Source organism: Aurantimonas marianensis (assembly GCF_024195285.1).
Lineage (GTDB): Bacteria > Pseudomonadota > Alphaproteobacteria > Rhizobiales > Rhizobiaceae > Aurantimonas > Aurantimonas marianensis.
The window spans coordinates 1-48378 of the sequence record NZ_JALHBS010000031.1; the positions used below are offsets into that span (position 1 = coordinate 1).

Below are 48378 nucleotides of genomic sequence, written 5' to 3' on the forward strand. Positions count from 1 at the left end.
AAGCGCTTGTAGAGGTTGGGATAATCCCGCTCCACCGCGATGTAGTTCGGCGCGGTCTTGCCAGGGATCAACTCGCATTGGCCAGCCTTCCAGTCGGCCACGACCGATTGGGCCAGCTCGCCGGGGCTGTCGTGCTGCATCGGCAGCGCGACCACATCGGTTTCCACTCCCAACACCTCGGGCGCGATTTCGGAGAACTTCCTGGCCAGGGCCTTGAAGATCTCCCAATCCGATTTCGACTCGTAAGCCGGGTCAACGGCCGCCTGCAGCGGGTGGATAAACGGGTGCATGTCGGACGTGTTGAGGTCGTCCTTCTCGTACCAACTGGCCGTGGGCAGGACGATGTCGGAATAGACGCATGTGGTCGACATGCGGAAGTCCAACGTTACCAGGAGATCGAGTTTCCCCTCGGGGGCCTGATCGTGCCACTTGGCCTCGATCGGCTTGACCCTGCCTTCCTCGCCCAGATCCTTGCCGAGGACGCCGTGATCGGTGCCCAACAGATGGCGCAGGAAATACTCATGTCCCTTGCCCGATGATCCCAAAAGGTTCGAGCGCCAGACAAACAGGTTGCGCGGCCAGTTTTCAGGAGCGTCCGGGTCTTCGCAGGACATTTCCAGCGTGCCCGACTTCAGCCCTTCCGCCACGTATTCCGGGGCCGTCTTGCCCGATGCCTTGAGCGCGCGGCCGATCTCCAGCGGATTGGTCTTCAGCTGCGGCGCCGAGGGCAGCCAGCCCATGCGTTCGGCCTGGATGTTGTAGTCGATCAGGCTGCGCTCGGCCCAATCGCCCGCCGGTGCCGTCGGCGACAGGATCTCCCCCGCCGTGACGGTTTCGTAGCGCCATTGGTTGGTGTGGGCGTACCAGGCCGAGGTCGAGTTCATGTGCCGGGGCGGGCGTGCCCAATCCAGCGCGAAGGCCAGCGCCGTCCAGCCGGTCTGCGGGCGAAGCTTTTCCTGGCCTACGTAGTGCGACCAGCCGCCGCCCGACTGACCGACACAACCGCACATCACCAACATGTTGATGATGCCGCGATAGGCCATGTCCATATGGTACCAGTGATTCAGGCCGGCCCCCAGGATCACCATCGACTTGCCGTTGGTCTTTTCGGCATTGGTGGCGAATTCACGCGCGACGGCGATGATGCGGTCGCGCTTGACCCCGGTGATCTTCTCGGCCCAAGCCGGCGTAAAGGGCACATCGGCGTCGAAAGACGTGGCGACATGTTTGCCCCCCAGCCCACGGTCGAGGCTGTAATTGGCGCAGAACAGGTCGAAGACCGTCGTCACCAGTGCCTCGCCATCCTTCAACTTCAGGCGGCGTACCGGGATATTGCGGGTCAGCACGTCGGGGTGGTCGCATTTGGTGAAATGCTCGCTCGCCTCGCCGCCGAAATAGGGAAAATCGACGCCGACCACGTCGTCGCGGTCCTCTTCGAGGATCAGCGTGGTCACGAGGTCGACAGGCTTCTCGCCGGCCTTCTCCTCAAGATTCCAATGTCCGCCCTGTCCCCAACGAAAGCCGATCGAGCCATTGGGGACAACGATAGAGCCGGTCTTGCTGTCGATCCCGACCGTCTTCCAGTCGGGATTGTTGGATTCTCCCAAGGCGTCGGTGAAATCGGCGGCGCGCAGCATCCTGCCCGGAACGTAGCGTCCGTCCTTTTCGTCCAGCCGCACCAGCAACGGGAAATCGGAATATTTGCGGGTGTAACTCTCGAAATACGGCACCTGCCGGTCGAGGTGATATTCACGCAGGATGACGTGGCCAAACGCCATCGCCAGCGCGGCGTCGGTGCCCGCCTGCGGATTTAGCCAGATATCGCCGAACTTGGCGGCCTCGCTGTAATCAGGACTGACCACGGCGGATTTGGTTCCGCGATAGCGTGCCTCGGTATAAAAATGCGCGTCCGGCGTGCGGGTCTGCGGCACGTTCGATCCCCAAAGGATCAGGAAACCGGAATTGTACCAGTCGGCGCTTTCCGGCACGTCGGTCTGCTCGCCCCAGGTCTGCGGACTGGCGGGCGGCAGATCGCAGTACCAGTCGTAGAACGACATGCAGGTGCCGCCCATCAGGCTGAGGTAACGCGAACCGGCGGCATAGCTGACCATCGACATCGCGGGGATCGGCGAGAAGCCGAAGACGCGGTCGGGTCCGTAGGTCTTGGCTGTGTAGGCATTGGCCGCCGCAACCATCTCGCTCGCCTCGTCCCAGCTCGCGCGGACGAACCCGCCCTTGCCCCGAATTCTGGTGTAGCTATCCCGCTTGGCCGGATCGGCCTGGATCGCCTTCCACGCCTCGACGGGGCTCATGGTCTTGCGCAGCTCGCGCCACAGACGCATCAGCCGACCACGGACCAGTGGCGTCTTCACCCGATTGGCGGAGTATAGATACCAGCTGTAGCTTGCCCCTCGCGAACAGCCGCGCGGCTCATGATTGGGCATGTCGGGCCGGGTCCGCGGATAGTCGGTCTGCTGGGTCTCCCAGGTCACGATCCCGGACTTGACGTAGATCTTCCAGCTGCACGACCCGGTGCAGTTCACCCCGTGGGTGGACCGTACGATCTTGTCGTGCCGCCAGCGGCTCCGGTAGGTTTCCTCCCAGTCACGGCTTTCCACCGTGGTCTGACCGTGACCATCCGCGAAAGTGTCCTGGCGCGTGGATTTCAGAAAATTCAGTCGGTCGAGAAGATGGCTCATCAAGCTGTCCTTTCAGATCAGGCTGCGGAGATAGCGGGCGCGGCAGGCCCAGCCCGGTCATGTGCCAGAAGGCCGCCGGGACGGGTGTAGTAGGCCCAGGTCAGCGCGACGCAGATCGCGTAGAAGCCGAGGAACCCCCACAGAGCCGCCACGGGTCCGCCGGTCATGGCGATCGAGGTGCCGTAGGCTTTCGGGATGAAGAAGGCGCCGTAGGCCGCGATGGCGCTGGTAAAGGCGATGATCGCCGCGCTCTCGCGTTCGGCCTGCCTGCGCAGCGCGCCCCCGTCCAGCTCCGGCATCAGGCGCGGGATTTCCCGCGCCATGATCGCGGGGATCATCTGGAAAGTGGAGGCGTTGCCGATTCCGGTCAGGAAGAACAACGCCATGAACGAAGCGAAGAAGCCCCAGAACGCGCCCGGCTGTTCCTTGATGCCGAGGAAGAAGATCACCCCCAGCACCGCCACGATCATGCCCAGAAAGGTCCAGAAGGTGACCCGGCCGCCGCCGAACTTGTCGGAAACCCAGCCCGTTCCGGCGCGCGACAGCGCCCCGACCAACGGCCCGAGGAATACGAACTGCAGCGCGTTCACATCGGGGAACTGGAGCTTGGTGAGCAGCGGGAAACCAGCGGAATAGCCGATGAAGCTGCCGAACGTGCCGGTGTAAAGCACGCACATGATCCAGTTGTGCTTGCGGCTAAAGATGATTGCCTGCTCCTTGAAGCTGGCCTTGGCGTCGGCGATGTCGTTCATCCCGACCCATGCAGCGATGGTGGCCGCGATGATGAACGGCACCCAGACGAAGCCGGCGTTCTGCATCCAGAGCTGGCCGCCATCCGACATGGTCTGCGGCTGACCGCCCAATGCGCCGAAGACACCGGCGGTGATGACGAGCGGCACCAGGAACTGCATGACGGAGACGCCGAGATTGCCCAGCCCCGCATTCAGCGCCAGCGCGTTGCCCTTTTCCGCCTTCGGGAAGAAGAAGGCGATATTGGCCATCGACGAGGCGAAGTTGCCGCCGCCGAAGCCGCACAGCAGCGCCAGAACCAGGAAGATCAGGTACGGCGTCTCGGGATTTTGCACTGCGTAGCCGATGCCCATGGCGGGCAGCAGCAGCGAGGCGGTGGAAAGGGTCGTCCACAACCTGCCCCCGAAGATCGGCACCATGAAGCTGTAGAAGATGCGCAAGGTCGCCCCGGAAAGCCCCGGTAGCGCCGCCAGCCAGAACAGCTCGCCCGGCGTGAAATCGAAACCGATCGCTGGCAGGCGCGCCACGACCACCGACCACACCATCCAGACCGAGAAGGCCAAAAGCAGTGCCGGAATCGAGATCCAGAGATTGCGGCGCGCGATGCGACGGCCTTTGTCCTCCCAAAAGGTCTTGTCCTCGGGGTTCCACTCGTCCAGCACGCGCGTCCGCGCTTGCTGGTTCGCATGGTGGATTTCCTGCATCTCCGGCAGTTGGGGCAGCTCATCGAGCGCCGCGCCCTGCGCTCCGCGCTCCATCGCCCGGATCGACAGATGCATCCAGGCCAGCGAGATGGCGACGATCACGAAGAGCAGCGCGAAACAACTGGTGTAGATACCGGTCAGATCGAGCAGCGCGCCGAAGGCGATCGGCAGGACAAAACCGCCAAGGCCTCCGATCATGCCGACTAGCCCGCCGACCGCGCCGACATGGCCGGGATAGTAGACCGGGATATGTTTGAACACCGCCGCCTTGCCGAGGCTCATGAAGAAGCCCAGCACGAACAGCGTAATGACGAAGGGCCATTGCCCCATCTCCGTGGAGAACGCGATGGGGCCGTCCTTGCCTTGAATCACGTAGTCCGTCGGCGGATAGGACAGCATGAACAGCAGGATCAGCGAAAAGCCGAAGGTCCAGTACATCACGGCCCGCGCGCCGAAACGGTCGGACAGATGCCCGCCATAGGCCCGAAACAGCGAGGCGGACAATGAGAAGGCCGCCGCCGACATGCCGGCGGTGCGGATGTCGTGGTTGTAGACGTCGACCAGATAATGCGGCATCCACAGCGCCAGCGCGACGAAGGCGCCGAACACGAAGAAATAGTAAAGGGAAAAACGCCAGACTTGGAGATTTTGCAGCGGCGCGAACTGCTCGGCGAGGCTCGGCGCTTTCGCGCCGGACTTGCGCCGAGCCACCAGTGCCGGATCATCCTTGGCGAAGAGATAGAAGACCACCGCCATCAGCGCCAACGCAGCGGCCCAGACATGAGCGACCCCCTGCCAGCCCAAGGCCACCATGACGAAGGGGGCAACGAATTTGGTCACCGCCGCGCCAACGTTGCCGGCACCGAAAATGCCCAGGGCCGTGCCCTGCCTTCCCGCATCGTACCAGCGGGATACATAGGCGACCCCGATGATGAAAGAGCCGCCGGCAAGGCCGATACCGAGCGCGGCGACGAGATACATCGTATAGGAGGACGCCCAGGTCAGCATCCATGTCGCCGCCGCGGTCAGCAGCATCTGAGTCGTGAATACGATGCGACCGCCGTATTTCTCCGTCCATACGCCCAGGATCAGTCGGGTAAGCGAACCGGTCAGGATAGGCGTGGCGACCAACAAACCGAACTCGAACTCGTTGAGCCCCAGCTCGGCCTTTATCTCGACGCCGATGATCGAAAAGATCGTCCAGACCGCGAAACAGGCCGTGAAGGCGATCGTGCTCAGACCCAAAGCCCGTGTGCGCTCGGCGTCCGTGACCTGTGCCTTCTCCATCATTCGCTTTCTCCGCTTCCGACGCGTTTCGTCGGGTTGGAGTGGAACGGAAGGAGCGGCCGCGACTTGACCGAGATCAAACGAGAATGGCCGGCGAGAGCAATCGAGCCGTATTTGATGATAGGCGCCGCGATGCTCTATCTTTGTCAAACGGACGGATGCTGTATTGTCGAGATCCCCTAGATCAATATCAATCCGTCAATTACCAATTATCAAGCGGCCAATCGGAGGTAAGTTGATTCATGCGTGAAACGGTGCTTCCCGCGGTCCGCAGCCTTCCACTGTTCCGATCAATGGCTGATGAGAATTTCCTCGTTCTGACGCGAGGGGCGTACGATCAGACCTTTCCGCCGCAGATCCAGCTGATTGACGAGGGCGCATCCGCAGATTTCCTCCATATCGTCGTGGAGGGCTCCATCGAACTCTTCGCGAGCTGGCAAGGACGTGAAACCACGCTGGCGGTGGTGCGGCCGCTTTCCACCTTCATCCTCGCCGCTTGCATGCAGGACGCGCCTTACCTGATGTCGGCGCGCACGCTCGAGAAAACCCGACTGATCCTGGTGCCCAGCAGCGATGTGCGAACCATCTTCCGCACCGATTGCGAATTCGCGCTGGCCACCATCGCCGAGCTTTCCGCCGGTTACCGCGGCATGGTCCGACATGCCAAAGGACTGAAGCTACGGAGCGCGCGCGAGCGACTGGCAGCCTATCTCTTGCGTCAGGCCGAAGACGGCGGCGACAGGGCAAGCTTTGTCCTGCCCATGGAAAAGCGGGTGCTCGCCTCTTTCCTCGGGATGACACCCGAGAGCCTCTCGCGGGCGATGAAATCACTGCAGGCGGATGGCGCCGTAGTCGATGGCCAGCGGGTCATCATCACGGACCGCCCTGCCCTGCAGGCGCTGGCGCAACCATCTCGGCTCATTGACGGTCCGGACGAAGATGTTTTGATCGACCAGCGGACAGCGCGGTCATTCGAGCAGGGCAGTCAAGCCCGTGGCGGGGCTGCTTGAGGAAATCCGCCGCGCAAGGGAGATTGATCTTCGGCAAAGGTGCGACCCATGACTTTCCGCTGTCTCGGGAACAGACGTCGGCAGGCGCCAGTGCGGCCGCGATCATGTTCTACGCCGAGGCGTTCGACGTGAAGCGGGTGGTGCGAGCCTACCGCAGCGTGGCACGCTTCGGCGGGTATCCGGCCGCCGAACTTCGCGGCGCCGAGAGCACATCCCCGCGCTCCCATTTCTGACCAGAAATCGCCGAACAAACCGTCTGCATATGGCGAGCCGTAGCCGTTGCGGCGGCGACTGGATCGCGAGACTCGAGCGCCACAAAAATGGCGCGGTGCTCGACACGATAACGATCCCGCAGCGCCGGGCTGAAGGAGGCCCGCTTCAAACGGTCCCATTCCGCTGTGCTGCGCATGGTCCGCATCATCTCCATGACCATCATGAAGACCGCGTTCTGGGTGGCCTCTGCCAGGGCACGGTGAAAGGCAATGTCCCATTCCTCGAATGCCTCGAACGTGTCGGCAGTTTCGGAGCGGACAAGGCACAGTTCCAATCGTTCCAGATCCTCCTTGCGTGCCCGCAGCGCCGCCTCGCGCGCTATGGCCGGCTCCAAGACTAGGCGGGCGTCCATAAGTTCGATCGGTGATGCGCCCGCCGTCACCGATCCGGCGGTGGAGAGTGCGTCGGCAACGAAGGTGCCGCGCCCAACCTGTCGGACGATCGCCCCCTCCATTTCGAGGCGGGCCAAAGCCTTGCGGAGAGTCGCACGATTGACGGCCAGGCGGTCGGCAAGCGCTCGTTCGGTGGGCAGCCTTGCGCCGGGGCCAAGGCCATCGGCACGCAAGAGCTCACGAAGCTCATCGAGTGCTTGTTCGGCCGACCCTCGCCTGACGTCGATATCCTGCATCACGTTTTCATTGGTTGACAATATTAAACCATAGCTATACCATTTTACGCTAAAGGTCAACCAATAGACCTCGCAGCAACACGAAGACCGCGCGGCGAACCGCGCACAGGGAGGTTTCAAGATGAATTTCACCACAGATCTGTCGCGTCGTCGATTTCTCACAGGCACTGCGGCGGGTGCCACCGCGCTTTCGCTCGGTCTCGGCCGAACGGCATTTGCCCAGGATTACCCGGCCGGCAACATGGAAATCACCATCCCGACTGGCGAAGGGGGCGGCGCGGATCGGGACTCGCGTGCTTTCGTTCAGGTCTGGCGCAAATATCTGAATACGAACTTCGAGTTCGGCTATTATCCCGGCGCCGCCGGCCAGGTCGGCTACGAATTTTTCATGAAGAAAGAGCCGAACGCCTACAATCTGCTGTTCTCGAACCTCGGCCCGGAGGTCATCATGCTGACTCTCCAGAACGTGGGCATCGATATCGGCAAGGATCTGGTCTACATTCGGCGTACCAGTACCGAACCAATGGCGGTATGGGTTGGCCCGAACTCTCAGTTTGAATCGCTCGAGCAACTCGTCGAGGAGGGCAAGAAGCGGCCGGTCAGCATTTCGGTCAGCCGCCTGCCGCATCCGGCGTCGATTGGGATGCTGGCGCTCGGCGAGGCGACCGGTGCACAATTCAACCTGATCCCGTTCGGCGGCGGCAATCCGACGGCGATGGCGGCGATCACCGGCGAGGTCGACGCTTCCGCATTGCCGCTCGCCAATCCGATCGCGCTGGGCGATCAGGCCCGCGTCCTCGGCATTTTCGCCAATGAGAACACCGTGCCCGACGCCACCGGCAATGCGCCCACCGTGAACGGAGCGCTCGGCACCGATCTGCCGGAACTGTTCAGTTCGCGTGCCTGGGCGGTCCACGCCGCGGCGCTCGAGCAATACCCCGAGCGGGTCGAATTGTTGAAGTCCAGCATCGATCAGACCATGGCCGATCCCGAATATGTCGAGGCGGTCAAGGCGGCCGGCGTTCCGCCCGAGTTCATCACGCCCGGCGATCAGGAAACGGCGATGGCGGAGGCCGCGGCGACGCGCGAACTCGCTGAGCGTTATCGCGATCTGCTGACTGGCAGCTGATCCCTCCTTTGGCAGGGAAGTCCTATCCTGACGGGGCGGTCGCGCGACCGCCCCGTCTCCCATCCGGTCGAAAGCAGGATCTCTTCCATGTTGGATCGCGAAACGAGGAAGCCGGTCGGGGCTGATCTCATCATTCCCGTCGCCGCGGGCGCCTACGCAATCTACTACGTGCTCTCCGTCTGGAACTTTCCCTGGCAGGCGCAGATGAGCGGCATCATCCTCGCCGCGCTGATGCTTCTGCTTGTAGGAATCTATCTGGTGCGGGTCGTGATCGGACTGCGCCGCGAACGTTACACGCTGGGCTTCGGCGATTTCTTCGGCGCGCCGTCGTCGCGAGCCAGCCGCGCCATCTTCGTCGCGCTCATCGTGGGCTATATCCTCGCGGTTCCCTATCTCGGCTTCACCATCACAACATTTGTCTTCCTCGCCACCTCTGTCCTCGTCGCCGGAGCGCGACCGGTCGGGCGCGCCGTTTTGACGGCCGGTCTCGCGGCTCTCGGCGGCTGGATCTTTTTCATTGTTCTCCTGAATACAAGGTTTCCGCAAGGACCCTTCGAGCAGGCCATGGGAGCCATCTTCTGATGGAGTTCGACGCCGCCTTTATCACGGGCCTGTTCCTGCATTCCTTCAGCCTCTGGTGGATCATCATCCCTGCCGTGCTGATCGGCATTGTCATGGGCGCGATTCCCGGCTTCGCCGCGCACAACACGATCATCATCCTGTTGCCGCTGACGCTCGCCCTCGATGTGGAAGTCGCCCTGGTGTTCATGGTCGCGCTTTACAGCGCCTCGCATCTCGGCGGTGGAATTCCGGCGATCCTGCTGAATATTCCGGGCACCGGCGGCGCGGCGGCGACTACCCTCGACGGCTACCAGATGACCAGGAATGGTCAGGCTAGCAAGGCGCTCGCGGTCTGTTTCGTGGCCTCTGTTGTCGGCGGACTGATCAGTTCGATCGCAACGCTTTTCGCGCTGCCGGCCCTGTCGCGCGTCGGCTACTACGTCCACAGCGTCGAGATGGTCGTGATCATGCTGTTCGGTCTGGCGCTGATCGCCTCGATCGCGGCGCGGGACATGTTGAAGGGCCTGATCGCGGGTGCCTTCGGACTGATGCTCGGCGCGATGGGCGCGGACCATATCTACGCGACGCCCCGCGGCACCTTCGGTTTCCTCGAGCTGTTCGACGGTGTGCCGCTGGTGCCCGCGCTGATCGGCCTCTTTGCCATCTCCGAGGCACTGGTGATGCTCGAGCAGAAATGGCTCGTCGATACCAAGGAGACGGCCGCCGTTCAGACCGCCACCTGGTCGAACAGCATGAGCGAGACTTTCCAGGCGTTCCGCAAATGGTGGCTGATCACCTGGACCAGCTTGCTCGGACTCGTCATTGGCGTGCTGCCGGGCGCCGGCGCCTCGATCGCGGCCTTCGTCGCCTACCAGCAGGCCCGACTGTTCTCCAAGACGCCGGAACGTTTCGGCACCGGGTTTTCGGATGGCGTCGCAGCGCCGGAAGCCGCCAATAACGGCGTCACCACCGGAACGTTGGTGCCGCTCCTCGCCATCGGCGTACCGGGCGGCAGCACGGCGGCGGTCATGATGGTGGTACTGCAGTTCCACGGTTTCCCGTTTGGCCCGCGGCTGTTCGTGGAAGCCCCGGAACTGGCCTATGGCGTCATCACCGCGATGGCGGTGTCCTACGTCTTCATGCTGCTCACCATCGTCCCGATGGTCCGATACATGTCGCGGATCACCGTGGTGTCGACGATGTATCTCGCACCGATGATCGTCGCGTTCACGCTGGTCGGCGCCTTTGTGCCGCGCGGGTTCCTGTTCGATATGGGGATCGCCTTCGCCTTCGGTATTATCGGCTACATTGCGCGCAAGACCGGCTATCATGTCGCGGCCATTCTGATCGGGGTGATCCTGGGACCGCTGATCGAGCGCTCGTTCATCCTGGCCATGCGCATTTCCGGGAACGACCCGATGGTGATGTTCTCCTCGACCATTGGCAACATCCTCTGGGTTCTGCTGATTTTGAGCCTGCTGCTGCCTGTCGTCACGGCGCGTTGGCGCGACAGGAAAGCGAAGGCGGCGGAAACTCCGACGGGAGCAGGTCGATGAGCCGGGCGGATCAACCGCTTTCCAACCGGGTACGCCAGATCGCGATGCTCGATATCCCCGGCGGCGGTCAGGTTGTGGTCGACGGCCACCACGTCTTCGTCGGACACATGAAGCCGCCCTACGGCACCTCGATCATCGACGTCTCCGACCGGCGAAATCCGAAGGTCGTGGCGGACATTCGCCTGGAGACGGACGCCTCGCACACCCACAAGCTGCGTGTGGTCGGCGATTTGATGATCACCAATGTCGAGCAGAACGACCGTCATTTCAAACGGCGCGCCAAGGGTATCGCCGCCGCCGAGGCGGCGCTACGTGACGAGCTCGGCCGCGATCCGGGCGAGGCGGAGGTGGCGGCGCGGGTCGGCGTCGCGCCCGGCGACATGCCGCGACTGCGCAAGGCCGCGAACGAAAGCTATGACGAGGGTGGCTTCAAGATCTGGGACATTTCCGACCGGACCAAGCCCTCGTTGCTCGCCTACCAACGCACCCATGGCGTCGGCGTCCACCGTTTCGATGCCGACGCACGTTACGCCTACATCTCGACCGAGATGGAGGGCTATGTCGGCAATATCCTCGTCGTCTACGACCTGGCCGAGCCGGCCCGGCCGCGCGAGGTCGCGCGCTGGGCGCTGCCCGGCCAGCATGTGGCCGGCGGGGAGACGCCACATTGGCAGGGCCTGAAGAACCGCCTCCACCACGCCATGCGCTGCGGCGACGAGTTATGGGCGGCGGTGTGGAACGCCGGAATCCGCGTTATCGACGCGACCGACATCACCGACCTCAGAACCGTCGGCGCCTATGACTACCATCCGGCAATTCCGGAGCCGACCCATACCGTCATGCCGTTCGAGAATCCGATCGGTGGCCGGCGCATCGCCGCGGCGATCGATGAGGAGCACGACCATTTGCACGGCCGGCTGCATGGGTTCCTCTGGCTGTTCGACGCGAGCGACCTGAGCGATCTCAAGCCGCTGTCGATCTTCAGCCTGGGCGAGCACGCCTCACCCTACAGCGGCGCGCCAGGCAGGTTCGGCGCGCACCAGTTCCACGAGCGGCTGGATACGACCCTGATCTACGCCACCTGGTTCTCCGGAGGACTGCGGATCATCGACGCCAAGGATCCCTCTTTGCCGGAAGAGGTCGGCTTCTTCATCCCCGAACCGCTCGGCGACGAGCCGAGCCCGCAGTCGAACGACGTGGCGGTCGGCGACGACGGCGTCATCTATCTGCTCGACCGCAATCGCGGCCTGCACATTTTGGAGTTCGAGGGGGCGTGAGGTCTTGAACGAAGGATCGGAGGCGACATGAAAACCCGGAAGCTCGGCGAACAGGGACTGACCGTCTCGGCCATCGGCCTCGGCTGCATGTCGATGACCGATATCTATGGTCCGGCGGATCGCGAGGAGTCGATCGCGACGATCCACTACGCGCTGGATCGTGGCGTCGACTTCATCGACACCTCCGACATGTACGCCAACGGCCGCAACGAGGAGCTGCTGGGCGCGGCGCTGGACGGCCGGCGGAAAGACGCCGTTCTCGCCACGAAATTCGGCAATCTGCGGCTCCCGGACGGCAAGACGGGTGTGAATGGCACGCCGGAATACGCCCAAGCTGCCTGCGAGGAGAGTCTGAAGCGACTCGGAACCGAGGTGATCGATCTCTATTATCTGCATCGTGTCGATCCGAACGTGCCGATCGAGGAGACGGTCGGCGCGATGGCGCGGCTCGTCGAGGCGGGCAAGGTCCGCTTCATCGGCCTCTCGGAGGCCGGTGCGTCGACGATTCGCCGCGCCCACGCCGTGCATCCACTCAGCGCGGTCCAGACCGAATACTCCCTCTGGACCCGCGACGTGGAAGCGGAGATCCTCCCGGCCTGCCGCGAACTGGGCATCGGCTTCGTGGCCTATTCGCCGCTCGGGCGTGGGTTCTTGACCGGCGCGATCGGCGCCGAGGCCGATCTGGCGGAGAAGGACCGGCGTCGCGACATGCCGCGTTTTACCGGCGAGAACCTGGCGCGGAACCTCGGGCTGCTTGCGAGCCTGCGGACCTTAGCCGACACCCATGGTGCGACACCCGCGCAGGTGGCGCTGGCATGGCTCTTGTCGCGCGGCGAGGACATCGTGCCGATCCCGGGTACCAAGCGGCCCCAACGGATCGACGAGAATGCCGCGGCGCTCGATCTCACCCTCGGCGACAGCGAGCTGGCGCAACTCGACGCGACCTTCCCGCCCGATGCGGCTGCTGGCCTGCGCTATCCGGAACCACAGATGAAGCGGCTCGGCATCTGAGCCGACCGAATGATCCCCAACCATCAGGAACAAGACATGCAGGACGATATTCGCGCGACGACGAAGACCGAAGGCAAGGAACACCGCACGACATCGAACGGCCAGGAGGTTTTCGTCTGGGAGAAGCCGAGCGTGGGCGAGGGCCCGGTCCGGGGCACGATCTTGTTCGTGCACGGCTCCTCGATGGCCAGCCAGCCCACCTTCGACCTGCAGGTCGACGGCATGCCGGAAGCCTCGGTGATGGACTGGTTTGCCAGCCGCGGCTTCAACACCTGGTGTTTTGACTGCCGCGGCTATGGCCGTTCCTACAAGGGCGAGGACGTTTTAGCGACGATCGCCGACGGTGCCGACGATGCCAAGGCGGTCTCCGATTTCATCATCGAGCGCGGCGAGAAGGGACCGCTGCTAGTCTACGGCATTTCGTCCGGCGCGCTTCGCGCGGCGACGTTTGCCGAACGCCACCCCGATTGCGTCAGTCGCCTCGCGCTCGATGCGATGGTCTGGACCGGCGAGGGCAGTCCGACGCTGGAGCAGCGGCGCAAGAAGATCGACGCCTGGCGTGGGACCGTCCGCCGTCCGGTCGACCAGGAATTCATGTGGTCGATCTTTAATCGCGACCATCCTGGCACCGTCCATGAACGCTTCGCACAGCCCTTCATCGATCAGGTGTTGGCGCTCGACGACTCGATGCCGAACGGCACCTATATCGACATGTGTACAAGGCTGCCGCTGGTCGATCCGGAAAAACTGGAGGCGGCGACGATCGTCATGCGCGGCGAGTTCGACGGCATCGCCGGCGTCGATGATCTGCTCGCCTTCTTCAAGCGGTTGCCGAACGCGGACAAGGAGTTCGCGTTCATGAAGGGCATCTCGCATGCGTCCTTCACCCAGAAGAACTTCCTGATCGCCTATCAGATCCTGCACGGCTTCTTCACGCGGCCTGCATCGGACTATCACGGCTGAACTCCCCGGCGAACAAGCAGACACTGGATAGGAAACCCGGCACGATGAAGTTCATACGGTATGCAAAGAACGGCGAATCCAGGATCGGCGTCGTTGAGAATCAGATGGTGCGGGCGATCGAGCCGGCTGTCTCCGACATGGTGGAACTGATCGAGAATTACGATCGGCTTCGCGGCGAAATCCACGCCGTGGGCGACCCGATGCCGCTCGACAGCGTGGCGATCGAAGCGCCGATCCCGGCACCGCGCCGCAACATCTTTTGCGTCGGCAAGAATTATCACGCACACGCCAAGGAATTTTCCCAGAGCGGCTTCGAGGCCGGCGCGGTGGCGGGAGCCGAGATCGACGACTTTCCAGCCGTCTTTACCAAGCCGGCCTCATGCGTGGTGGGAACGGGCGCCATCGTGGATCTGCATAGCGACGTCACCCAGTCCGTCGATTACGAGATCGAGCTCGCCCTGGTGATCGGCAAGGGCGGCCGCAACATCCCCAAGGCCAAGGCTTACGAGCACATCTGGGGCTACATGATCGTCAACGACGTGACCGCGCGCGACCGCCAGAAACAGCACAAGCAGTGGTTTCTCGGCAAGGCACTCGACACCTTCTGCCCGATGGGACCTTGGATCGCCACCGCGGACGAGGGTGAACGGCGAGGTCCGGCAGCAGGCGAACACCAGCGACCTGATCTTCGACATCCCTAGCCTCGTCGAGACGATTTCGGCCGGTCTGACCCTGGTGCCCGGCGACATCATCGCCACCGGTACGCCGGTTGGTGTCGGGATCGGCTTCAAGCCACCGCGATTCCTCAAGCCCGGTGACACCGTGCGCATGAGCATTACGGGGCTCGGCACGCTCGAAAACAGCTTCCAGTAGGTTCGAGGGCGCAGCCTGATGCTGAGCGGACCGCTCGCCCTGGCCGGGCTCGCCGTGCTGGTTCTCGGCACGTCGTTCCTCAGCGGCGTTTTCGGCATCGCCGGCGGCATGGTCCTGATGGGCGGGCTTCTGTTCCTGATGCCCGTCCCGGCCGCGATGATCCTGCACGGCGTCACGCAGTTAGCCGCCAATGGCTGGCGGGCAGTGCTATGGTGGCGCTACATCGATTTCTGGGTCGTGGCGCGGTTCGCCGCCGGATCGGCGGCGGCGTTGGGGCTGTTTTCGTTTCTCCTGCTGGTACCGGATCGCGCCACCGTGCTGATCTGCCTCGGGCTGGTGCCTTTCATGGCCTTCGCCCTGCCCCAGCGCTACGCCCCCCACGCCCGCCGGCGTGGCGCCGCCGAATTTGCCGGCTTTGTCGGAACCGGCCTGCAGTTTGTCTCGGGCGTGTCGGGACCGCTCCTCGACGCATTTCTCGTCCGTATGCCCGTCGATCGCCGCATCATCGTGGCCAGCAAATCGGCCTGTCAGGTCTTGGCCCATGGCATGAAGCTGGTCTATTTCGGCGTCATCGTAACGGCGGGAGATGGCGTTGTCTCGCCCTGGCTGTTGCTGATGGGCGCGGGCCTGGCGGTGGTCGGTACCTCGCTGGCCCGCACCGTCCTCGATCGGATCACCGACCGCCAGTATCGAACCTGGACCAAGGCCATCGTGCTGGGGATCGGCACGGTCTATCTCGTCCAAGGACTCGCGATCCTTGCCGCCCCAGGTTAGGGATGTGCGTACTTCGAAACGAGGTCGAAAATCCGCCGGTTAGGATTGCACTCGATTTTTAGGGGCAACCTCCTCAGCACCGGCACGATCGCATCGCTCCTAGCGAGGGCTTGTCTTCGGCGTCAAGCGCGACGCCGCAGCGGTTCCTGACGGACCCTTCATTCGCTGTCGGCCGAACCCGCCTCCTCTTCCCGCCGCGGGGCTGTCGCGGAGATCTTCGCCGCCGGCTTGCGCCAGTATTCCGGCCACGGCGCCAGCCGATGGCGATTCCATTCGGCCGGCGGGTCCGCGATCGCTTGATCGACGATCGGCCTGCCGGACAGAGCGTCGCGCCGGATCGCCAGCGAGCCGGTTCGCCGCAGGGTTCGCAACGTCACCAGGACCGCGCCCGAGCGGCAGGCGGACAGGCGGATCGCGCGGGCGACGATGGCAATGTCGCCGCCATCGCACGCGATGCCGGTCTTCTCGTAATCGTCCGTCCAGACGACCTTCAACCCGTCGCGGGTCTCGAAGCGGCAAAGCGCTTCGTCGCAATCGGCCCCGATACGCCGGCGCGGTTTCCGGTTGGTCGACGGCCTCCCCCTCGCCTCGAACGCCCGCTCCCATTGCGCGGCGATGAAATCGTTCGCTCGTCCGCGCAGAAAGGCGAGTTGCCCGTCCTCGGCGATCAGTGCCACCTCCTTGCCGTCCTCGAATATGAGGAGCTCAGGCGGCGGCACGCGGTCCGGTGCAGCCGCTAGTCCGGCGAGCGCCAACGGAACCGCCACATAGCGTAGGCGGCTCGCGAAGTATGAGCCCGCCAGGATGGCCGCCGTCAACAGAGCCAACCCCGTGGCCGTGGTCAGGCCGATCGCCTGATCCGGCAAGCGCTCGTAGACGAAGCGCGCGATCTCAAGGACGACGCCGATGCCGTAGCCCATCGCCTGAAACGCCCATGCGTCGACACCGAACGGCATCGCCAATGAGCCGATCAGCGCCAGTGGCATGATCCAGAGGGTGAATAGCGGCATGGTCAAGACGTTGGCGACGAGGCCGAACGTTGACAGGCGATGGAAATGGTATGCCGCATAGGGCGCCGTGGCGGTTCCGGCGATCAGCGAGGTCATCGCGATCGCCGCGAACGCCAAGAGAATGCGACGCCCCCAGGCCCGGCTTCCCGGTGGGACCGCGGACGACCGCGTCCGGCGCCGCGAAAGGGCCGCGTAACCGCCGATAAGTGCCACCGTCGCGGCGAAACTCATCTGGAAGCTGGCGGTCATCACCGCGTGCGGCGTCAGTGCAATCACGACGATGGCGGCGATCGAAACGTTGCGGAGCGTCAGAGCCGGGCGATCGAGCAGGACGGCGGTGAGCATGATGGCAAGCATGATGAAGGCGCGCTGCGTCGCGATATTCGCGCCCGACAGTGCGAGATAGAACGCGGCAACGATAAGCGCGGCGACAGCAGCGATTTTCTTGATGGGAAATCGCAACGCGACCGCCGGCACGAGCGCGAACATCGAGCGGACGAGGAGCATGGCGAATCCCGCGACGATCGCCATGTGCAAACCGGAAATCGAAAGCACATGGGCGAGCCCGGTTCCGCGCAGCCACTCCTCCGCCTCGTCCGGAATCCCGGTCCGTTCGCCTGTGACGAGCGCGGCGGCGATGCCGCCCTCCGCTCCGCCGATGATCTGGCTGATGCGTTCGGTCATGGCCAGGCGAACCGTCGAGAGACGGTTTCGGAACCACGCGCCGAAACCGTTTCGCGACGCCGTGCCCAAGATGTCAGGCACGGGCGGTTCTGGCGCTCCCAGGGAGAAGCCGTACGCGCCGATCCCGTTGAAGAACGGCGCGAAGGCGAAATCGTGGGAGCCCGGAAAAGCAGGACCGGACGGCGGCCGCAGGCGGACGAGGCCGCGGAAGTCGCCGCCGGGCGAAATCGGGGCGTGGCGGCTGCCGACGACGATCCGCACCCGTTCCGGCGGGCGCGAAAGGACCGGCCGTTCGGTCGAGGCGATGTCGATCACATATCGATAACGACCGCTGTCGGTGCGCTCACGTGATACCACGGTGCCGGCGATCCGCACCGTCGCCTCGCCCGAGAACAACGTCGTGTCCGTGCGTTCGATCTCGGTCATGGCCAAGGCGGCGCCGGCAAGGACGAAGCCGGCGCAAACCAGCGACGGGCGAAGCACCGGCCGCCCCGGAACGCGGACGGCGAGCGCCAGAAGCGCGATCGAAGCGATGGCGGCGACCGCCAGACCGGGGCGCCAACCGATGCCGTAAACGATTACCACCCCGACCATCAGGCCGATTGCGATCAGATGAAAGCCGGAGCGATGGCGGGTCTCGTCCTCCAATTGCATGGCCAACCAGCCGGCGGTAATCGCTCCCCATTCGGCGCGGGGCGGCGGCCGGCGCCCGCGCCACGCTCTGAAGCGGGCGGAACGGGCACGCCGTCCCTTCTGCTCCTTCGCGCTGTCGTCCTGATCGGCGGCTGTGTCCATCGGCTCCGGGTCCCGTCGCCTTGTCTCTCCCCTCGCCTATGCTACACAGCCGACAGGCGAAAGCGATCACCCGCGATCGCCCAATCTGCCCTGACTTTTCGATCGGAGACGCCATGACGGATACCGTCGTGACCCGCTTTGCCCCTTCGCCAACCGGCTTCCTGCATATCGGCGGCGCGAGGACGGCGCTGTTCAACTGGCTCTATGCCCGCGCAACCGGCGGCAAGATGCTGCTGCGGATCGAGGACACCGACCGCGGGCGCTCGACCGAGCCGGCGGTTCAGGCGATCATCGACGGCCTCGCCTGGATGGGCCTGTCGGCGGACGAGCCCCCGGTCTCTCAGTTCGCGCGCGCGCCGCGCCATCGTGAGGTGGTCGAGGAATTGCTGGCCAAGGGCGCGGCCTATCGCTGCTACGCCAGCCAGACCGAACTCACTGAGATGCGGGAGAAGGCCCGGGCCGAGAAGCGTCCGCCGCGCTATGACGGGCGCTGGCGCGACCGCGACCCGTCCGAGGCGCCAGCCGACATCAAGCCGGTGATCCGGCTACGCGCTCCGCTTGACGGCGAAACGGTGGTCCATGATCGCGTCCAGGGCGACGTGCGGTTCCCCAACAAGGATCTGGACGATTTCGTGCTTCTGCGCTCGGACGGCAACCCGACCTACATGCTGGCTGTCGTCGTTGACGATCACGATATGGGCGTCACCCACGTCATTCGCGGCGACGATCACCTGACCAATGCCGGGCGCCAGACGCTGATCTACAAGGCGATGGGCTGGGACGTGCCGGTGATGGCCCATATCCCGCTCATCCACGGGCCGGACGGAGCCAAACTGTCGAAGCGGCATGGCGCGCTTGGCATCGAGGCCTATCGAGCCATGGGCTATCTGCCGGTGGCGCTCAGAAACTATCTGGTGCGGCTTGGCTGGAGCCATGGCGACGATGAGATCATCTCGACCGAGGACATGATTGCCTGGTTCGGCATCGACGATATCAACAAGGGTGCCGCACGCTTCGATTTCGCCAAGCTGGAGGCGATCAATGGCCACTGGATTCGCCAGAGCGACGACGCGATCCTGGTCGACATGCTGATGAGCGAGCGTGACGTGCTACCGAACGGCGCGATTCTCAAGGCGCGCCCCGACGACGAGGTTCGCGCGAAGCTGACCGCCGCGATGCCGGGTCTGAAGGGTCGGGCCAAGACGTTGGTCGAATTGGCCGAGAGCACCAACTATCTGTTCTCGGATCGTCCGCTCGATCTGGAGGAGAAAGCCGAGGCGATTCTAGCCGATGGCGGGCGCCCGATCGTCGCGGCGTTGCTGCCGCAATTTGCGGCGGTGTCGACCTGGTCGGCCGGCGAGCTTGAAACGCTTGTTCGCGCCTATGCCGAGGCGAACGGGCTGAAACTCGGCAAGGCCGCGCAGCCGCTGCGGGCCGCGTTGACCGGACGCACGACCTCGCCGGGCGTCTTCGACGTCCTGGAGGTGCTCGGCCGCGACGAGTCGCTGGCGCGGCTGGGCGACCAGGCTGGTTAAGCCGGCCCTCACCGTCCGGACTTCGCGATGCAACATGGATTTGCCGCCGGAACTTGTCGCTCCGGCGGCTTTGGAGTAGGCAAGCACTGAGGAAAACGTGTGCGCTGCGATAGGTTTCGACCATTGCGGCAACCATCGAAGGGAAAACGCATGGCGGAACAGTCGGCGAAGCTCACATCGGGAACGACAGAAGCGGGGCTGGACCTGCGCAGCGGGACCATTGGCCCGGATGTCGTGGACATCACCACGCTCTACAAACAGACCGGTCTGTTCACCTACGATCCCGGTTTTTCGTCAACAGCTTCCTGTGAATCCAAAATCACCTATATCGACGGCGACGAGGGCGTGCTGCTGCATCGCGGCTACCCGATCGACCAGCTCGCCGAGAGGGGCGATTTTCTGGAGACCTGCTATCTCCTGCTTTATGGCGAGTTGCCGACGGCGCGGGAGAAGGAGGATTTCGAGTATCGTGTGACCCGTCATACCATGGTCCACGAGCAGATGAGCCGCTTTTACACCGGCTTTCGCCGCGACGCGCATCCGATGGCCGTCATGGTCGGTTCGGTCGGCGCCATGTCGGCTTTCTACCACGATTCGACGGATATCGCCGATCCGCACCAGCGCATGGTTGCGAGCCTGCGGATGATCGCCAAAATGCCGACGATTGCGGCGATGGCCTACAAATACCATGTCGGCCAGCCCTTCGTTTATCCGCGCAACGACCTCGCCTACGCCGAAAACTTCCTGCACATGTGCTTCGCGGTTCCCTGCGAGACGTATCAGATCAATCCTGTGCTCGCGAGGGCGATGGACCGAATCTTCATCCTCCATGCGGACCATGAGCAGAACGCCTCGACCTCGACCGTGCGGCTTGCCGGTTCTTCGGGCGCCAATCCCTTCGCCTGCATCGCGGCGGGCGTGGCGTGCCTGTGGGGACCTGCCCATGGCGGTGCTAACGAGGCGGCACTGAACATGCTGACGGAGATCGGCACCAAGGACCGCATCCCCGAGTTCATCGCCCGCGCCAAGGACAAGGACGATCCGTTCCGCCTGATGGGCTTCGGTCACCGGGTCTACAAAAACTACGACCCCCGCGCCAAAATCATGCAGAAGACCTGTCACGAGGTTCTCGACGAACTCGGTATCAAGGACGACCCGCTGCTCGAGGTCGCGATGGAACTCGAGCGAATCGCGCTCACGGATGAGTATTTCATCGAGAAGAAGCTCTATCCGAATGTCGATTTCTATTCCGGCATTACGTTGAAGGCGCTCGGCTTCCCGACGACGATGTTCACGGTGCTCTTCGCTGTGGCCCGGACGGTCGGCTGGATCGCCCAGTGGAAAGAGATGATCGAGGACCCGCATCAGCGCATCGGCCGCCCGCGGCAGCTCTACACCGGAGCGACTATGCGCGATTATCTGCCGGTCGACCAGCGCAACTGAGAGCCGCGATTCCCATCGCAGGCGGTAACGGGCGCTGCGGCGCCCGTTTCTATTTCAGGTTGGTCGGACGGCCTTGCCGCACGAGATCGAGCACGATGTCGGCAGCGGCCTCCCCAGGGGGGCGTTCGATCGCCATCGCGTCGCGGATCTCGGCAAAGCCGGCGAGTTGCGCCCGCCGTTCGGGCGTGTCGGTCAAGAGGCGCTGAAGACGGCGCGCAAGCAGTTCCGGGCGCACAATTTCGTGGAAGTGCTCGGGCACCAGCGGATGACCTACGATGAAGTTCGGCAGCGCGGCCGTCCACGCTGAAATGAGGTGGCGAAACCGGTAGCCGATTGGATCGAGGCGGTAGGCCAGCGCCATCGGGACATCCGCCAGCGCCAGTTCCAGCGATACAGTGCCGGACGCTGCGATGGCGGCATCGGCCTTGGCGAAGGCTGCCCATTTTGCCGCCTCGCCGGTTACGACCATCGGCTTGTTTTCCCAATGGGCGATCTTTGCCTCGATGATCGGCCGGTGGCGCTCCAGCGTGGGAATGATCGCGGTCAGCCCCGGCGTCATCGTGAGCAATCGCTGGAAGGTCATGCCGAAATCGTCGATCAGCCGGTTGATCTCGCCCCGGCGCGAGCCGGGAAGGATCACAAGCGTCGGGGAAAGGGCCGGTGTGCGATCGGCCGCGGGTCGGTTTGCATCCTCCACCATTCGGCGCAGGGCGGGTGTCGTCATCAAGGGGTGACCGACATAGGTCGCGGGCGGGCCACCCAGCCGGCACAAAGTCTCGGGTTCGAACGGCAAGGCGCAGATCGCGTGGTCGACATAGGGGCGCATGGAAGCGGCCCGCCCTTCCCGCCAGGCCCAGACCGTCGGCGGGATATAGTTGGCGATCGGCATTTTCGGCAGCCGCGTCCTCACCCGCCTGGCGACGCGGTGTGAAAAGGTCGGGCTGTCGATGATCACCAAGGCATCCGGCTTGGCGTCGACGATGAAATCCGCCGTCTGCGAGACCCGGCGCAGCAATTGTGGCAGTCGCGCAACGATCGCCCCGATGCCGATGATCGACAACTCGTCGATGTCGAAGAGGCTGGTCAGCCCCTCCGCCTGCATCGCCTCGCCGCCAAGACCGATGACGCGCAACTCGCCGCCCGCCTGGCTGCGGAGCGCGCGAATCAGATCGGCGCCGATTCGATCTCCCGAGGGTTCTCCGACGACAAAGCCGATGGTCGTCAATTGTGCTCTCCCGATGCGATGATATCCGGCACGGCCTCGTCCAGGCCCACGAGCGCGATGTCATGACGATCGGCCGCCGCGATCACGTCATCGAGACCCAGGATCAGACTGCGCCCGGCGGTGACGCCGATGGCGGAAATACCGGCGGTGGCCGCTTCCTCGATCGTCGCGACGCCGATGCTGGGTAGATCGAAGCGCTGATCCTGCTGCGGCTTGACGCTCTTGACCAGAGCGCACGGCTCGCGCCTGCCGATTTTGCCACCGGCCTTCAGCTCGGCAACCCGCGCCAACATCGCCCGGGTTCCCTCGATTCCTTCGAGAGCAATCACCCGATTGTCCGATGCGACAACCGCCTGACCGATGTCCAGTTCGCCGAGTTGGCGGGCAGCCTGCGCGGCGAGTGAAAGCGCTGCGATCTCATCGCTTCGCGGCGTCCGGTGGCCCAGCGGACCCAGAGGCGCCAAAAGGCGTGGCGCGATCTCCTGAACGGCCAAGACCTCGAAGCCTTCGCGCTCGAGATAGCGGGTGAGCGTCCGCAAAAGCCGGTCGTCGCCGCCGCGCACGATCCGCAGCGCCGCGGGAAGCCTCAGTAGCGTCCGCACACTGGGCAGCAGCGAGCGGAAATCCGGTCGTCTGGATACGGTTCCACAAAAAATCAGACGACGAACGCCGCTCGCTGTCATACAGGCGATCGCGTCTCCGGTGCGGCCCCATGCAAAGGCGCCGCCGTCGTATCCGGTCCAGTCGTCGTCGATACCGTCACCGATACGCACGACGACCGGTCGCCAGCCCGCTGCGCGAGCCGCCTCGGCGACGATTCGGGGGAGCGATCCGCCGCCGGCGACGATCCCCAGTGCCTCGCCGGGGTGATCCGGGCTCACGGCTTATGCCGATTGCGTGTTGCGGGGGAAACAGAGGGCCCGGTCGCCGCCCGCACGAATAAAGCCAAGCAGATCCTGCACGAGCGGATCGTCCGGAAATTCGGCCTGCACCTCATCCATGTTTTCCTTGAACGTCAGGTCGAAGGAAAACAGCATACGATAAGCGCGCCGCACATTGCGGATCGCCTCGCGGTTGAAACCCGCCCGCTTCATGCCGATGACGTTGAGGCTGGACAGATAGGCCCGGTTCCCCAGCACCATTCCGAACGGGATGACATCGCCCTCGACGGCCGCGAGGCCGCCGACATAGGCATGGTGCCCGATACGGGTGAACTGGTGAATCCCGGAGCCGCCGGCGATCGTGGCGAATTCGCCGATCGTGCAATGGCCCGCCAGCATCACGTTGTTGATCAGCGTGACGTTGCGGCCGAGTACGCAATCATGCGCCACATGCGCACCGGTGAAGAAGGCGCAGTCGTCGCCGATCGTGGTTTCCGAGCGTCCCTGCACCGTTCCGGCGTTCATCGTCACATGCTCGCGCACGAGGCAATTGCGGCCGATCACCAGCCGCGTGTCTTCGCCCCGGTATTTCAGATGCTGGGGCGCATGACCAAGCGAAGCGAACGGCCAGACCTGCGCCCCCTCCCCAATGACCGTATTACCCCAGAGGACCACATGCGAGCGCAGTCGGCTGTTCGCACCGAGCCGCACTTGTGGGCCGATGTGGCAAAATGGCCCGACCTCACAGCCATCGCCGATCTCGGCGCCGTCTTCGATGACGGCGGTCGGGTGAATGATCGCGGAGCTCATGGTTCAGGACGCGTCGCGCGGCACCAGCATAGCGCTGACCCTCGCCTCGGCAACCTTGGCGCCATCAACCTTGGCGACGCAGTCGAATTTCCAGATATTGGCCCGCTTCTTTGTCTGGGTGACGTGATATTCGAGCCGATCGCCGGGGACCACCGGTTTGCGGAACTTGGCGTTGTCGATCGTCATGAAATAGACGAGCTGCGGCGTGCCGGTACCGGCGGCGCGGGTACAGATCGCTCCCGCCGTCTGGGCCATGCCTTCGATGATCAGGACGCCGGGCATCACCGGGGCGGACGGGAAATGCCCGAGGAAATGCGGCTCGTTCGCGGTCACGTTCTTGATGCCGATGGCCCGTATGTCGCCCTCGATCTCGATGATGCGATCCACCATCAGGAATGGATAGCGATGTGGCAGGAGCTCAAGGATTTGCAGGATGTCGGCGCTGCCCAGCACCGTCGACTCGTCACTCATCGTTTTTCCTCGGCGAACGCCTTTTCTTGGCAAGTTCGGATAGAAGGGTGATTTCGCGAAACCATTCGCGGACCGGCTTGGCCGGCGTCCCGCCCCAGCGGGCTCCCGCCGGGACGTCACCGGCAACCGACGATACCGCCGCGATCTGAGCACCGTCACCGATGGTCAGATGGCCGTTGATCGCGGTCTGACCACCAATCATGACGCCGTCTCCAATCGTCGCACTGCCCGATATTGCGACCTGTGCGACGATCGCACAGTGACGCCCAATGATGACGTTGTGGCCGATTTGAACCTGATTGTCGATTTTCGTCCCCTCGCCGATCACCGTGTCGCGGATCGCTCCGCGATCGACCGCGGTATTGGCGCCGATCTCGACGTCGTCCTGGATGATGACCCGGCCGATCTGAACCGATTTCATCAGGCCTTTCGGTCCGGCGGCATAGCCAAATCCATCCTGACCTACTCGCACGCCGGGGTGGAGTATCACCCGATTGCCGATCAGGGCGTGAGTTACGCAGGATCCGGGACCGATCCGACTCGCGCGGCCGATCCGGCAACCTGCCCCGATCACCGCACCCGCCCCCACCAGCGTATCGCATCCGATCGCCACGTGCGGCCCGATTACCGCAAAGGCCTCGACCGTCACACCATCCTCGATCCGTGCCGTCGGATGGACGTTCGCGCGCGGCGAAAGCCCGGTCTGACCACTGGCCGCAGTCGGCGCAACGGCACGCGGAAACAAAGCCTGACCCGCCGCCGCAAAGGCACTCTGGACGTCGCTGGTGACCAGCGCCCCGGTCTGGGCGGGAACCAGCCGCAAATTTTTTAGTTCGACGATCACGCAAGCTGCGGCTGTCGCGGCCAGATCGTCCGCATAGCGGGAGTTATCGAAGAAGGAGAGATCCTCGGCGCCCGCCTCGGTCAGTGGTGCCAGGCCGCTGACCTTCCGCTCGGGATCCGCGCCACTAACCAGCGCGGCCCCAACCATCTTGGCAAGGTCACCCAAGGCGAGGCCATCGCCGCGCGGAAAGAAGATCGAGTCAGGCATCGACAACGGCAATGAGGTCGGCAGCGCCGACCTCAATTCCCTTCCGATTAGAAGCGGGACGAGAACCCGAAGGAAAACTCCTGCAGTTCGTCGAAGTCCTCCTTGACGAACGGATGGGCATAATTGACCCGAAGCGGGCCGAACGGCGATGCCCAGATCAACCCGACACCGGCGGACGCGCGAAGCGCCGCGTCGGTTCCCACGACGCCCGGCGCTCCTTCGAATTCCGAACCCCAGAGTGAGCCCGCATCGGCAAAGACAGCGCCGCGAAAGCCGTAGTCGCGGGAAATCAGCGGCAACGGGAAGGTCGCCTCGGCGGAGGCGTTGGCGTAGTTCGTGCCGCCGATCGACACACCGTTCTGGCGAGGGCCGATGCCCTTGTAGTCGAAGCCACGGACGATGTCCTGACCCTTGAAGAAGCTGTCGAAGACCCGCAGATCGTCCCCGCCGAGGGTGGACACGTTGCCGCCAGACGAGCTCAGCTGGCCGATGACGTCGTACTCCTCGTTGAGAAGCTTGAAATATGACGCCTTGCCGGTTGTCTTGATGAAGTTCGCATCGCCACCGAGGCCGGCGAATTCCTGCCCACCCTGGATAATGAAACCTTCCCGCGGGTCGTTGGCGTTATCCAGCGTATTGTAGATCAGAGAATAGGAAACCGAGGAGGTAATATAAGGACTTTCGCAGATCGCCAGGTTGATGATCGGCGAGTCCGTGTAGGGCGGTGCCAACGCGGCGTTGCCGTTCGGATCAACGATGTTGTTGTTCGGGTTCGGCGCACCGCAGGTACTCTCGAAGACGTTGCCGGAGCCGTCGATCAGCTGCGACTCGGTGAACCGGTTGTAGGTCGTCCCATTGTTGTCGCCGAATTCTTCCTGCTTGTAGTTGTAGGCGATCTGCGCCGTCAGATCCTCGGTGATCGGCGCCGCCAGACGCACGTCGCCGCCGGTCCGGACCGAATCATAGTCGCCCGACGTGCTCTCGCTGCGATACACATCGAAGCCCGCAGCCAGGCGTCGACCCAGAAAATACGGTTCGGTGAAGGACAGGTTGTAGTTCCGCGTGTCCTTTCCAAACCCAGCCGATACCTTGATGAACTGGCCGCGACCGAGGAAGTTTCGCTCGGTGATGCCAACTTCCGCGACCGGCCCCGCATTGTCGCCGCCGGTCGTGTAACCGCCGCCAAGCGACAGCTCGCCGGTCGCCTTTTCCACCACATCGACGATGACAATCACCCGATCCGGCTCCGCGCCGGGAGCCGTCGAGATCGAAACCTTCTCGAAGAACTTCAAGTCTTCCAGCCGCTGCTTGGCGCGCTGAATCAGAACCTGGTTGAAGGCGTCGCCTTCGGAAACGTCGAACTCGCGCCGGATCACGTAGTCGCGGGTCTTGGTATTGCCGCGGATCTCGAGGCGTTCGACATAGGCGCGGGGTCCCTGGTCGATGACGTAATTGATCGCGATGGTCCGATTGGTGAAATCGCGGTCGCCGCGCGGCGTGACCTGGGCGAAGGCGAAGCCGGCGTTGGCCATACTGTTCGTCAGATTGACGAGTGAGTCCTCGACATCCTTGGCGCTGTAGACCTCGCCGGGACGCGTTTCCAATTCGCTGTAGAGCGCCTCGGAATCGATTCCCGGAATGGTGCTGTCGATCACAACATTGCCGAAGGTGTAGCGCTCTCCTTCGTCCACGGTGATCGTGATGAAGTAGGAGTTCTGGGTCTCGTCGAGCTCGGCCACCGAGGAAACGACACGGAAGTCGGCGTAACCCCGATTGAAATAGAACCGCCGCAGCGTTTCCTCATCGGTGCGCAGACGATCTTCATCGTAAATGTCGTCACGCTGGATAAAGCTGAGCAGGCCCGATTCGCGCAGTGCGATGGTCTGCTTCAACCGGCTGTCGCTGAAGGCATTGTTGCCGACGATGCTGATCGAGGCGATCTTGGTGCGGTCGCCTTCCTGGATGTTGTAGATGACGTTGACGCGGTTCTCGCCGACCTGCTGCGTGGTGACGGTGACCACCGCATCGCTGCGTCCGATGCTGGTGTAGGCTGCGCTGATCGCATCGACATCTGCCTGCGCCGTGGCGGAGGAATAGGCTCCACGCGGCTGGGTCTGAACGGCAGCCATAAGCTGTTCGTCCTTGATCTTGGAATTGCCCTGGAAAAGCACCTGGTTGACGATCTGATTCTCGTCGACCTGGACGACAAGCGTGCCACCCGACTGGCTGACGCGCACGTCGGAGAACAACCCCGTCGCAAAGAGGCGGCGAACCACTTCGTCCTGCTCGGCCTCACTGACATTCTGGCCGGCTTGGATCCGCGTGAAATTACGGATGGTTTCGGCCTCGACCCGGCTGTTACCCCTCACTTCGATCCGGCTGACCACAGCGGCCTCGACGGCCGTGATGACGGCAAGCTGGGCACCCAGGGTCGTCGCGGCGAGAACGGTCGAGGACAGCACGATCGCCGAAGCGGTGCGTAAGATTTTTGTTCCAGCCATCATGGGCTCAACCACCTTCTTGTCATTGTGTCGAAGCGCCAAGGGAACAGTACGCGTCAACGCCTTGTACCGGCTTTCGGGGCTCATTCAAGCAAACTGGCCCGACTCCGTTGAGGAATTGGAAACCCGTTGCAACGCCGCCACGGACACCGTTGCGGTGGTTAATGATTAGCAACCCCGAGCCCCCGCTCCGACTCACCCTGCTCAAACGAGCCCGGAGATATCGTTCCAAAATGCAAATACCATAAGCAGCATCACCAGTGCGAGCCCAATTCGGAACCCGATCTCCTGCACACGCTCGCTCAACGGTCGGCCGCGAACGGCCTCGTAGGCGTAAAAGAGAAGATGACCGCCGTCCAGCATCGGGATCGGCAGAAGATTCAGCAGCCCGATGGACACAGACAGCAGCGCCGCCAGATTGAGCAGCGCGCCGAGTCCGATCGTCGAGACCTGGCTCGAGACCTGGGCGATGCGAATCGGACCGCCGATCTGATCGGTGCTTTGACGGCCAACGATGACCTGGCCGATAAAATCGACCGTGCGCTCGGTCACGTACCATGTCTGGGAGACGCCGTAGCCCAGCGATTCCACCATCGACAATTGCTCGACCCGGAACGAGGAACCGTCGTTGGTCGCCACAAGTCCGATCACCGGAACCGTATAGCTGTTGCCGAATCCGTCCGTCTGCGTCTCGCTCTTTGGCGTCACGGTCAACTCGACCGTTCTGCCATCTCGCTCGACAGCCATCAGGATCGGCGTATCCGGGCGCGCCGACACATAGCGTTGCAGATCGGAGAAATAGTGTATCGGCTCGCCATCGGCCGAGACCACGCGATCGCCGGCCTGAAACCCTGCCTTCGCCGCCGGCGATTCGGCGCGAACCTCCGCTACGACGGGATCGCCGACGATGCGGCCATTGACAAAGGCCACCCCGGCGAAAATCACGATGGCGAGGATGAAATTGGCAATCGGACCGGCGGCGACGGTCGCTGCCCGGCGCCCGACGCCCTTGGCCGGAAACGCGCCGGCGCGGTCAGCCTCGTCCATGCCCGCCAGCGCAGCTCGGTCCGGCACGGAGGCGGCGTTCTCGTCACCCAGAAACTTCACATATCCGCCCAGTGGAACCGCCGAGAGCTTCCATCGGGTCCCGTGGCGATCATTGAAGCCGATGAGTTCCGGCCCGAAACCGACGGAGAAGGCCAGCGCTTTGATCCCGCACCAACGACCGACCAGATAGTGGCCGAGTTCATGGAAGAAGACGATGATCGTGAGGACAAACAGGAAGGGGACGACGTAGACGAGTCCTCCGCTCCACAGACCGGCCAAACCTCCGGCGAATTCCATCGGGGCATCCTCTTGATTGATCCATGCGGGCGGGCCGAGGCTTCGACCGCATTGCAACTGTCATAAGCGCCGTATGATCGCGCCGCAATGATGACCATACGCGGGACTTCAGCCTCGCGCATCCTTTGAGACCCGAACCTGGTGCAGGCCGTCCGCCAGGAACGCGCTGCGGCCACTTGGTGATGCGACCCCGCTAGCCAAAACGATACCTTCGTCCGTGATCCGTCAGAACGCGAAGATGCCGTGGGCGGGATTGCCGAAACCCGCAACGATAAGGCCGACCAGCCAGGCCGCGCCAAGCGCCACGATCAGGGCATCGATACGATCCATCAACCCCCCATGGCCCGGAATGAGTCGGCCTGAATCCTTGACGCCAAAACGCCGCTTGATCCAGGACTCGTAAAGGTCTCCGGCCTGCCCCAACGCCGAGAGCACGGCGGCGAGGACCAGAAGGAACGGACTCACCGGGTCACCGATCCACAGGACGAACAACGCTCCGCAAATGATGCCGGCCACAAGTCCGCCGACCGCCCCAGAGATCGTCTTCTTGGGTGAAACCATCGGCAAGAGCTTGGGCCCACCGAACGACCGGCCAGTGAAATAGGCGAAGATGTCGGTGGACCACACGACCGCGATGACGAAGCCGAGAGCGGCAAGCCCGGCATTGTCGTCACCGCGCAACATGCCCGGCGCCAGCGCCGCCAGCGCGGAATATAGCAGGCCGCCCAGGACCCAGTCCGCCTTGCGCTCGTTCCGATCGACAAAGGCGATGAAGGCGGCGGCGAGGACGACGACCCCCAGCGCCAGAAAATAAAATCCGAATACGAAGACAAGCAGCGCCACGATCAGCGCGCGCCGCGCGAAGCTGAAGATCGGACCGGCGCGCCGCGCTCGGGAAATCCGCGACCATTCGTCGAAAACGATGAGCCCGGTCGCGAAACACAAAAGCCGAAACGGCCACCCACCGATTACCGTGAGGGCGAGAACGAAGAGACCGAGGACGACTGCCGATACCAGCCGCGACCGTAAGTCGCTCCAGCTTCCCGCGACGAAAAATTGCCGAAACCCGAGACCCATCGGTCAGGATGCGATTTCGCGGGACAGTCCACCGAAGCGACGGTCTCGACTGAGGTAATCCGCGATCGCCTCCTCGAAGGACTTGCGATCGAAATCGGGCCACAGGCAAGGCAGGAATACGAACTCGGAATAGGCGGCCTGCCAGAGCAGGAAATTCGATAACCGGAGCTCGCCGCTGGTGCGGATGATCAGGTCGGGATCTGGAATGCCGGCGGTGTCGAGATGCTCGTCGAGGTAATCGGGTGTGAGCGATTCCAGCGACACCTCCCCTGCCGCGAACTTTTCGGCAATTCGCCGCATCGCGCGGGTCACCTCGTCGCGTGCGCCGTAGTTGAAAGCGACAACCAGCGTCTGGCGCTCGTTGTTACAGGTCAGGCTCTCGGCCTCCTCAAGCAGCGAGCGGATGTCGTCCGATAAATTGTCCCGCGCGCCGATGACGCGAACGCGGACCCCTTCCTTGTGCAGATCCGCCAGGTCGCGGCGGATGAAATGCTTGAGCAATCCCATCAGCTCGGCCACCTCGTCCTGCGGACGGCGCCAGTTTTCGGACGAGAAGGCGAACAGGGTCAGATACTGGATGCCGAGTTCACCTGCCGCGCGCACCGCCTCGCGAACCGCCTCGACGCCGCGGCGATGGCCCATGCTGCGCGGCAGGCCGCGCGAATGTGCCCAGCGGCCGTTGCCGTCCATGATAATGGCGACGTGTTGGAGATGCCGCACCGTGATCCCGCCTTCCCTGTTGCGTTCGCCGCGCCCGCCGTTCGGCGCGTGATCGCTTGAGCCTAGACCTGCATGATCTCGCCTTCCTTGACAGAAAGCACCTTGTCGATATCGGAAATCGTGTCGTCGGTCATTTTCTGAACCCGGTCCGACATCTGCCGGCTTTCGTCCTGGCCGATATCGCCATCCTTTTCCATCTTCTTCAACACCTCCATGCCGTCCCGGCGTACGTGGCGGACCGCAACCTTGGCGCTTTCGGCATATTGATGGGCGACCTTGACCAACTCCTTGCGGCGCTGCTCGTTGAGTTCCGGCAATGGGATTCGCAGCGTCGTGCCGTCCGTGACAGGGTTGAGACCGAGATTGCTCTCGCGGATCGCCCGCTCGACCTTGCCGACCATCTGCTTGTCCCACACGGAGACGCTGATCATACGCGGCTCGGGGACGGAAATGTTGGCCACCTGGTTGATCGGCATCTGCGAACCGTAAGCTTCGACGCTGATCGGATCGAGCAGGCTAGGCGAAGCGCGACCGGTCCGCAGGCCGCCGAGATCGCTCTTCAAGCTGGCGACGGCGCCATCCATCCGGCGCTTCAGTTCGGTGAAATCCATGTCGGCCATCTTGCTTTCCTCTTTCTCGGCTATGCGGGCGTCGACGAAGCTCAGTCCGTGACGATCGTGGCGCGGCCGCCGCCCGACAGAATCTTGGCGAATTCGCCTTTCTCGTGGATTGAGAAGACGACGATCGGAATATGATTCTCCCGCGCCAAGGCGACCGCGGCAACGTCCATTACGGCCAGGCCTTTTTGCAGGACCGCGTCGTGGGTGAGCCGGTCGTAGCGTACGGCGTCGGGATCTCGCTTGGGGTCGGCGGAATAGATGCCGTCCACCTGGGTCGCCTTGAACAAGGCGGTCGCACCCATTTCCGCGGCCCGCAGAGCGCCGGCGGAATCGGTGGTGAAGAACGGATTGCCGGTGCCGCCGGCGAAAATGACCACGCGGCCCGCCGCCTGATGCGCAAGCGCGGTTCGCTGGGAGAAACTCTCGCAGATCTCGGGCATGGCGATGGCGGAAAGGACGATCGTCTCGACGCCCATCTTGATCAGCGACGTCCTGAGCGCCAGAGCGTTGATGACGGTTCCCAGCATGCCCATGTGATCGCCGGTCACCCGGTCGCCGCCCTTGGAGGCGACCGCAACGCCGCGGAAGATGTTGCCGCCGCCGATGACGATGGAAATCTCGACGCCCAGGGAGCGGGCCTCGGCAATGTCGGCGGCGATGCGGTCGGCCACGGCGACATCGATGCCGAAACCTTGCGACCCCATCAGCGCTTCACCGGAGACCTTGAGAAGAACCCGCCGATACCGGACTTCGGTTGTCATCGATCACCTAGCTTGCGTCCGCGGGGAACCTGAAGGCGCGGGGATGAAGACGCGCCAGGCCTCGCCGGGACGAGTACGGGAAACGCCTCGCCGCCGACCGGCCAGGCCCTTGGATGTCGCGGCAGAGCCATGATGCGGGTCCGCCAGTTAGACGATGCGATACAATAAGGGCGCCCGCTTGTGAAGCGGACGCCCTCGACTGCCTTAAGCTCCGGCCTCTTGCGTGCACGGAATGCCGGGCCGATGCTTATTTCTTGCCGGCCGCCGCCGCGACTTCGGCGGCGAAGTCGCTCTCTTCCTTTTCGACCCCCTCGCCGAGCGCGAATCGTGCGAAAGCGACGATCTTGGCAGGGGCGCCGAAACCGGCTTCCGCCTCGGCCAGCGCCTTTTCCACGGTCAGATCCGGATTGATGACGAAAGCCTGCTTGAGAAGCACGACCTCTTCGTAGAATTTGCGCAGACGTCCTTCGACCATCTTCTCGATGATGTTTTCCGGCTTGCCCGACTGGCGTGCCTGCTCGACGAAAATCGCCCGCTCCCGCTCGACAGTGGCCGCGTCGATTTCTTCAGCGGACAGCGCCAGCGGATTGGTCGCGGCGACATGCATCGCCACCTGACGGCCGAACTGGGTCAGCGCCGACTTGTCGCCGGCCGATTCGATCGCCACGAGAACGCCGAGCTTGCCGAGACCGTCGATCACCTGATTGTGGATGTAGGTGGCCACGACGCCTTCCCCGACGCTCAGCATCGCCGAACGGCGCAGGTTCATGTTCTCGCCGATCGTGCCGATGGCATCCTTGATCGTGTCGTTAACGCTCTTCGACGAACCGGGATAGGTCGCCGCCCCGACTGCCTCGACAGAGCCATCGGTCGTAAGGGCGACATTGGTGATGTCGCGCACGAGGCCCTGGAAGGCGTCGTTGCGGGCGACGAAATCGGTTTCCGAGTTCACCTCGACGACTACGGCCTTGGAACCATCCGCCGCGACACCGACAAGTCCTTCGGCCGCCGTGCGACCAGACTTCTTGTCCGCCTTGGCGATACCCTTGGTGCGCAGCCAGTCGACCGCTGCTTCCATGTTGCCGTCGTTCTCGGCCAGAGCGGTCTTGCAGTCCATCATGCCGGCGCCGGTCAGGTCGCGCAGCTCTTTGACCATTGAAGCGGTGATTGCCATGTTTGCCTCTTCGGAAATAATTGGGCGCACCGGCTCAAGGAACGGGTGCGCTGGACATGTGGCGCCTCGGTTACGGCGCCCTGGGGGTCGAGTCGTGGCCACGAGAGCCGGGCGAAGAAAAACGGAAGCTGGTTGTCACCGCCTCCGCCCTCTCATTCGATGCGGTCACCGAGCCGGCATTGAACCCAAGAGATCCAACTTCGGCGTGTTTCGCGAGATTGAATCCAGACTTCCGAACAGGACCATGCGACCGTTTGCTCATGCAACGCTGGAGGTGGTTGTCCCGGCGTCAGTGACGCCGGAACCGTGCACTTCCGCTCGCTCAGGCGCTAGCCGCCTCGGGCTTCTCTTCGCTGGCGGCACCAGCCTGCTCGGCGGCGACCGGTTCTTCAGTGGCGGTGGCAGCCGGAGCCGCTTCCTCGCTCGCCGGGGCGGCAACCGTCTCTTCTTCGATCACCTCTTCGACCGGCGCTTCTTCGAGCGCACCGATGTCGACGCCGGCATCGCCCTGCTGGCGAGCGATACCGTCCACCGCCGAGCGGGCGATGAGATCACAATAAAGGGTGATCGCGCGCGCCGCGTCGTCATTGCCCGGGATCGGGTAGTCGATCGATGCGGGATCGCAGTTCGAATCCACCACCGCGACGATCGGGATATGCAGCCGCTTGGCCTCCTCGATCGCGATCGACTCCTTGTTGGTGTCGACGATGAAGATCATGTCCGGCACGCCGCCCATGTCACGGATACCACCGAGCGCACGGTCGAGCTTGTCGCGCTCGCGCTGCAGCGTCAGCCGCTCCTTCTTGGTGAAGCCCTGGGCCTCGCCTGCGAGCATCTCGTCGAGCTTGCGCAGACGCTGGATCGACTTGGAGATGGTGTTCCAGTTCGTCAACATGCCGCCGAGCCAGCGGGCGTTGACGTAGTACTGAGCAGAACGCTGCGCCGCATCGGCGATGATATCCGACGCCTGACGCTTGGTGCCGACGAAGAGCACGCGACCGCCACGGGCGACGGTATCGGAGACCGCCTGCAGAGCACGGTGCAGAAGCGGTACCGTCTGCGCGAGATCGAGAATGTGGATATTGTTGCGCGCGCCGAAGATATAGGGCGCCATCTTCGGGTTCCAGCGGTGAGTCTGGTGGCCGAAATGGACGCCTGCTTCAAGCAGCTGGCGCATGGAATAGTCTGGCAATGCCATGATAGGTTTCCTTTACCGGTTGAGCCTCCACGGAAAGAAGCGGCCGGATGCCGCCACCGGTGGATCGCGTCGTTCGAGCAGAACTCGACCGCCGAAACCCGACTTCCGTGTGTGGAATGGACGCGCCGATACACCAAAAGCCGTGGCTAGGCAAGCCAGGCTCGTATCCCGACCGGGGTGCGGTAGCATGATGACGCGGTGCCTCGTCGATTCAGGGGCAGGCAGGCATTTCGAAAAGGTCGAGGCTCGCGAGGCCTCCGGCCAGTGTGTAGCCGTCGAAGGTCAGCACCAGATCATCGGAGACGCCGTTCTCGTACAGCGTATAGGCCGTCTGGAAGATTGGCAGGCCGTCCGGGTCGCTGTCGGAATTGTAGAAGGATTCGCTGATGCGCCAGGCGGCTAAACCGGCGAGTTGGTCAGATGGAGACGCGCTCCGGTCGCTCGAAGCCGTCTCTGCCGCCTTCCCCTCTGGCCCTGGGCCGCCCTCCGCAGCCGGCGCGATCACCGCGGTGCTCGTCAAAAGCTTCTCGACCTCCTCGTCACCGTCGTAGAGCCGCGTCTCGAGGATCCGCGTGCCGGCCTTCGCCTGCTCGATCAGCGCTCTCGTATGCTGCATCGGAAACATGGATTTTGGAACCTCGACGGTCCGAACCTTGGGGGCGGTCAGGGCGACCCGCGTCACGTCGCCTCGTGTCGACGCGGTACCGATCACCGCGCTTTCGGGACTGGCGTCGATGAAGGTCTTGGTCTCGAACTCAAAACGCTCACCGTCGGCGCTTTCCCTGGAATGCGTCTGCTGGTCGGTGACGATCAGCTCCTGCTCCTGCTGAAAACGAGCGACGAAGCGATAGTCGAGCTCGTAGGTTTTGCAGGTTTTCCGGTGCATCTCGATCGCGATCCGACCCTGCGCGTCAACCAAATCGCCATCCCCCCCGCGCATCGATAGGTCGTAGGAGGCCCGGTGCGGCACCAGAACCTGCGCCGAAGCAATGGCGGGGATCGCCCCAATGAAGGCGATCAAAAGCGGAAAGGCTATCGTTCGCATGCCAGACGATCTTTCGCTGGATCGACGGATGGGTTACCGATCGATCGGATTTCTCCGCGCCCGTTCCGCGGGCGGTGGTGGGGGTAGCACCCACCCAGCGCTCCTATTCCTGAAGACGAAGGAAGACAACATCATGGCCGATTCGATCGAGACCCGTCTGCGCGTCGCGGGTGTGACCCTACCGGAAGCGGCGGCCCCCGCCGCGAATTATGTTCCCTACGTCGTACAGGGCCGGTTGTTGCAGACGTCAGGCCAGCTTCCGATCGATGCTGGCAAGCTGGCCGTCGTCGGCAAGCTCGGTGCCGGCGTTTCGCTCGAAGACGGTCAGGCGGCGGCGCGTCTGTGTGCGATCAACATTCTCGCGCAGGCCAACGCCGCGCTCGGCGGCGACTGGCGCCGGGTCAACCGTCTCCTGAAGCTCACCGTCTTCGTGGCGAGCGACGCCAGCTTCACCGAGCAGCATAAAGTCGCCAATGGCGCCTCCGATTTCCTGGTCGAGATCCTCGGTGACAAGGGCCGCCATTCGCGCTCCGCGGTCGGTGTTCCGGCGCTGCCTTTGGACGCGACAGTCGAGATCGAAGCGCTTTTCGAGATCGATTGACATGACTGCCCGGTACAGCGGTCCGCTCGACTGGCTGATCGAGCGCCCGATCGCCCATCGGGGGCTGCATGACGGCAACCGGACCGTCGCGGAGAATTCAATTCCGGCGGCGCGGGCGGCGGTCGCGTCGGGATGGGCGATCGAATGCGACGTTCAGCTCTCCGCCGACGGCACGCCCTATATCTTTCATGACGATACGCTCGGCCGGCTCACCGGCCGCGAAAGCGCGTTTCGCGCGACACCAGACACCGCGATCCGGGAGCTCGGCCTTGCCGCTACCGGTGCCGGTATTCCGACAGTCGCGGCCTTTCTCGAGATGGTCGACGGCCGCGTTCCCGTCGTCATGGAACTGAAAGGGTGCGATCCGGCCCACGACGAAGGCTATTTCGCTCGGCTCGGCCCGATCCTCGAAGCCTATGCCGGCAAACTCGCGCTGATGTCGTTCGATCCCTGGCTGATCGGCCAGATGCTCCAGGCGCGCCCGAACCGCCCGATCGGTCTCACGGCCGAGGGAACCCGGCCCGAGGTTCTGGCGGTTCATCGACAGGTCTATGCATGCGGCTGCGACTTCTGCTCCTACAATGTTCACCACCTGCCGAACGCCTTCGTCGAGTGGGTTCGGGGCGAGCGCTCCGCGCCGGTGATCTCATGGACAGTCCGTACCGTCGACGATGCCGAGCGCAGCCGCGAACATTGCGATCAGATGACCTTCGAGGGCTTTGCGCCGCACCACTGACGGCTTGCGCCGCGCTGTCCGAGGCATAAGTCTGCGTCCATGACAGGAAAGCCGCAGGACGCGCCGGTCGAAGGCGACGACACATTCACGATCAGGATCGTCGACACGATCAGCGCGGTCCCGGCCGGGCAATGGGACCGCTTGGCGGCAACAGCGGTCGATTCGACGTCCGCCCATACGCCAAGAGCCGCCATCAACCCGTTCGTTTCCCACGCCTTTCTTAGTTCGCTGGAAGACAGCGGAAGCGTCAGCCAAGCGGCCGGCTGGCTGCCTCGGCATTTGGTGCTGGAAGGCCCCGGCGGAGAAGCGATCGCCGCCGCGCCAGCCTATCTGAAGGCGCACAGCCAGGGCGAGTACGTCTTCGATCACGGCTGGGCCGATGCCTTCCAGCGGGCTGGCGGTCGCTATTATCCGAAGCTGCAGATGGCGGTGCCTTTCACCCCGGCGAGCGGTCCGCGTCTTCTGGTCGGCGCAGGCGCAGGCGCGGCGACCCGCCGCATGGCGCTTGCCGAGGGAGCCAAGAGCTACGCTGCCAGGACCGGCGTGTCGTCGGTTCATGCGACCTTCCTGCGGCCGGCCGACCTGGCCGCGTTGGAAGGCGCCGATTGGCTGCACCGCACCGATCAGCAGTTTCATTTTCACAATCGCGGCTATGACGGCTACGAAGCCTTTCTCGCCACCCTCGCCTCGCGCAAGCGCAAAGCCCTGCGCAAGGAGCGGGCACAGGCGCTCGCCAACGACATCTCGATCGAATGGCTGACCGGACGCGACCTCACCGAGGCCGTGTGGGACGCCTTCTATGAATTCTACATGGACACCGGCAGCCGCAAATGGGGCCGCCCCTATCTCCATCGCGAATTCTTCAGTCTCGTCGGCGAGCGGATGGGCGCGCAAATTTTGCTGGTGATGGCCAGGCGGAACGGTCGCTACATCGCCGGCGGACTGAATTTCCTTGGCCCAGATACGGTCTACGGGCGCAATTGGGGCTGCGTGGAAGATCACCCCTTTCTGCATTTCGAGGTCTGCTACCATCAGGCGATCGACTATGCGATCGCGCATGGTCTGGCGGTCGTCGAGGCGGGTGCGCAAGGCGAGCATAAGCTCGCCCGCGGCTACGAGCCGGTGACCACGCATTCGGCGCATTGGATCGCCCATCCGGGCCTGCGCCGCGCGATCGAGGATTATCTCGATCATGAACGCGCCGAGGTCGCGCGTGTCGGCGAGATTCTGGGCGGCCATACGCCTTACAAAAAAGCCTCGTCCTGATGCACCGTGACTGGCACGGTCGACAAAAGCGGTGCGGTGCCGCATCTGTGGAGATAATCCCGTGCGTCGGGTGATCTTACGGAGGGAAGGACTTTCATGGACACCTATGACGACGGCAACATCTTCGCGAAGATCCTTCGCGGCGAACTTCCGAGCCAGATGCTCTACGAAGACGATGCGGCCATCGCGATCATGGACGTAATGCCGGAGTCGAAGGGGCATTGCCTCGTCATTCCCAAGGCACCGTCCCGCAATCTCCTCGACGCGGCGGACGAGACGTTGGCCAAGGTCATGCCGGTCGTGGCGAAGCTCGCCCGCGCGGTCAAGAAAGCCTTCGACGCCGATGGCGTGCGGATCGCGCAGTTCAACGAGACGCCGGCCGGGCAGACCGTCTTTCACCTGCACTTCCATGTTGTGCCGATCTATGACGGGATCCTGTTGAAACGTCACGCCGGCGGCATGCTCGATCAGGCTGTCCTTTCAGAGCAGGCCGACCGCATTCGCGCCGCCCTCGATTGATCCCGACCAGCCGCGATAGGAACTCGTTCGATCGGGCCGGCGCGCCGTGATCATGTGAGCACGGCGCCACCGATGAGAATCGCCTCGGCGATCAGAATGGCGACCAGGACCCGCCGACCCAATAGAAGATACGCCGCGAAGCCTGCCGCAATGGCTCCGACCCGAACCAAGGGAGCGATCGCGGCGAGCGAACCGGTGGGAAACAGCACCAGCTGCGCGATCACGGCCGCCACTAGCGATGTGGCGATCGTCCGCGCAAGGGCCGCGAAGGGCGAGTGCTCGTCGATGCGGCCCGCCGACAGGACACCGAGATAACGCCAGATGTCGGTGGGCAGCCAGCCCGCCAAAAGGATGAAAACGAAGGGCCACCAAGGCTCCGAAATCGCGGTGAAGCTCCAACCGCCCATCACGCGAGCCGCCGCCCCTCGATGATCCGGCCGGCCAGATAGGCGACGGTCCCGCCGGCAATCCCGGCGACCAGGAGTTCGAAGCCGGGTATGAACCAATGGGCCGGCGGCAGCGCCGCCATCCCGGTGAACAGGGCAATACGGCCGGACGCTTCGCGAGCGGTTCCAAACAGCGAGGTCAGGAAATAGACCGGCGTCAGGAACGCCAGCGCGCCCGTCGCCAAGGCCGGCAACTGCCCCATCAAGTTGAAGACAAGGGCGACGAGGACGGTGTTGATCGTCGTCAGGGTTACGGCGAAGGCGCCGAAGAAGATGGTGCGTTTGTCGCGCGGTACGGTCTCGATCCGCTCCATTGCGAAGATCCAGCCGGTTATCGCGACGAAATGCGACAGGAAGAGCAGCGTCCCGGTTCGGGTCTTCGGTCCTTTGATCACCGGCATCAGCGCGACGACCATCGGCATCATCCGCAGCGACGACAGTCCGACCGCCAACGCGGTCGCCGGCAGCGAGGCACCGGCGGTGATCGCACCGACCAGAACGATCTTCGCCGGCAACGCCCAGACCGTGGCGGTCATGAACGAGGCTTCGACCCAGGTCAGGCCGGCATCGCGGCAGAGTGCCGCGAAGCCGACGAACGCCGTCGTGAGAATCAGCGCCGGCGGGCTGGCAATTCCCCTGACGCCGCGAAGCGCCCAAAAGAGCGACGAGCGGTCTCGTTCGGCTGGCTCACCATACATGATTCAGGTCTCTGGGATCAGGCGCACAAAAAGGGTCGCCCGACGGACGACCCCTTCTGGTTTGCCGATCAGGAGGGTTTGCGTGGGACCTTCGGCACGGTTCCAGCGCGTTTGCCGGGGCGCGACGCAACCACCGTTGCAAGCTCACCGTCGCCATCGCCCCGGTCGGTCGCATCGTCGTCGTCTGGCGAAGCGTCGTCGAAGTCGGGTCCGTCGGCCGCGGCCTTCACCCGCTTCTTCGGCTTGGAAGAACGCTTCGGTTTGGGCGGACCCTCGTCGGCGATCGCCTCCAGATCGAGCTGCTTTTCGCCGTCTTCCGCTTCGATGACGGTGACCTTGACCGTGCCGCCACGCTTGAGCTTGCCGAACAGCACCTCGTCCGCCAGCGGCTTCTTGATGTGCTCCTGGATGACCCGGCTAAGCGGACGCGCGCCCATATTTTGGTCATAGCCCTTGTCGGCCAACCAGGCGACGGCTTCCGGCGCCAACTCGAATGTCACGCCCCGCTCGGAGAGTTGAGCCTCGAGTTGCATGACGAACTTCTCGACCACCTGATGAATCACCGGGGTCGGCAGCGCGCCGAACGGGATGATGGCATCGAGGCGGTTGCGGAACTCGGGTGTGAACAAACGATTGATCGCTTCCTCGTCGGCCCCGCTCCGCTTCGAATGTCCGAAGCCGATATTGGCCTTGGCCATTTCCGACGCTCCGGCATTGGTCGTCATGATCAGGATCACGTTGCGGAAATCGATCTGCTTGCCGTTGTGATCGGTCAGCTTGCCGTGGTCCATGACCTGAAGAAGGATGTTGAAGAGGTCCGGGTGAGCCTTTTCGATTTCATCCAGCAGCAGCACGCAATGAGGATGCTGGTCGACGCCGTCGGTAAGCAGGCCACCCTGGTCGAAGCCGACATATCCGGGAGGTGCGCCGATCAGCCGCGAGACCGTGTGGCGTTCCATGTATTCCGACATGTCGAAGCGCAGCAGTTCCACGCCAAGCGCCGCCGCGAGTTGGCGCGCGTCCTCGGTCTTGCCGACACCGGTCGGACCGGAGAACAAGTAGGAGCCGATCGGCTTGTCCGGCTCGCGCAGTCCGGCTCGGGCCAGCTTGATCGCCGAAGCCAAACCGTCGATCGCCGCGTCCTGGCCATAGACCACCCGTTTCAACTGCGCATCAAGATGCGCCAGAACGACCTCGTCGTCCTTGGAAACGGCCTTCGGCGGAATTCGCGCCATGGTCGCGACAGTCGCCTCGATTTCCCTCACCCCGATCTGCTTCTTGCGCCGTGATTCGGGCAGCAGCATCTGCGAGGCTCCGGTCTCGTCGATCACGTCGATCGCCTTGTCCGGCAGCTTGCGGTCGTTGATGTAGCGGGCCGACAATTCCACAGCCGACTTGATCGCGTCATTGGTGAATTTCACCCGGTGGAAGTCCTCGAAATAGGGCTTCAATCCCTTGAGTATCGACACCGTGTCATCGATCGACGGCTCCTTGACGTCAATCTTCTGGAAGCGGCGGACCAGCGCCCGGTCCTTTTCGAAGAACTGGCGGTACTCCTTGTAGGTCGTCGAGCCGATGCAGCGGATCGCGCCCGAAGACAGCGCCGGCTTCAAAAGGTTCGACGCGTCCATCGCGCCGCCCGACGTCGCGCCGGCGCCGATCACCGTGTGAATCTCGTCGATGAACAAAATGGCGCCCGGATACTCCTCCAGCTCCTTCACCACCTGTTTCAGACGCTCCTCGAAATCGCCGCGATAGCGGGTTCCGGCCAAGAGCGTTCCCATGTCGAGGGAAAAGATCGTCGCATCCGCGAGCACGTCCGGCACGTCGCCTTCCACGACGCGCTTGGCCAGACCCTCGGCGATCGCCGTCTTGCCGACGCCCGGATCGCCGACATAAAGCGGATTGTTCTTGGAGCGCCGGCATAAAACCTGGATCGTGCGGTTGATTTCCTCGGCGCGTCCGATCAGCGGATCGATCTTGCCCTTGCGCGCCTTCTCGTTGAGGTTGCTACAATAAGCGGTCAGCGCATCCTGCGGCGTTTTGCGTTTGCCTTCCTCTTCCTGACCGACCGTCGATTGCTCGTCCTCCATGCCTCGGATAGGCCGGCTTTCGGTGACGCCGGGGCGCTTGGAAATCCCGTGCGATATGAAATTGACCGCATCGTAGCGGGTCATTTCCTGCTCCTGCAGGAAATAGGCGGCGTGGCTCTCGCGCTCGGCGAAAATGGCCACCAGCACGTTCGCCCCGGTCACTTCTTCGCGACCCGAGGACTGCACATGGATGACCGCCCGCTGGATCACTCGATGGAATCCGGCTGTCGGCTTGGAGTCCTCGTCGTGCCCGGTGATGAGATTGGCGAGTTCGGTGTCGATGTAAGTGGTCAGATTCCGCCGCAGGACATCAAGATCGACGCTGCAACCGTGCATCACCGCCGCCGCATCCTTGTCTTCCAGCAGCGCCAGCAGCAGGTGCTCCAGCGTCGCAAATTCCTGTCGCCGCTCGTTTGCGAGTGTCAGCGCCTGATGCAGCGATTTCTCTAGGCTCTGCGAAAATGTCGGCAAGCTTCACCTCAGTTCTTTTCCATCACGCATTGCAGCGGATGTTGATGTTGGCGGGCGAAATCCATGACCTGCGTGACCTTCGTCTCCGCTACCTCGTAGGTAAAGACCCCGCACTCGCCAACACCGTGGTTGTGCACATGCAGCATAATTCTGGTGGCTGCCTCGCGATCCTTCTGAAAGAACCGCTCCAGAACGTGAATGACAAACTCCATCGGAGTGTAATCGTCGTTCAGAAGCAGCACTCTGTAAAGGCTCGGCTTCTTTGTTTTCGGCTGCGTCCGCGTGATGACGGACGTCCCGCGTTCGGTGTCGTCCTTATTCTCCCGGCCAGCCTGAGCCTTGGCTGCGAAATCACCGCCGCCGGTCGGAAATGCGTCTTCGCTCAAATCAGCCACCATCGTCATCGCATCGTATGTATGTGCCGGAGCGGGGATTTTAAGGCGGTCGGCACCCGGGAAAAAGATCATTACGGGTCGGCGCCGCCTGCAAGCCACCGCCGCGCGCGTAACAACGCAAAAAGGCCCGACGAACCGCCGGGCCAATTCGATTTATCGGGTCGGGCTTGAGCCGTCCTTACGGGCGGTTCACATGCGCGAAATCAGGCCGCGGCCTTCTTTTCCGCCGACTGGGACACTTGCTTGGCGGCGCGGCTGCCGGCATCGGTCGCCGTCAAAGCCGTCTGCTCGAAAGGCTTGTAGGCCTGCTTGGCGAGATCGGCGTAGATCTCTCCCATCCGCGTCGCTTGGGAAACCCAGCTCTGATAGGCGGTCTTGGCGTAGTCGGCCTGCAGCTCGATGCCCTTGTCCAGGGTCTTGGTCCTGAACAGCTTCTCCAGCATCTCGGCCTGCTGCTCGTAGGCGCGCTTGGTGAAATCCGTGGTCTCGGCCGCAATCTGCTGGAACCCCTTGGTCACGACCGACGCCGACTTCATCGCGTTGTCCAAGGCCTCCTGAGTGATTTTGCTGGCGTCTTCGTAAACGTTCATCATGCAACTCCATTCAGACCGGTGATTCGAAGGAGCGGTTCCGCATCGTCGCGATGGGCGCCCCATGTCCGCAGCGAATATATTGCAATGCACAATAAAATGCAAGGAGACGGTGCGGTGCGAAGTCGGCGTGCCGATCGCGTAGCGGTGCGGCCGCTCAGATCGATCGATTGCCACGCGGTGGTCGAACAATTCGACAACCATAAACCGATTGGTAAGTCGGCCGGGATTACGCTCAGCGACAATAAGCCGACGTTGTGAGCGGAGGATTGCGGCCAGCTTTGAGGTCGCGTTCCTTTTCCCTGCCGCACTTCGTCATGTGATGCCCGAGTGAGAGAGTTGCCGCGTGCGTAGCGAATTCGACGGACTCAAGACCGCCGCCCGAAAACTGACCAGGATGTTTGTCCTTGCGGCCATGGGGGCGGGCCTTTCGCTGACCCATGCCGCCGGTGCCGACGCCAATCCGAAATATGCCGGCTTCGTCATCGACGCCAACAATGGTCAGGTTCTGTATTCGGAAAATGCCGACGCGCCGCGATATCCGGCTTCGCTGACCAAGATGATGACCCTTTACATGACCTTCGATGCCCTGAAGAGCGGGCGGGTCTCCCTCGGCAACAAAATGCCCGTTTCGTCCTACGCGGCTGGCCGTCCGCCCTCTAAGCTGGGCCTGAAGACAGGGTCGACGCTCACCGTCGAAGAAGGCATCTACGCACTGGTGACAAAATCCGCCAACGACGCCTCCGTCGTCATGGCCGAGTTTCTCGCCGGCTCCGAATCGGCCTTCGCGGCACAAATGACGGCAAGGGCACGCAAGATCGGGATGCGAAGCACGACCTTCAAGAACGCCAACGGGCTGCCCGACAGCGGGCAGCGCACGACCGCCCGCGACATGGCGACGCTCGGCATCGCACTCAGGGAGCATTTTCCGGAATACTATAAATATTTCAGCACGCGCTCATACAGCTTTCGCGGACGTCGGCTGGGCAATCACAATCGCGTCCTTGGACGTTTCCAGGGAACCGATGGTATCAAGACCGGCTATATCAACGCCTCCGGTTTCAACCTCGTCAGTTCGGTGGCGCGGGATGGCAAGAGCCTCGTCGCGGTGGTGATGGGAGGGCGTTCGGGGCGATCGCGCGACGACCACATGGTCGACCTCCTGAACCGTTATTTCCCGAAGGCCAGCACGCGCGACACAGGGCCGCTGCTCGCTTCGCGCGCGGTCGGAGCGGTCGGGAACGTCGTTGTGGCCGAATTGCCCAAGCGCGGCCCGCTTCCGGATTCCCGCCCGGTCGTCCAGACGTCGATCGACGAGCGTATCGCGCTGGCCTACGGTTCGGCGCCGGCGGCCGCGATCGCGCGTCTGCCCGAACCGCGGAGCCGTCCTCTCCTAGGCCGCGATGCATTGCGGGCCGCCCTCGTCCAGGAACGCCCGGCGACGCGGACGCCCTTTCCGGAGTCCGGCCGCAGCATCCCCGCGGCTTTCGGTATTCCGCTTCCGCCGGCGGCGATTCCGGGTGGCAAGGATCTCGATCCGACGACCACCGGTTCGGTCGTAGCCAGTGCCGCGCCGGCAGCCATTCCGAGCTCTCCCTGGGTGGTGCAGATCGCCGCGACGCCCGGTGCCGAACAGGCTATGGCCATGCTTGGCGAAGCCAAGAACAAGGTGGGCGGGCCGCTGTCCTCCGCGAAGCCATTCACCGAGACCGTCAAAAGCGGCTCCCAGACGCTCTATCGCGCTCGATTCGCTGGCTTTTCCAGCAAGGACGAGGCGCGCAACGCCTGCGCCGCGTTGAAGCGCAGCGCCTATAATTGTTACGCCGTCGCGAACTGAATCGAGACGGGTGGCGGCCCGCCTCCGGCCACCATGCCACGAATCCCCTGTGTTGCGTATTAAGGGTTCCGTTATGTCGACCGAGCAAAGCAGACCAGGTCTCGTCCCATCAGAACGTCAGCAGGTCCAGAAGGCCTCGTCAGGGATGCATCCGCTGCAACAGGCCGCGATGCGTCTCGCCGACGTCCGCGAGGGGCGCTCACGCCTAAAGGCAAAGGATCTCGTGGGCCTGCTGTTGTCCCACGGCGCCCGGGCATGGCGGGCGTCGCAGCCGATCTGTCACAGCCGCATCAAGGCGGTTGGCCCGTGCGGTGCGACGGCGGTCAGGCTTCGCTTCCGTTGACCGCAAGCCGAACCCGGTGAAGCCGCCCTTCACGACTACAGAAGACCCAACTCCATAAGCTCCCGGCGAAGATCCGGTGGCAACCGCTCCTCTCCCGAAGCCGCGTCAGCAATGTCGCACGGCGCGTCCTCGGGTTTGAAATAGCGCCACCCCTGAAAGGCGCGCCGAGGCTGCCAGGCTGTGCGCACGAGCGCCGGTTGCAGCACGATGTGGCACCGCTTGATCCCCTCCCCGTCGGTAAACGGCCGGATGGCGAGAATCGGCTGGCGCACCTGGACCTGCCCTTTGATCACCCAATAGAGCGAGCCGCCAGAGATGATCTCGTCGACCCGCGTCGGGGTCATGCGGGTCGTGTGGGTCTGCTCGGTCGCCATTCCCTCGCGGCGCGCCCTGGCGAGACGATTTGCCACATCCGCCTCGAGTTCCTCGATGCTGTCGACGCCGACGCACAGTTTGATCAAATGCAGAGCCATACGTTCGCTTCTCGGAGCAGTCTCCGCCCGCCGTCAAGTCCGTGCGGCGGCAAATCGTCCCGGCGCGAAACAGGACGCGGTCGGATTGGAAATGCGGTGCCTCCGAACCGGGATACTTACGGGGAACAGAGAAACGTGGGTGTCTCCCGCACCCATTTCGCACTCATCGACCGGCGGCCCCCTGACTGCACGCCCGCGCCTGCCGACAAGGCGCGAACAAAAACGACCCCGTGAGGGTATCACAGGGCCGCGTCTTCTTGGAATTTCGAGCTCGGTGCCTTTGCCGGTTCGTTCCGGCCGCGTCGTCACTTGGCTGCGATCGCGATCGTCTCGGGAACGCTGAAGAGGAAACCGAGGACCAGTAATGCGGAGAAGATCGAAACCGTCCAGACGGTCACACCCCAGCACGACTTGCGCACGCTGTCATCCATTTGAAAAACAATCCTGATTCATGAAGCTGGCGAACCGATTACGACCCCCGTCCGGCGATCCGCACTGGTTAAATATCGGTTAACCCCAGCCTTCACAAGATGCCGTCCTTGAAAATTTTTGGATGGTGAATTTACACCCATCAACCTTGTCCCGGGCTTGACGGAATGATCCCCCCGGTGCCTCTCCTTTGCGGGCTCGGCACGATCGGCCTACGACTCGGCGCGAGCGCGTGTGAGCGAAACGAGAGGAGGCATGACTGATGGTCATCGACACATCCGATCAGGCAGCGCTGATAATCTTCCTGGTCGTGTGGGTCGGCTACAGCTGGTTCACGGAACGCGGACCGTTCGCCGAGCGAGGCCTGTCGAGCGCCATCAATCGGCAGAGGGAAAACTGGATGCGGGTCATGTTCCTACGCGATCTGCGCATGATCGACACCGCGATCATGGCCGGACTGCAACAGGGTACGGCGTTTTTCGCGTCCGCCTGCATCTTCGCCATTGGCGGAACCTTCGCGATGCTGGGTTCGGCCGAGCGTATCGCGGTCATCGCCTCGGACCTGCCGTTCTACGGCCGGCTCGACCGTGCGTTGGTCGAGTTCAAGCTGCTCGGACTGGTGATGATCTTCGCCTATGCGTTCTTCAAGTTCGGCTGGGCGTATCGCCTGTTCAATTACTGCTCGATCCTGATCGGCGCCATTCCGATGCGGGCCGATGCCGAAGCGGCCCCCGCCGAAGCCGAACGGGCGGTCGTGCGGGCCGCGCGTCTCAACCAGCAGGCCGGCCTGCATTTCAATTCCGGCCTGCGGGCGATCTTCTTCGCGCTGGCCTATCTCGGCTGGTTTCTCGGCCCATATGCGCTGTTCCTGACGACCTTCCTGGTCCTCATGATCCTGGCCAACCGCCAGTTCCATTCCCCGGCCCGAAAGGTGCTCATCGATTGACCGACGATCCGGACCCGTTTCTCCAGCCCGACCAACTCAGCATCATTACGGCGATTGAAGCGGCGCTTGCGTCGCGCGGTAATGGCAAGACCGTCTGTCCCTCCGAAGTGGCGCGGGCCCTGGCCGGCTCGAACGAGAAAAACTGGCGCCGCCTGATGAAGCCGATCCGTGCCGAATCCGTCAGGCTGGCCGAAGCGGGCCGGCTCGAAATCCGCCGCAAGGGCAAGACCGTTGATCCACATGATTTCCGGGGCGTCTATCGTCTAGCCGCGCCCCGCGCGGTGGAAGATTGATCCTCTGAGGGTTCGCCTGACCCGCGTGTACCTTCGGCTCAGCCTCCCGGACTTGGTATGAGAGAATCGGTGCGACCGGCAAGGCGATAGGCCAGGAGCCCGAGATACTCGCGGATCGCGAAATGCACTTTCTCCAGGTTGCGGGTCGTGGTGCTCGACGGCCGCCACAGCGCGGTGCCGGCCGGCGTGCGATAGTCGACCGGATAAGGCAACACGGCGAACTCCGCGACTCGGAATGTCCCGACCGCCCGCGGCATGTGGTAAGCCGAAGTGACAAGCAGCCAGATCTCGCCTGGCTTCGGCCGCGCGAGCTGCTTGGAAAAAAGCGCGTTTTCGTAGGTGTCTCTGGCCCTGCTGTCCAGCGCAAGGCGATCTGGCTCGAGACCGAGCGAGAGAAAGAGG

At 63.4% G+C, this 48378-nt stretch carries 43 protein-coding genes and 1 pseudogene; 18 read left to right on the forward strand and 26 right to left on the reverse strand.

Annotation, left to right across the window (positions count from 1 at the left end):
* The coding region (locus tag MJ956_RS05395; protein WP_253963453.1) for a nitrate reductase subunit alpha at nucleotides 1-2699 on the reverse strand (2699 nt) is incomplete at its 3' end.
* A 17-nt stretch (nucleotides 2700-2716) separates the two neighbouring features.
* Nucleotides 2717-5443 carry a nitrate/nitrite transporter gene (locus MJ956_RS05400; RefSeq protein WP_423724804.1) on the reverse strand — a complete coding sequence of 909 codons (2727 nt, stop codon included), beginning with the start codon at nucleotides 5441-5443 and terminating at the stop codon, nucleotides 2717-2719.
* A gap of 239 nt (nucleotides 5444-5682) precedes the next feature.
* Between MJ956_RS05400 and MJ956_RS05405 the strand changes: the two genes are divergently transcribed.
* The gene (locus tag MJ956_RS05405; protein WP_253963454.1) at nucleotides 5683-6450 is read left to right on the forward strand and encodes a helix-turn-helix domain-containing protein; all 768 of its coding nucleotides are present in this window, start codon (nucleotides 5683-5685) and stop codon (nucleotides 6448-6450) included.
* Between the two features lie 148 nt (nucleotides 6451-6598).
* Here MJ956_RS05405 and MJ956_RS05410 read toward each other — a convergent pair whose 3' ends face one another.
* Nucleotides 6599-7483 carry a FadR/GntR family transcriptional regulator gene (locus tag MJ956_RS05410; RefSeq protein ID WP_253963455.1) on the reverse strand — a complete coding sequence of 295 codons (885 nt, stop codon included), beginning with the start codon at nucleotides 7481-7483 and terminating at the stop codon, nucleotides 6599-6601.
* Between MJ956_RS05410 and MJ956_RS05415 the strand changes: the two genes are divergently transcribed.
* The 8 genes and pseudogenes from MJ956_RS05415 to MJ956_RS05450 all read left to right on the forward strand — a co-directional run bounded on the left by MJ956_RS05415 (nucleotide 7473) and on the right by MJ956_RS05450 (nucleotide 15495).
* Nucleotides 7473-8480: a Bug family tripartite tricarboxylate transporter substrate binding protein gene (locus tag MJ956_RS05415; RefSeq protein ID WP_253963456.1), complete on the forward strand. Its 1008-nt coding sequence runs from the start codon at nucleotides 7473-7475 to the stop codon at nucleotides 8478-8480. The genes MJ956_RS05410 and MJ956_RS05415 overlap by 11 nt on opposite strands.
* Before the next feature lie 87 nt (nucleotides 8481-8567).
* Nucleotides 8568-9062, forward strand: a complete 495-nt coding sequence (locus MJ956_RS05420) for a tripartite tricarboxylate transporter TctB family protein (RefSeq protein ID WP_253963457.1) — start codon at nucleotides 8568-8570, stop codon at nucleotides 9060-9062.
* Nucleotides 9062-10597, forward strand: coding sequence for a tripartite tricarboxylate transporter permease (locus tag MJ956_RS05425; RefSeq protein WP_253963458.1), 1536 nt, complete (start codon nucleotides 9062-9064; stop codon nucleotides 10595-10597). The genes MJ956_RS05420 and MJ956_RS05425 overlap by 1 nt, the downstream gene beginning before the upstream one ends.
* A complete protein-coding gene (locus MJ956_RS05430; RefSeq protein ID WP_253963459.1) occupies nucleotides 10594-11874 on the forward strand; it encodes an LVIVD repeat-containing protein in 1281 nt (426 codons plus the stop codon). The genes MJ956_RS05425 and MJ956_RS05430 overlap by 4 nt, the downstream gene beginning before the upstream one ends.
* Before the next feature lie 27 nt (nucleotides 11875-11901).
* The gene (locus MJ956_RS05435) at nucleotides 11902-12885 is read left to right on the forward strand and encodes an aldo/keto reductase (RefSeq protein ID WP_253963460.1); all 984 of its coding nucleotides are present in this window, start codon (nucleotides 11902-11904) and stop codon (nucleotides 12883-12885) included.
* A 36-nt stretch (nucleotides 12886-12921) separates the two neighbouring features.
* Nucleotides 12922-13848, forward strand: coding sequence for an alpha/beta fold hydrolase (locus MJ956_RS05440; RefSeq protein WP_253963461.1), 927 nt, complete (start codon nucleotides 12922-12924; stop codon nucleotides 13846-13848).
* Nucleotides 13849-13952: 104 nt separating this feature from the next.
* A pseudogene (locus tag MJ956_RS05445) lies at nucleotides 13953-14721 on the forward strand (fumarylacetoacetate hydrolase family protein).
* 18 nt (nucleotides 14722-14739) lie between these two features.
* Nucleotides 14740-15495, forward strand: coding sequence for a TSUP family transporter (locus MJ956_RS05450; RefSeq protein ID WP_253963462.1), 756 nt, complete (start codon nucleotides 14740-14742; stop codon nucleotides 15493-15495).
* 158 nt (nucleotides 15496-15653) lie between these two features.
* Here MJ956_RS05450 and MJ956_RS05455 read toward each other — a convergent pair whose 3' ends face one another.
* Entirely contained in the window at nucleotides 15654-17984 is a 2331-nt protein-coding gene (locus MJ956_RS05455; RefSeq protein WP_253963463.1) for a ComEC/Rec2 family competence protein, read from the reverse strand.
* A gap of 113 nt (nucleotides 17985-18097) precedes the next feature.
* Here MJ956_RS05455 and gltX point away from each other — a divergent pair, with 113 nt between their 5' ends.
* Both gltX and gltA read left to right on the forward strand, forming a co-directional pair.
* Nucleotides 18098-19519, forward strand: coding sequence for a glutamate--tRNA ligase (gltX, locus tag MJ956_RS05460; RefSeq protein ID WP_253963464.1), 1422 nt, complete (start codon nucleotides 18098-18100; stop codon nucleotides 19517-19519).
* A gap of 150 nt (nucleotides 19520-19669) precedes the next feature.
* A complete protein-coding gene (gltA, locus tag MJ956_RS05465; protein ID WP_253963465.1) occupies nucleotides 19670-20962 on the forward strand; it encodes a citrate synthase in 1293 nt (430 codons plus the stop codon).
* Between the two features lie 49 nt (nucleotides 20963-21011).
* Here the strand turns inward: gltA and lpxB are convergent, their stop codons facing one another.
* The 14 genes from lpxB to MJ956_RS05535 form a co-directional block, all read right to left on the reverse strand.
* Nucleotides 21012-22187: a lipid-A-disaccharide synthase gene (gene lpxB, locus MJ956_RS05470; protein WP_253963466.1), complete on the reverse strand. Its 1176-nt coding sequence runs from the start codon at nucleotides 22185-22187 to the stop codon at nucleotides 21012-21014.
* Nucleotides 22184-23068 carry an LpxI family protein gene (locus MJ956_RS05475; protein WP_253963467.1) on the reverse strand — a complete coding sequence of 295 codons (885 nt, stop codon included), beginning with the start codon at nucleotides 23066-23068 and terminating at the stop codon, nucleotides 22184-22186. Before MJ956_RS05475 ends, lpxB begins: the two co-directional genes overlap by 4 nt.
* A 3-nt stretch (nucleotides 23069-23071) precedes the next feature.
* Nucleotides 23072-23878: an acyl-ACP--UDP-N-acetylglucosamine O-acyltransferase gene (lpxA, locus tag MJ956_RS05480; RefSeq protein ID WP_253963468.1), complete on the reverse strand. Its 807-nt coding sequence runs from the start codon at nucleotides 23876-23878 to the stop codon at nucleotides 23072-23074.
* A 3-nt stretch (nucleotides 23879-23881) separates the two neighbouring features.
* Complete coding sequence (gene fabZ / locus MJ956_RS05485) at nucleotides 23882-24349, reverse strand: 3-hydroxyacyl-ACP dehydratase FabZ (RefSeq protein WP_253963469.1); 468 nt, start codon at nucleotides 24347-24349, stop codon at nucleotides 23882-23884.
* Complete coding sequence (gene lpxD, locus MJ956_RS05490) at nucleotides 24342-25400, reverse strand: UDP-3-O-(3-hydroxymyristoyl)glucosamine N-acyltransferase (RefSeq protein ID WP_253963470.1); 1059 nt, start codon at nucleotides 25398-25400, stop codon at nucleotides 24342-24344. The genes fabZ and lpxD overlap by 8 nt, the downstream gene beginning before the upstream one ends.
* Nucleotides 25401-25447: 47 nt before the next feature.
* Nucleotides 25448-27904: an outer membrane protein assembly factor BamA gene (gene bamA / locus MJ956_RS05495; RefSeq protein ID WP_253963471.1), complete on the reverse strand. Its 2457-nt coding sequence runs from the start codon at nucleotides 27902-27904 to the stop codon at nucleotides 25448-25450.
* A gap of 201 nt (nucleotides 27905-28105) precedes the next feature.
* Entirely contained in the window at nucleotides 28106-29245 is a 1140-nt protein-coding gene (gene rseP, locus MJ956_RS05500) for an RIP metalloprotease RseP (protein ID WP_253963472.1), read from the reverse strand.
* A 225-nt stretch (nucleotides 29246-29470) separates the two neighbouring features.
* On the reverse strand, nucleotides 29471-30322 hold the full coding sequence (locus MJ956_RS05505; protein ID WP_253963473.1) for a phosphatidate cytidylyltransferase: 852 nt from the start codon (nucleotides 30320-30322) through the stop codon (nucleotides 29471-29473).
* A gap of 3 nt (nucleotides 30323-30325) precedes the next feature.
* Nucleotides 30326-31012, reverse strand: a complete 687-nt coding sequence (locus MJ956_RS05510) for an isoprenyl transferase (protein ID WP_253963492.1) — start codon at nucleotides 31010-31012, stop codon at nucleotides 30326-30328.
* A gap of 92 nt (nucleotides 31013-31104) precedes the next feature.
* Complete coding sequence (frr, locus tag MJ956_RS05515) at nucleotides 31105-31662, reverse strand: ribosome recycling factor (RefSeq protein WP_253963474.1); 558 nt, start codon at nucleotides 31660-31662, stop codon at nucleotides 31105-31107.
* 41 nt (nucleotides 31663-31703) lie between these two features.
* Nucleotides 31704-32423: a UMP kinase gene (pyrH, locus tag MJ956_RS05520; protein ID WP_253963475.1), complete on the reverse strand. Its 720-nt coding sequence runs from the start codon at nucleotides 32421-32423 to the stop codon at nucleotides 31704-31706.
* 247 nt (nucleotides 32424-32670) lie between these two features.
* Nucleotides 32671-33597 (reverse strand): translation elongation factor Ts, encoded by a 927-nt coding sequence (gene tsf / locus MJ956_RS05525; RefSeq protein WP_253963476.1) that lies wholly within the window; start codon nucleotides 33595-33597, stop codon nucleotides 32671-32673.
* Nucleotides 33598-33919: 322 nt separating this feature from the next.
* A complete protein-coding gene (gene rpsB, locus MJ956_RS05530; protein WP_253963477.1) occupies nucleotides 33920-34795 on the reverse strand; it encodes a 30S ribosomal protein S2 in 876 nt (291 codons plus the stop codon).
* Between the two features lie 211 nt (nucleotides 34796-35006).
* Nucleotides 35007-35840, reverse strand: coding sequence for an EipB family protein (locus MJ956_RS05535; protein WP_253963478.1), 834 nt, complete (start codon nucleotides 35838-35840; stop codon nucleotides 35007-35009).
* 133 nt (nucleotides 35841-35973) lie between these two features.
* Between MJ956_RS05535 and MJ956_RS05540 the strand changes: the two genes are divergently transcribed.
* The 4 genes from MJ956_RS05540 (at nucleotide 35974) to MJ956_RS05555 (ending at nucleotide 38962) form a co-directional block, all read left to right on the forward strand.
* The gene (locus MJ956_RS05540; protein ID WP_253963479.1) at nucleotides 35974-36441 is read left to right on the forward strand and encodes a RidA family protein; all 468 of its coding nucleotides are present in this window, start codon (nucleotides 35974-35976) and stop codon (nucleotides 36439-36441) included.
* Between the two features lies 1 nt (nucleotide 36442).
* On the forward strand, nucleotides 36443-37177 hold the full coding sequence (locus tag MJ956_RS05545; RefSeq protein ID WP_253963480.1) for a glycerophosphodiester phosphodiesterase family protein: 735 nt from the start codon (nucleotides 36443-36445) through the stop codon (nucleotides 37175-37177).
* A gap of 39 nt (nucleotides 37178-37216) precedes the next feature.
* Nucleotides 37217-38443 carry a GNAT family N-acetyltransferase gene (locus tag MJ956_RS05550; RefSeq protein WP_253963481.1) on the forward strand — a complete coding sequence of 409 codons (1227 nt, stop codon included), beginning with the start codon at nucleotides 37217-37219 and terminating at the stop codon, nucleotides 38441-38443.
* A 96-nt stretch (nucleotides 38444-38539) separates the two neighbouring features.
* Nucleotides 38540-38962: an HIT family protein gene (locus tag MJ956_RS05555; RefSeq protein ID WP_253963482.1), complete on the forward strand. Its 423-nt coding sequence runs from the start codon at nucleotides 38540-38542 to the stop codon at nucleotides 38960-38962.
* A 50-nt stretch (nucleotides 38963-39012) separates the two neighbouring features.
* On the opposite strand, the gene MJ956_RS05560 is transcribed toward MJ956_RS05555, so the two are convergent.
* The 5 genes from MJ956_RS05560 to MJ956_RS05580 form a co-directional block, all read right to left on the reverse strand.
* Nucleotides 39013-39369, reverse strand: a complete 357-nt coding sequence (locus MJ956_RS05560) for an AzlD domain-containing protein (RefSeq protein ID WP_253963483.1) — start codon at nucleotides 39367-39369, stop codon at nucleotides 39013-39015.
* On the reverse strand, nucleotides 39369-40106 hold the full coding sequence (locus MJ956_RS05565) for an AzlC family ABC transporter permease (protein WP_253963484.1): 738 nt from the start codon (nucleotides 40104-40106) through the stop codon (nucleotides 39369-39371). Before MJ956_RS05565 ends, MJ956_RS05560 begins: the two co-directional genes overlap by 1 nt.
* Before the next feature lie 68 nt (nucleotides 40107-40174).
* Nucleotides 40175-42670 (reverse strand): ATP-dependent Clp protease ATP-binding subunit ClpA, encoded by a 2496-nt coding sequence (gene clpA, locus MJ956_RS05570; RefSeq protein WP_253963485.1) that lies wholly within the window; start codon nucleotides 42668-42670, stop codon nucleotides 40175-40177.
* An 8-nt stretch (nucleotides 42671-42678) separates the two neighbouring features.
* Nucleotides 42679-43068, reverse strand: coding sequence for an ATP-dependent Clp protease adapter ClpS (gene clpS / locus MJ956_RS05575; RefSeq protein WP_253963493.1), 390 nt, complete (start codon nucleotides 43066-43068; stop codon nucleotides 42679-42681).
* Between the two features lie 200 nt (nucleotides 43069-43268).
* The gene (locus MJ956_RS05580) at nucleotides 43269-43655 is read right to left on the reverse strand and encodes a phasin family protein (protein ID WP_341482696.1); all 387 of its coding nucleotides are present in this window, start codon (nucleotides 43653-43655) and stop codon (nucleotides 43269-43271) included.
* Between the two features lie 346 nt (nucleotides 43656-44001).
* Here MJ956_RS05580 and MJ956_RS05585 point away from each other — a divergent pair, with 346 nt between their 5' ends.
* Nucleotides 44002-45492, forward strand: a complete 1491-nt coding sequence (locus tag MJ956_RS05585; RefSeq protein ID WP_253963487.1) for an SPOR domain-containing protein — start codon at nucleotides 44002-44004, stop codon at nucleotides 45490-45492.
* A gap of 378 nt (nucleotides 45493-45870) precedes the next feature.
* Here MJ956_RS05585 and MJ956_RS05590 read toward each other — a convergent pair whose 3' ends face one another.
* Both MJ956_RS05590 and MJ956_RS18755 read right to left on the reverse strand, forming a co-directional pair.
* Nucleotides 45871-46308, reverse strand: a complete 438-nt coding sequence (locus tag MJ956_RS05590; RefSeq protein ID WP_253963488.1) for a DUF1489 family protein — start codon at nucleotides 46306-46308, stop codon at nucleotides 45871-45873.
* 305 nt (nucleotides 46309-46613) lie between these two features.
* Nucleotides 46614-46739 (reverse strand): hypothetical protein, encoded by a 126-nt coding sequence (locus MJ956_RS18755; RefSeq protein ID WP_256477750.1) that lies wholly within the window; start codon nucleotides 46737-46739, stop codon nucleotides 46614-46616.
* 260 nt (nucleotides 46740-46999) lie between these two features.
* On the opposite strand from MJ956_RS18755, the gene MJ956_RS05595 reads away from it, so the two are divergent.
* Together MJ956_RS05595 and MJ956_RS05600 are read left to right on the forward strand one after the other, a co-directional pair.
* A complete protein-coding gene (locus tag MJ956_RS05595; RefSeq protein WP_253963489.1) occupies nucleotides 47000-47683 on the forward strand; it encodes a DUF599 domain-containing protein in 684 nt (227 codons plus the stop codon).
* Nucleotides 47680-47976, forward strand: coding sequence for a DUF3253 domain-containing protein (locus MJ956_RS05600; protein ID WP_256477751.1), 297 nt, complete (start codon nucleotides 47680-47682; stop codon nucleotides 47974-47976). Before MJ956_RS05595 ends, MJ956_RS05600 begins: the two co-directional genes overlap by 4 nt.
* 38 nt (nucleotides 47977-48014) lie before the next feature.
* On the opposite strand, the gene MJ956_RS05605 is transcribed toward MJ956_RS05600, so the two are convergent.
* The coding region (locus MJ956_RS05605; protein WP_253963490.1) for a YdcF family protein at nucleotides 48015-48378 on the reverse strand (364 nt) is incomplete at its 5' end.

Bases quoted from the DNA above. Each gene is read 5' to 3' on its own strand.
- lpxA (WP_253963468.1), bottom strand. From the start codon at position 23,878: ATGAGCTCCGCGATCATTCACCCGACCGCCGTCATCGAAGACGGCGCC.
- MJ956_RS05560 (WP_253963483.1), bottom strand. From the start codon at position 39,369: ATGGGCGGTTGGAGCTTCACCGCGATTTCGGAGCCTTGGTGGCCCTTC.
- MJ956_RS05555 (WP_253963482.1), top strand. From the start codon at position 38,540: ATGGACACCTATGACGACGGCAACATCTTCGCGAAGATCCTTCGCGGC.
- MJ956_RS05540 (WP_253963479.1), top strand. From the start codon at position 35,974: ATGGCCGATTCGATCGAGACCCGTCTGCGCGTCGCGGGTGTGACCCTA.
- frr (WP_253963474.1), bottom strand. From the start codon at position 31,662: ATGGCCGACATGGATTTCACCGAACTGAAGCGCCGGATGGATGGCGCC.
- gltX (WP_253963464.1), top strand. From the start codon at position 18,098: ATGACGGATACCGTCGTGACCCGCTTTGCCCCTTCGCCAACCGGCTTC.
- MJ956_RS05535 (WP_253963478.1), bottom strand. From the start codon at position 35,840: ATGCGAACGATAGCCTTTCCGCTTTTGATCGCCTTCATTGGGGCGATC.
- MJ956_RS05455 (WP_253963463.1), bottom strand. From the start codon at position 17,984: ATGGACACAGCCGCCGATCAGGACGACAGCGCGAAGGAGCAGAAGGGA.
- MJ956_RS05430 (WP_253963459.1), top strand. From the start codon at position 10,594: ATGAGCCGGGCGGATCAACCGCTTTCCAACCGGGTACGCCAGATCGCG.
- MJ956_RS05450 (WP_253963462.1), top strand. From the start codon at position 14,740: ATGCTGAGCGGACCGCTCGCCCTGGCCGGGCTCGCCGTGCTGGTTCTC.
- rseP (WP_253963472.1), bottom strand. From the start codon at position 29,245: ATGGAATTCGCCGGAGGTTTGGCCGGTCTGTGGAGCGGAGGACTCGTC.
- MJ956_RS05435 (WP_253963460.1), top strand. From the start codon at position 11,902: ATGAAAACCCGGAAGCTCGGCGAACAGGGACTGACCGTCTCGGCCATC.
- tsf (WP_253963476.1), bottom strand. From the start codon at position 33,597: ATGGCAATCACCGCTTCAATGGTCAAAGAGCTGCGCGACCTGACCGGC.
- MJ956_RS05550 (WP_253963481.1), top strand. From the start codon at position 37,217: ATGACAGGAAAGCCGCAGGACGCGCCGGTCGAAGGCGACGACACATTC.
- bamA (WP_253963471.1), bottom strand. From the start codon at position 27,904: ATGATGGCTGGAACAAAAATCTTACGCACCGCTTCGGCGATCGTGCTG.
- lpxD (WP_253963470.1), bottom strand. From the start codon at position 25,400: ATGCCTGACTCGATCTTCTTTCCGCGCGGCGATGGCCTCGCCTTGGGT.
- fabZ (WP_253963469.1), bottom strand. From the start codon at position 24,349: ATGAGTGACGAGTCGACGGTGCTGGGCAGCGCCGACATCCTGCAAATC.
- MJ956_RS05565 (WP_253963484.1), bottom strand. From the start codon at position 40,106: ATGTATGGTGAGCCAGCCGAACGAGACCGCTCGTCGCTCTTTTGGGCG.
- MJ956_RS05420 (WP_253963457.1), top strand. From the start codon at position 8,568: ATGTTGGATCGCGAAACGAGGAAGCCGGTCGGGGCTGATCTCATCATT.
- MJ956_RS05595 (WP_253963489.1), top strand. From the start codon at position 47,000: ATGGTCATCGACACATCCGATCAGGCAGCGCTGATAATCTTCCTGGTC.
- pyrH (WP_253963475.1), bottom strand. From the start codon at position 32,423: ATGACAACCGAAGTCCGGTATCGGCGGGTTCTTCTCAAGGTCTCCGGT.
- MJ956_RS05405 (WP_253963454.1), top strand. From the start codon at position 5,683: ATGCGTGAAACGGTGCTTCCCGCGGTCCGCAGCCTTCCACTGTTCCGA.
- MJ956_RS05545 (WP_253963480.1), top strand. From the start codon at position 36,443: ATGACTGCCCGGTACAGCGGTCCGCTCGACTGGCTGATCGAGCGCCCG.
- MJ956_RS18755 (WP_256477750.1), bottom strand. From the start codon at position 46,739: ATGGATGACAGCGTGCGCAAGTCGTGCTGGGGTGTGACCGTCTGGACG.
- gltA (WP_253963465.1), top strand. From the start codon at position 19,670: ATGGCGGAACAGTCGGCGAAGCTCACATCGGGAACGACAGAAGCGGGG.
- MJ956_RS05590 (WP_253963488.1), bottom strand. From the start codon at position 46,308: ATGGCTCTGCATTTGATCAAACTGTGCGTCGGCGTCGACAGCATCGAG.
- MJ956_RS05505 (WP_253963473.1), bottom strand. From the start codon at position 30,322: ATGGGTCTCGGGTTTCGGCAATTTTTCGTCGCGGGAAGCTGGAGCGAC.
- MJ956_RS05415 (WP_253963456.1), top strand. From the start codon at position 7,473: ATGAATTTCACCACAGATCTGTCGCGTCGTCGATTTCTCACAGGCACT.
- MJ956_RS05425 (WP_253963458.1), top strand. From the start codon at position 9,062: ATGGAGTTCGACGCCGCCTTTATCACGGGCCTGTTCCTGCATTCCTTC.
- MJ956_RS05400 (WP_423724804.1), bottom strand. From the start codon at position 5,443: ATGATGGAGAAGGCACAGGTCACGGACGCCGAGCGCACACGGGCTTTG.
- MJ956_RS05510 (WP_253963492.1), bottom strand. From the start codon at position 31,012: ATGGACGGCAACGGCCGCTGGGCACATTCGCGCGGCCTGCCGCGCAGC.
- MJ956_RS05440 (WP_253963461.1), top strand. From the start codon at position 12,922: ATGCAGGACGATATTCGCGCGACGACGAAGACCGAAGGCAAGGAACAC.
- clpS (WP_253963493.1), bottom strand. From the start codon at position 43,068: ATGGTGGCTGATTTGAGCGAAGACGCATTTCCGACCGGCGGCGGTGAT.
- MJ956_RS05580 (WP_341482696.1), bottom strand. From the start codon at position 43,655: ATGAACGTTTACGAAGACGCCAGCAAAATCACTCAGGAGGCCTTGGAC.
- rpsB (WP_253963477.1), bottom strand. From the start codon at position 34,795: ATGGCATTGCCAGACTATTCCATGCGCCAGCTGCTTGAAGCAGGCGTC.